We start from the raw sequence: 43,451 nt of genomic DNA, 5'->3' as shown, positions 1-43,451 counted from the left end.
ACTTTGATATGGAATCTCATAAAGTTAGTGCCCTAGAGAATCCATTTGGTCCCAAAGTATTGGGGTGAACGGCAACTGTAAACTATGTGGTCGGTACCGGATGTAAACCATGTGTCCGGTACGGACCATTACGTAAGTGGCTACCTTGTCCAAAAAAAACCGGGATAACTACAATGTCCTTGACACCTTTTAAAACAATTTTTTTGATAGCGTCAGATAAAGAAGGTTGCATAAGCTCCAAGAAAGCAAGCTCAACAGGAGTTTTGGGGTATTGATCACACCATAAGGTAACTAAACGATCAAAAGGTTCACGCCAACGCAAATCACGCGCACCATGCCCGAAAAAAATAATCGCTTTCATATTAAGCCTGAGTATCTTTCTCAAGAGTTGCTAATTTTTCCTTGAGCTTACGCTCCTCTTGGAATCGCTCAGTTTCGTCGCGAATAATAGCGGCAATCGCAATCGGCTGATCCTGGTCATCCAAAATCATGGTGACTGAAAAGGCAATAGATATTGATCTCCCATCTTGATGAAGTGCTGGAACGCGCAGTAAGGTGTTGCCATACTTAGTTTTACCAGTCTCCATCGTATGAAAGTAGCCCTTAGAGTGACGCTCCCTAAAACGCTCAGGTGTAATGATGCTGAGTGTTTTCCCTAAAGCTTCTTCTGGACTATAGCCAAAAATACGTTGCGCAGATGCATTCCAAAACAAGATATGCTCATCTCGATCCGAAATAATCACTGCTTCGCCAATATGGCTTAAGAGCGCTTTAAAGTCGATGGGAATCAGCATTAGTTATTTCCTAGCTAAATGACTTACACCTAAGAATAACGCAAGAAAAACTACCTCAACATAATTACCTTTAAGATGAGACTCAGTCTATACATTTATTGAGAGCTCGATAGCGCCAATAATGCTATGACTAAACTCCTCGTTCTTTAGTTCTTGTAAGAAATAATTTGCAACTAGGCCATTTTCTTATCAGTCAAATTTTTCTATTAAATTATTACGTAATAGGTGTATCTATACCTGGCAATATGATAAGCGGCTTATAACCATCTAATTCACCCTTAGCACCTTTTATCTGTAAATCCTTTGAGCGATTGACTAAAAAATCAACTAGGTGATTTCGCATGGGGTAATACATTGGGTCATGATGTAAATTAGCTCGCTTTCTTCCTTTGGGTAAGGTATTGATTACGATTTCTGCAATACGAGCATTAGGTCCATTGCTCATCAACATTATTTTGTCTGAGAGCAGGATTGCCTCATCTACATCATGCGTAATCATGAACACAGTTTGCTTAGTTTCACTACAAATTTTGAGCAGCTCATCCTGAATTACTCCACGTGTGAGAGCATCTAATGCGCCAAATGGCTCATCTAACAAAAGCATTTTTGGCTCAATTGCAAAGGCCCTTGCAATACCAACTCTTTGCTTCATGCCACCAGATAATTCTGAAGGCTTCTTATTTTCAGCGTTGACCAAACCTACCATCTCTAGATATTTTTTAGAGTGCTCAGTGATTTGTACTTTTGACCAGTCAGGATACTTTGACTTCACAGCAAAAGCTACGTTCTGCAATGCCGTCATCCAAGGCATTAATGCGTGCCCTTGGAAAACAACACCACGCTCTAAACCAGGGCCTTGAATGCGCCTTCCAAGCATGATTGAATCGCCAGTAGTTGCCTCTTCAAGACCTGCCAATACATTCAGGATAGTAGTTTTGCCACATCCAGAGTGGCCAATAATGCAAACAAACTCGCCGCGCTCGATTTCAAAATCGATACCCTCAAATACTGGTGGTGCGTCAGCTTTATATGACTTACCAAGGTTTGAAACTTTGAGAAAAGTATTTTTAGTCATCACACAAAAGATGGCGCAGAGTATGAAATAGGGGGTATGAATTCATTTGTAGCTCCTATCAAACAATTAAGATGCTACTTGCAATAAGTTGAAAGGATTTTGTGACTCAATTAACGGGATGAGTGTCTGAAGTTTTTTTCTATAAACTTCTCCGACCATCACCACAACAGGTTGCTTATCTAAAAAATAATGATGTACATCACCAAAGCGCAATTCATCTAAAGTGCAGCCAAAGCTACGTTGGGTTGGAAGGCTGACTGACTCCATCAAGCAAACAGGGGTATCTACTGAATAGCCTTGAGCAATCAAGCTTGCGGCAACCTCAGATAACTGATCGCGCGCCATATAGTAGATAGCGGTTTTATGATCTTCATGAGCACAACGACCGGGCAGAGTAGTTAAAGTCAGGGTCCGACTTAATTCTCTTGTAGTTGGGGGTTGCTTTAATTCTGCTGAGGCTGCTAAGGCAGTGGTGATTCCTGGAACGATCTCATAGCGCACACTTGCTTTCTCAAGGGCGTCAATTTCCTCCTGTGCGCGACCAAAAATCAGTGGGTCCCCGCCCTTGAGGCGCACCACTACTGAATACTTGCTAGCAGCGTCCACCAATTGCTTGTTAATAAAGTGTTGAGAACTAGAATGGGCACCACATCTTTTCCCAACTTGCACCAATTTAGTGCTAGAACACCACGCTAACATTGAAACATCGATGAGAGCATCGTAAAAAACAATATCTGCATCCGCCAAAATTCTTGCACCACGCACGGTAATGAGATCAGCGGCACCAGGCCCAGCACCAATAAGGTACACACCAGGCTGCGCCCTGTTTAATTTGGGTGGTTTAACTGTTCTTGGTGCAATTTGTTCCATGACTCATTTGTAACAGTCTGCAATGATTCCAAAACTTATAAGTGAGCCAAAAGAGTTCATAGATTTAATTAGTGCACCATTATTGAGCGCTAGCCTAATTTCATTTATTAAAAATTCCTTATCGTTAGTTATCGACCAAAGGAGCCCAGAATGAAAAAAATTACTAAAGTTAATCCAATAGCACCAAAGGCTGTTATTTCAACGACTTCAGATGCTAATTCCACTCGACGCAAACTGATTCAAGGTATTGGCTCGGCCAGCATTTTGTCTCTAATTGACCCAATGATTAAAGCTGGCGCATGGGCTGCAGGCTCTGATGCTCCTGAAAAAACTGATGTAAAGGTGAGTTTTATCGCTCTTACCGACTGCTCATCAGTTGTGATGGCTAATTACCTTGGTTTAGATAAAAAATACGGTGTCAAGATCATCCCAACTAAAGAAGCATCATGGGCAGCCATCCGTGACAAGCTCATCAATGGTGAGAACGATATGTCCCACATTCTTTATGGCCTAGTCTATGGTTTGCAGATGGGTATTGGCGGCCAACAAAAAGATATGTCTATCCTCATGTCCCTCAACAATAATGGTCAGGCAATAACATTGTCTAAGGCGCTCAATAAAAAAGGGGTAACAGATGGCGCCAGTCTGAAGTCACTGATTGATAAAGAAAAGCGTGACTATACTTTTGCGCAAACTTTCCCAACTGGAACGCATGCTATGTGGCTCTATTACTGGCTTGCAAACTACGGTATTAACCCATTCAAAGACGCGAAGATCATCACTGTTCCACCGCCACAAATGGTAGCCAATATGCGAAGCGGCAATATGGACGGCTACTGTGTAGGTGAACCCTGGAATGCCCGTGCAATCTTTGATGATGTTGGCTTTACAGCAATCACTACTCAAGCCATTTGGCAAGATCATCCAGAAAAAGCCTTAGGTACAACTTCTGACTTTGCTAAGAAATATCCAAACACCTGTCGAGCGGTTACAGCAGCTATTCTAGAGGCCGGAAAATATATTGACTCATCCACAAGTAATAAACATAAAACTGCTGAAGTAGTGTCTGCACCATCTTTTGTCAATACTGATATCAACGTTATTCAAGATCGCATGATGGGTCGCTATAACAACGGTATTGGCAAAACTTGGGATGACCCTCATGCTATGAAGTTTTATAACGATGGTTTAGCAACCTTCCCTTATCTCTCCGATGGTATGTGGTTTATGACTCAACATAAGCGCTGGGGCCTTTTGAAAGAGCATCCAGATTATTTAGCGGTCGCCAAAAAAGTAAACAATATCGCCATCTATAAAGATGCTGCTACGGCCTCAAAAACACCATTACCTAAAAGTGATGTGCGTTCGAGCAAACTATTTGATGGGGTCGTATGGAATGGCTCTAACCCAGCGGCTTACGCTGATAGCTTCAAGATTAAAGCATGAAAAAACAAAAACTCGTCATGGTTGGCAATGGGATGGCCGGTGTTCGGACCATCGAAGAACTATTAAAGCTCGATCCAGAGCTTTATGACATCACTGTTTTTGGTGCTGAACCCCACCCTAACTACAACCGTATTCTGCTGTCTCCAGTATTGGCTGGCGAGCAGACGCTTGAGCAAATTGTTTTAAATGACCTAGATTGGTACAAGAGCAATGGTATTCATCTTCATCTCAGTAAAACCATTACAAAGATCGATCGCAAGGAGCGAACGGTTACTGCTGATGATGGCACAGTTGAAAAATATGACCGATTACTTTTAGCTACCGGTTCACTCCCTTTCATTCTTCCAGTACCCGGAAATGATTTGCCTGGTGTTATCGCATACCGCGATATTAAAGACACTAATGAGATGATCGATGTAGCAACACGCTACAAAAATGCCGTTGTGATTGGGGGTGGCTTACTAGGTCTTGAAGCTGCTAACGGCCTAGCCCTAAGAGGCATGAGTGTGACTGTAGTGCATCTTGCCGACTGGTTAATGGAAAGGCAGTTAGATAAAACAGCTGCTGATTTACTACAAAAATCCTTGGAAGAAAAAGGTCTCAAGTTTTTACTGAAAACTTCTACTGAAGCAATTTCTCCCAACGCAGCTGGAGATCGAGTAGGCTCAATTCGCTTTAAAGGCGGCCTAGAAATACCTGCTGATTTAGTTGTTATGGCGGCGGGTATTAAACCTAACACCGCTTTAGCTGAATCTGCAGGACTTCATTGTCAACGCGGTATTGTTGTGAACGATACATTACAAACTTTTGATCCAAGAGTCTATGCTGTTGGAGAATGCGCAAGTCACCGCGGCACAGCCTATGGTTTAGTTGCCCCCTTATTTGAGCAAGCTAAAGTTTGTGCCAATCATCTAGCTGAATACGGTATCGGTCGTTATGAAGGCTCTGTCACCTCAACAAAACTGAAAGTAACTGGTGTCGATCTCTTCTCCGCTGGAAACTTTATGGGGGGCGAAGGCACAGAAGAAATCACGCTTGCTGATCCTATTGGCGGCGTATACAAAAAATTAGTTCTTAAAGATGATCGTTTAATTGGTGCTTGTATGTTTGGAGATACAGCAGATAGCACTTGGTATTTCAAACTCATGCGTGACGCACAAAGCGTTGCAGAAATTCGTGACACGTTGATGTTTGGCGAATCCAATATCGGTGACGTTGGTCACCAAGGTCACAATAAAGCTGCTGGCATGACCGATGCAGATGAAATCTGCGGATGTAATGGTGTGACAAAAGGTACCATTGTTAAAGCTATTCGTGAACAAGGTCTCTTTACATTAGATGAAGTGAAGAAGTGTACTAAGGCTAGTAGTTCCTGTGGCTCATGTACTGGACTTGTTGAACAAGTACTCATGAATGTCTTGGGTACAGATTACTCCGCAACTCCCCGCAAAAAATCAATTTGCGGATGCTCCGATCTTTCTCATGACGAAATCCGTCAAGCCATAAGATCAGGGCACTTAATTTCCCAAGAGCAAGTTCGTACTGAACTAAGCTGGAGAACACCCAACGGGTGTGCGACTTGTCGCCCTGCCCTGAACTACTACCTAATTTCTACATGGCCACATGAGGCAAAAGATGATCCACAGTCTCGCTTCATTAATGAGCGTGCACATGCCAATATTCAGAAAGATGGTACCTACTCAGTAATACCCAGGATGTTTGGTGGACTAACCACTCCTGCTGAGCTACGCAGAATTGCTGACGTTGCTGAGAAATATCAAGTACCAACAGTAAAAGTAACTGGCGGTCAACGCATCGACTTGCTTGGCATCAAAAAGGATGATCTTCCAGCAGTATGGAAGGAATTAGATATGCCATCAGGTCATGCCTACGGTAAGTCTATTCGTACAGTAAAAACATGTGTTGGCGATGAACATTGTCGCTTTGGTACCCAGTCTTCCATGAAAATGGGTGTTGAGCTTGAGCGCATGCTGTTTGGCATGTACGCCCCTCATAAGGTAAAGCTTGCCGTTTCAGGTTGCCCCAGAAACTGTGCAGAAGCCGGCATCAAAGACGTTGGCATTATTGGCGTTGAGTCTGGCTGGGAACTTTATATTGGCGGAAACGGCGGCATTAAAACTGAAGTAGCGGAATTTCTCTGTAAAGTCAAAACAGATGAAGAAGTACGAGAGTATTCAGGCGCTTTCTTGCAGTTATACCGTGAAGAAGCTTGGTATCTTGATCGTACCGTTCACTATTTGGCACGAGTGGGCATGGAATACATAAAGCAAAAGGTAGTCGAAGATTCAGAAAGCCGTAAAGCCCTTTATGAAAGACTCTTATTTGATCTAAAGGATGCTCCAGACCCTTGGAAGGAATTTGAACGTGCCGGTGTAGATATTCGTCAATTTAAAACTATTCCGATTGTTGAGGTTGGCAATGTCTAACACCACCCAACTTGATCAGTGGCAGAAAATCACAACAGTTGATGAGATTCCCATTCTAGGGTCTCGGGTCATTCAAGCACCTGCTGGTCAAATTGCAATTTTCAGAAATTCAGAAGACGAAGTATTTGCCGTATTGGATAAGTGCCCACACAAGGGTGGCCCTCTCTCACAGGGTATTGTTCATGGTAAATCTGTAACCTGTCCACTGCACTCCTGGAATATAGATCTTTCCACTGGCTGCGCCGTTGCTCCGGATGAGGGCTGTGCCAAATCCTTTGCAGTCAAAGTTGAGTCTAGTGTGGTTTGGCTAAGCCGCGAGGAATTACAAACCACACATGGCTGAAGTTAAAAGCACCTGTTGCTATTGTGGTGTTGGCTGTGGTGTCATTATTGAAACTACAGCTGCAAGTAATAGGAAGATCGAAGTCACTGGGGTTCGCGGTGATCCTGATCACCCTGCAAACTTTGGCAGACTCTGCAGCAAGGGTTCTACCCTCCATCTCACTGCAAACCCAAGCCTTCAGCTACAAGCCCGGCTAGGTTCACCAGCAATCCGCAAGGCAAGAGGCGAAGATCCGATAGATATTTCTTGGCCTGAAGCAATTCAAACTGTTGCCCAAAAATTTGCCGACATCATTAAAGAGCATGGCCCAGAGTCCGTTGGTATTTATGTCTCTGGTCAATTACTGACCGAAGACTATTACATCTTCAATAAGTTAATGAAGGGCTTAATTGGCTCCAATAATATTGATACCAATTCACGCCTATGCATGTCTAGCGCAGTAGCTGGCTACAAGCAAACTTTGGGGATGGACGCCCCACCCTGCTGCTATGAAGATATAGATTCGGCATCCACGATCTTTATTACAGGATCTAATACTGCTTTTGCTCACCCAATTCTGTATAGACGTCTTGAGGATGCCCGTAAAAATAATCCAGACCTCAAAGTTATTGTTGTTGATCCCAGAAAAACTGATACCGCTAAAGAAGCTGATCTCTACCTACAGATACAGCCCGGTACTGATGTGGCGCTGTATCACGGCATGCTTTACATAATGCTCTGGGAAAAATGGATTGATGAGTCTTATATCAACTCTTACACAGTAGGTTTTGATGCTCTGCGTGATCTGGTAAGGGACTTCACGCCTAAGGCAGTGAGTCAGATTTGTGGCATTAACGAAAAAGACTTGTTCCAAGCAGCGCAATGGTTTGCTACTTCACCTGCAACCTTATCGATGTATTGCCAAGGATTAAATCAATCAGCATCAGGCACCGCCAAGAATGCGGCTTTAGTTAATCTGCATTTGGCTACTGGTCAAATAGGCAAAGCTGGTGCAGGTCCATTCTCTTTGACAGGGCAACCTAATGCAATGGGCGGCCGAGAAGTTGGAGGCTTGGCCAACCTATTATCTGCACATCGCGATCTTGCCAATCCAGAGCACCGCGCAGAAGTCGCTAACTTGTGGGGCGTCCACTCCGTTCCCGAAAAACCAGGTCTTAGCGCTATTCCTATGTTTGAAGCATTACGCACTGAAAAGCTTAAGGCTATTTGGATCGTCTGTACAAACCCGGCACAATCCATGCCTGATCTCAATGCTATTCATGAGGGATTGAGTAAGGCAGAATTTGTCGTTGTTCAGGAGGCATATGCACATACAGCAACGACTCTGTATGCAGATGTTTTATTGCCCGCTACTACCTGGGCAGAAAAGGTAGGGACCGTTACCAATTCAGAGCGTCGCATCTCCAAAGTCAATCCCGCAATTGATCCCTTTGAATCTGCAAAACATGATTGGCAGATTGCTTTACAGATTGGATGTGCTCTAGAAGCGCTACTTCCAGGAAACAGAAAAGATGGAATTGCTACGCTTTTCCCTTATGCTGGATCAGAAGATATTTGGAATGAACATCGCGAAAGTACAGCTGGTCGTGATCTCGATATCACTGGCTTGAGCTATCAAATTCTTGAGGATCGTGGACCACAACAATGGCCAATGCCAAAAGGGTCTTACTTTGGCAAAAAGCGACTTTATGAAAATGGTATCTTCCCCACTAAAGATCAGAAAGCGCACTTTATCGCTGCGCCTTATAAGGCAACTGCAGAATCCGTTGACGCTCGCTATCCTTTTGCCCTAAATACCGGTCGCCTGCGAGACCAATGGCACGGCATGAGTAGAACCGGAACCATTGGTACGCTTTATGGGCACTCACCCGAGCCTTGTGTAGAGCTATCACCCAAAGATGCCGGCAGGATGAATCTAGAAAATGGTGATTTAGTTCATGTCACTAGTCGCAGAGGCAGCGAAATCTTTCCAATTAAAGTTTCAGATGATATTGCCTCCTCGCAAGCCTTTATTGCGATGCACTGGGGTTCTGAGTTTATTTCAGGCGCTGCTGGTAAAACACCAGGCCGCGGAGTTAATGGACTTACTTGCAATGTGATTGATCCTATATCAGGTCAGCCAGAATTAAAGCATTCAGCCGTCAAAATTTTGCCAGCAAATCTTCCATGGCAACTCGTTGCCTTCGGCCTATTCCCGAAAGAGGAAGTCTTTTCTGTTCAAAACAGTTTGCGCAGTATCTTGCCTCATTTTGACTCGGCCCAATGCGTCTTATTTGGTAGAGAGCAAGATGGCGACCTTATTGGAGTTTCATTCAAAGCTGCCCACCACGATGATCCTCTTGAAGAATCTGAATCTCTTGCCGCACAAGCTTTAAAGCAAGTGATGCAAAAATTTAAATTGGATGAGGGATCTGGTGAGCCGGTAATGCGCTATAGCGATAAGCGCAGAGGCATTGTGCGGCTCGTACGTGCTCACGAGAAAGTTTTATCTGCAATGCTCACTGGTTCCGTAGATAGTCTAGCAAGTACTGCCTGGCTAAGAGAGTACCTAGAAAGCGGCTTGGATGCAAAAACGCTCGGTCGATCTCTATTGATGCCCGTCAGCAAACCTCCTGTGGAAATTAAGTCCAAAGGTAAGGCAATTTGTAACTGTTTTAATGTTTCTGCGGACGCAATGACGCAATGCTTAAGCAAAATGCCAGCAGGAACTTCCTTTGATGATGCAATGAACTCACTTCAATCTGCAACGCAATGTGGAACCAATTGCGGCTCTTGCAAACCCGAAGTCAAGCAAATTATTGCGAACTTTCTCAAGCAAGTAGAAGTAGCTGCATAATCTTGTAATGAGCATCACATCATTCCTAAAGGTCATTGGCCGAGGTAGTAAAGGCGCTGGCGATCTTGATCGTAATCAAGCCAAAGAAGTATTTGCTCAAATTCTAGAGGGCAACGTAAGCGATCTTGAGTTAGGTGCTTTTTGTATTGCTATGCGTATCAAGGGTGAAGCAGTATCTGAGCTAATGGGCTTTATGGATGCTTTAGAACCACATCTAAATTTACTCAACCTAGGCTCTCGTACAACCATAATCTTACCAAGCTATAACGGAGCCAGAAAACAGGCAAACCTCACACCACTTCTTGCCGGAATGCTTTCTACTTATGGTTTTACCGTTCTTGTGCAGGGAGTGGAGAAAGATCCAAGCAGGGTAACGAGCCATGAAATTTTTAAATCGCTTGGGTGGCCAATTCTTCACACTAAGGAGGAATTTGGCACCCTCCTAAATTCCAATCAGCCAATTTTTTGCCCCCTCAATGTTATTTCCCCAGCGCTGCAAAGATTGTTAGACGTCAGAGAAAGAATAGGCCTACGGAATACTGGTCATGTCCTTGCAAAACTCATTAATCCAACTCTTCAGAGCCCTTGGCAAGTATCCAATTACACTCATCCAGAATACCCAGAAAAATTGCGGGAGTTTTTTCAACTTCGTTCAGCAAATGCAATTTTGATGAGAGGAAGCGAGGGTGAACCCACTGCCTCCCTACAACGATTACCTGAAATGCATTTTTTATTTCCAAATGGCAATGAAGTTACTAGTCAAGAAGAGCGATTCGAAGATCCTAGCCCATTTATAGAAATTAATGCCATATCAACAGCATCCATTACCCAGCAAATTCTCTCCGGACAAGTCATATGTCCAAACTCAATCCTAAGACAAGCTACCCAAATATCGACGATGGCTGGATTACACTAAGCCATGCTTAGAATAGTTAAACGTTTGGCATGGGTTTCATTGGGAGCAATCGTTGCGCTTGGCTTGGCCCTGCTTGCTACTAAACCACCGACAACCCCATTACTACTTGCCTCCCTAGGCGGTTCAACAATATTTCTATTTGGCTTAACTGGTGCTCCCGCGGCACAACCACGAGCCTTATTTGGTGGTCACTTAATCAGCGCCCTCATTGGAGTAGTTTGCTATCAACTTTTTGAGGACGCATTATGGGTTTACTTATTGGCAGAGGTAATTACTTTATGCATCCTATTATTAACGCGAACCGTACATCCACCAGCGGGAGCTAATCCACTGATTATGATTCAGGCGCACGCTGGCTTTGGCCATCTCATAGTGGTTGTTTTAGTAAGCGTTACGATTCTTGCAGTAGTAGCAGCCATCTGGAGTCGTTTAACGCCTGGCAAAGCGCTGCATTACCCAGTGAAATGGAACGAGCCCTCCCCGAAATCAAATGACTGGAGCGTTTGGGGGTAGTTGGGATCAAATATTTAAAATTAAACAGAGAGAGCCATGGAACAAAAAGCACCATTACCCCCCTTTAATTATGAAACCGCTATCCAAAAGATTCGAATGGCTGAGGATGCTTGGAATACCAGAGATCCTGAAAAAGTTTCCTTGGTCTACACCGAAGATACCATTTGGCGAAATCGATCTGAATTTCCTAAAGGTCGCGAACAGGTAAAAGAGTTTCTCCATCGAAAATGGGCGAAGGAGCTTGACTACCGATTAATTAAGGAATTATGGGCATTTACAGATAACCGTATCGCTGTTCGTTTTGCTTACGAATGTCATGATGATTCCGGCAACTGGAGTCGTAGCTTTGGAAATGAAAATTGGGAGTTTAATGAAAATGGCTTCATGATGAGACGTTTTGCTAGCATTAATGATTTGCCTATTAAAGAATCAGATCGAAAATTCTTTTGGCCCCTTGGAAGAAGGCCGGATGATCACCCAGGGCTGAGTCATTTTGGCTTCTAGTAATTTAGATTCGCTCGGCAGCTTTGCACATGGACTAATCCATAGTCGCCAGCATGTTTCACCTAAAAGGCTAATTGATCCTGGTCCAAGCCCATTTCAGAAATTGGAAATCCTAAATGCTGCAGGAGCTGCCCCTGATCATGGAAAAATAACGCCCTGGCACTTTTATGAAGTAAGTTCCAAAAGTCGTAATTTGCTAGGCGACTTATTTGCCGATGCTCTCATCGCAAGAGACCCAGGCGCAACTCTAACTCAGGTTGATGAAGCTAGGCAGAAAGCTTTTCGAGGTCCCTTGCTGCTATTGGCAACCGTCAATCTCAATAATGAGCTAGATAATATTCCCGAACAAGAAAAAATCATCTCTGCGGGATGTGCAATTCAGAATGTTTTATTAATGGCCAATGCTTTGGGATTTGGATCTGGACTTTCGAGCGGCAAGGCTCTTTATAGTCAAAAAATGAGAGAGTTATTTTTATTAAAAGAGAAAGAGCAGCCCTTATGTTTCATAACCATCGGAACCATCTCAACCCATAAGCCTAATAAAGATAGGCCAGATGCCAGCTCATATACATCAATATTTTAAACAGAATAGCCCAGTTTCTATATTTGACAACAAAATTTGTTTAATAACTCTCGCACCACCAAAACTAAATTAAATTAAATCGTTTAAATTAGTGGCTATCTACTATTAAATAATTACTCGATAGATTAATGAATAAATTAAAAATCTGGTGCCATAAGCTTTATGAGGTACTCAAGCCACCCCCCTCCGAATTTTCTCTTACGCAGCAATTCATCATTACCATAGGCACGACAACTACTATCTGCATCCTATCATTGGTTAACCATCTCTTAGATAAAGAAAATTTGCTACTGCTTGCGCCATTCATCGCTAGTGCATTAATGATATTTACAATGCCAAGCAAGAAAATGACTTCTGCTAGCGTAATTTTTCAGTCATATCTTCTATGTTCGCTTATTGGTTTTGCATTTGTATATGTATTTGACTATGCCCAATGGGTAATGATTGCTGCCTTTGTAATTAGCTTCTTTCTCATGCTGGCACTTGAATGCTTACACCCTCCAGCAATTATGTTGCCATTTATGATTATTAGCGAGAGATTGAGAGACTACACCTTAGCTTTTGATCCAATTGCAATTGATGTTCTTATATTGCTCGTAGCAGTTTATTTTTTCAATAAAACCTTAGAGAAGTTTCCACTTATTAAAAAATGAATTTATAAGCTTGAATTGATATATCTAGTCTTGCCAATCGGTAAACTGTGTAGTAGTCGCCTACACACTTTCGAGCATACCCAGCGTTACTTAAGGTAACGCCTAAAAAAATACCCGCTGTGTAGGCGGGCATGAATTTGCAGGAGCTTGAGGAGACGTTCTCGCACAACTTACTATAACCTTCCTGAAAAGACAAACCTCACCTTTTATCTCAAAAGCTTTCTTTTTATGAATTTTGGGTCGAGTTTAGGTTCTCTGGTTATGAGAGCAGACACCCAAGGTAGACCCCTATAAACAGGGGGTCTGCGGGTGGTCAGTGTCGGTGTGCAAGCAAATGTGTAAGCAAATTCACGAATCTAAAGGAAGTAATCTATCGGTCTTTGGTTTTCCAAACCAAAGGATTTTTGGAGCAACCGTCTAGCACTTCGTTGCTCCAAAGTACTTTTTGGTGAGTGAGCGTTACTTAAAGTAACGCTTGATTTGGTGATTGCAACTAAGAATCGCATCTAGACTTTAGCGGAGGCCTTCTCAGATAGCAAGATTCGATTGGGCGACCCACATCTTTAAAGAATTCGTTACCACTCGAGAGTCAATATATTTCTTTGACTTGTAGCATAAAAATAGTGCTATGTAATAAACTGTGCAATGACTTTTAAGAATAAATAGTAGCTAGCTTAGGATTCGAACTTTATAGTTACCTTATTTTTAGGGATTTTTCCTACTCTCCAATTTTATAAAGGATAAGGTTAATTTTTTTTAGCAATCATATCAATCTCAATGCGTGCATCTCTTGCTAATCCATTTACCCCAACACAAGTCCTTGCGGGCCTTTTATTTGCAGGAAAGTAACCAGCATAAACTGCATTCATTTTTTCATAATCTTCGCGGAAATGGGTGAGGAAAATTCTGACGGAAACGACATGCGAAAGATTAATTCCTACGCCCTGAAGTACTGTTGTTAAGTTCTTCATTACTTGATGGGTTTGATCCTCAATAGTTTCTGGATAATTAGAAGTATTGGAAATGCCCTCAAAAGGCATTTGACCTGTTACAAAAACAAAGCCATTAGCTTCAACAGCATGACTAAAAGGAGCTACTGGATCAGGAGCACCATTAATCATATGAAAAATAAGTTCGGACATAAGAGCCTTTATTTGATCTAAGTTAATAGCCTAAATTGCGATTTACTATATTTTTAAACGCTTTTTTATGCAAGAGATTCGCAAAATTTTCAAACCATAAATCCAAGACGCGCTGTATGTAATCGGGAGAGTCACAGGAAATATGGGGAGTAATCAATAGATTTGGCACAGCCCAGATATCAGCGTCTTCAGGAATAGGCTCAAGCTCAAAAACATCGAGAATAGCCCCGCTTAAATGCTGATGGATAAGAGACTCTTTAAGTGCTTCATTATCCATGACAGTTGCCCTACCGATATTGATAACACCTGAGCCAGGAGGTAATAGAGTTAATCTACGCTTATCGATTATATTTTTTGTTTGTGCTGTAAGAGGAGTTGCAATAACTAAAAAATCAACTGTCGGTAAAATGCTATCTAAGTCATCGATAGCCACAGTCTTATCTGCAGTCAATTGAGGTTTCCCTGTCCTGGTAATTGCAATAACATTCATATTTAAGCGTTTGGCACCTCTGCCGGCAGCTTGTCCAAGATCACCAAAGCCGAGCACCGCCACAGTTTTATTTTTAATATTGAATTGATAGGGGGCTTTCCATTGCCGCTTTGCTTGATCGGCAATAATCTGTGGAATTCGATTATGTAGCATGAGTAATGCCATGCTAATAAAATCTTCAGTTTTATCAGCATGAATACCACTACTATTAGTTACTAAAATTCTTGTTGGCAGCCAATCGATGGGGAAGAGATGATCTACTCCGGCGCCAGTGGTATGAATCCACTCTAATTTAGGGGCAGTTGCAATTAACTCTTTATTTAGTGGACCAACAATTATTCCTTGAGCATCACACAAAGACTTTTCTAAAATATCTCCATCCCAACCAATACTGACGGCGATCTTTGACGAAAGCTCAGGATGTCGTTTAGAGGCTAAATTCCAAGCATCTTCTGTTAAGTGAAAAAGTGGATTTCTTTTTTTACTACTTTCTAGATGAAGCCTATACATATATTGAGTAAGTAAAAAATTTAAAGGGGTAGTGCAACCATAGTATCGTAACGAACTGAGTCAGTAACTACAGTGCGCGACTGAAATAATGCAGTTCCATTTTCTATTATTATTTCATCGACATAACGTCCAGCAGAAAATGTTGCCATGTCACCGTCATACATTGTGCGAATGACTACATAATTTGTTTGAGCGCTATATTTTTTATCTTTGTACTGAGTCACTTCGGATGTGCCAAGAATATGGCGATATACATGAGGTTCAAATACATTGACTGAACGAATTGAATTTACGCGATCTACTAACATTGCTTTAGAGTCACAAAACCATACCCCTACTTTTCTGCCCAAATCAAAATCTGCCCTGGTAAGTACTTTATAAGTTGCATTGTCCATAAAACACTGGGGCCAATTCTCCAGTAAATTATTATCTATTGAATGTGCTGCACAGACTAACAACCTACTAATTGCATCTTTTGTGTTTTGATCGAGCTGCAGGTCTGCATTGCTAGAGATCACATTAGACATTTAGTAACTCCCGGTAGTATTTCCAAAACCCGCGCACAGAAGTTTCAGTTGCACGTGTTGGCATTCCGCCGACACCCGTACCACCCATTTCTATAACAGCATATTCATCTGTATCACCTTTAATTCCTTTTTCTACGAAGGCCCCAATCGCCCCATCCTCCATAGAGACTAAACCGCCAGGACCAACTAAATTACTTTGCTTCATCCGAGTGTAGTTTTGGTCTTCAGTATCTTCTTCAAATCCCAATAGAGTCCAGATGAGCTCACATTTATTAGGACCAAGTGGGATTACTTGTCTTGTCGCAATAGAGTTGAGAATTTGATGAAGTACAAAACCTGGAAAAATACTTTGAATCGAGTTAGTGATTTGATCGTCGTATTCCATCCATTGATCAATCAATGACGGATCTTCAAGGCCGTAATCAGTTTTCATCGCACGAATCATGCCTGAGTCGTATACAGCATCGCCTACATCCGTATAGCGTTTTGTAAAGGAAATATGGTGGCGTGAGTGTTCATCTTGTAATGTGCCACCCTCTGCTGATAAGCGATTTAGCTTGAAGGTAGAAAAAAATCCATGTAATAGGCTGGGATGATAGTTGTCTCGACTATTTTCAACATATAACTTCCAATTGTTCTGCATCACTTGGCTATAACGACCAAGAATTTTAGGTGTGCCATATAAGGTTCTTTTCATATGGGCGACCATTGTAGGCCCCAAATAATCCTCTAGAGAAAGCGCATCCTCCGAGAAGGATCCAAATACTAATCCGTTTATAGTTGCGACTCGCAGTCGCTTTAATCGATGTTCATTTTTATCGAATTCTTCGGACATCCCACCCTTGCCTTGAATACCCTTTTCAAATGCAACCGCCTTTAATTTGCCATCAAATTCGTACACCCAGTTATGGTAAGGACAAACAATAGTACTATTTTTTCGATTCCCACACGGCTCATAGCAGATGATTGAACCTTTATGAACACATTTATTCACCAAGGCATTGATGCCATCTTCAAAGGTGCGGATTACAATAATCGAGGTCTCGCCAATTTTGGTAGTAATAAAATCACCGGCATTAGCAATTTCGGACTCAAGACACAAAAAACTCCAAGTAGGTCCTCGGAAAATAAGATCTTGTTCCCACTTATAAATATCAGTGTTGCTAAAAATATTTAAAGGAACACGTGTTACGTCTGCTCTCGGCCATTTAAGAATTTCTTTAATCGGCTGCAGATCTTTTGCTTGACTCAAAAAATTCCCCTCTGTCGATGTTGATAAAAATTTAAAGTGGAGATAACTTACCTGTGTCTACTAGAGTTTTCCAGCGTTCAACGTCAGCTTGAAAATACTTACCAAATTCAGCTGACTTAGTAGGAATTGGCTCAGAACCACTGCGTAATAAATGCTCCTTTATATCAGGAGATTCTAACGCTTTAACAGTCGCGTTGTTTAATTTTTCAATAATGTCAGGGGGTGTTCCTGCTGGGGCAAAAAAACCAAACCACGTGCTCATACGATAACCAGGAAAACCGGATTCAGCAATAGTAGGAACATCTGGCAGAGAAGGCGAACGTTTAGCGGATGTGATTGCAAGAGGTCTTACCTTTCCACCATTTACTTGATTCATACCTGATTCTATGGCGTCAAATAGAATGGAGACTCTTCCAGGTATAAGATCGGCATAGACAGCGCCACTGCCTTTATATGGAATATGAGTCAATGGTACGTTATAGCTACTTGTCAGTAGCGCTCCTGAAAGATGACTGCCCGTACCTGGGCCGGAAGATCCGTAGGTAACAGTACCAGGATTTTTATTGGCGAGCACTACTAACTCTTTGAAAGATTGAGGCCCAAATTCAGCGGACGTCACTACTAAATTCGGAATCGTTGTAACTCCTGAAATGGGTGTCAGATCTTTTCTTGGGTCAAAATTTAACTTCATTAAAGATACATTTGAGGCTAGACTGCTAGCGCCGAATAAAAATGTATAGCCATCCGGTTTAGCTTGTTTTGCAACATATTCGGCGCCTATATTGCCGCCAGCACCAGGCCTTAGTTCAATAACAACGTTTTGACCCAACACCTCAGACATTTTGATCCCAAGTAACCTGCCTAACTTATCGCTACTGCCCCCAGCCGCATAGGGCACCACCATCACAATAGGTCTTGTCGGATAAGTTTGCGAATGGGCATCGCATGATAGGAAAAATATTAGGGCCGAGCCTACTAGTGATAATAATTTCATATTGGCGTCCAAAAAGGTTAAAGGATCTAGATGAAAATACATCGTATTCGAAGTTTGTTGATTGGTAAATTAGTTCATGCCCCAAAAGGATGCTGAATAATCTAAAATAGACTCTTATGCACAGAATGATGAATCGTGATGCTTGCTTATTAATGGTAAGTAGCCCCTCAAACCAGAACCTATTGGTATCAACCATAGAAAATGTGCAGTAATCACCTACACACTTTCGAGCACCCCCAGCGTTACTTTAAGTAACGCTCAAATGACCAAACCTCACCTTTAGTCTCAAAAGCTGGCTTTTTGTGATGTTTAGGTCCTGTTTAGGTTCTCTGGTTATGAGAGCAGAAGCCCATGATAGAGCCATATAAACAGGGGGTCTGCGGGTGGTCAGTGTCGGTGTGCAAGCAAATGTGTAAGCAAATTCACGCATGTACTAAAAGAGCTCTCTCACTCTTTGGTTTTCAAAACCAAAGGATTTTAGAGCAGCCATCTAACACTTCGTTGCTCCAAAGTACTTTTGGGTGAGTGAGCGTTACTTTAAGTAAGGGTCTAAGTAAAGCACAGCTAATGCTTTATTGCGAAAAGATAATGTGATGCCCTTTCATCGTGACACTCTTTTAAGAGATCACAATCTCGCCCATCTCCATTCTTTCCCACCATACAAATGGGAGCAGATATAAGGGCTCATTGCTTCCTTGCAAGATTTCTAAAGCACCATCACTAGTTTTATTTGCTTGGTACTTACCTGGAGATAAAGGTACACAACCTTTATCCGTTCCATCATTTCTGCGCAATCTGGCTAAGATTTTTCTAGTTACATAGATATTCATAACTAACTCCTCATTTTTAAATGGGCATATCCATAATCTAGGCTGATTAAAAGCAAGTCCCTCTGGCAACTGCACATTTTCGGTGCAATTCGTCATTTTTTTGCATCCAATTAGTGCGCGGCAGTTATTCCAAGTAATGACTGATAGGCAAACTTGTATACAAGCAAGTACACCAATTGTCGTTTGTTAACCCTAAGGAGCCTTTCACATGAGCAAGAGCACATTTAGCATTGGACGTCGTCAGTTATTACAAGTGGGTGCTATTACAGCAGCCTCAAGCCTTATCCCATCATTTGCCAGAGCAGCTGATGACAAAATTCAGATTGGTTACTGGCCTATCGCTAGCGGACTACCTTTTTATGTAGCCCTAGAAAAAGGCTACTTTAAAGAGGTTGGTCTTAATGTTGAAGGCGTGAAGTTTGCCAGCCCAAACCAAATAGCCGAAGCAATGATTGCTGGTCGCATACAGGGCTCTGCAAACGGTACAGCCTCTGCAGCGTTGGCCCTTGCTGAAATTTCCTCACCAAATCTATTTAAGATCATTTGTTCTAACCCTTCAAATGCCAAATATGTATTAGATGAAGTTTTGGTACCACTAGATAGCAAAGTAAAGGCCATTAAAGATCTTCCAAAAGATGTTAAGTTCGGCTGCGGTCCTGGTATTCAGAACGTAACCCTCACCAAAATCATTCTTGAAAAAAATGGCCTAACAAATGTTCAACCAATTGAGTTACCTGTAGGCCAACATATTCCAGCTCTAGCAGCCGGCCAAATTGATGCGGTTTATACCCTTGAGCCATCTGGCACGATTGGCAAGGTAAAGGGTGTTTCACGGGTATTAGAGGCGGGTGTGATTTCTAAATATATGCTCGGCGATCCAATGGCGCCTTGGTTTGGTGGATCTGCATCTTTAACTACTACCTTAATTAAAGAGCGCCCCACTGATGTGAAGAAATACATTCTTGCCTATGCCAAGGGAGTAGATTTTGTCCGCAAGAATCCAGAGGAATCTAGAAAATCACTTGATGGCTTTACTGCGATTGAAGAGGCGGTTGTTAAAGAAGTGCCTTTAGCAAATTTTGTGATGTTTAACGAATTTAAACCTAGTGATATTGCCTACTTCCAGAAATACTTCGACGTCTTTACGGATCGTAAGATTTTCTCCAAGGTTGTGGATGTTAAACCCCTCATCTACGGCGGCTAATATTTCATGATCAATAAAGAGCACCTTCAGAAACTTCTTCCATTGATTGGGCCCATTGCACTTTTGCTGCTGTGGAGCCTGATCTTGGAGGCAAAGTGGGCAAAGCCAATCTTGCTGCCACCACCTGGGGCAACCTTGGCTTATATGGCAGATTCTTTTATGAGTGGCGCTATCTTTGGTGATTTATTCGCCACGATTAAGCGCACCTTTTATGCTTTTGCAATTGCCACTGCGATTGGGGTTCCTTTAGGCATTATCTTGGGTAGCAATGAAAAGATTTATCGTAGCGTCGAATTCTTGATTGACTTCTTTAGGTCCACGCCTTCATCTGCCTTGATTCCTCTCTTTATGCTGATTTTTGGCATTACTGATATTAATAAGATTGCGATTGCAGCTTTTGCTGCTGTATTAGTCATTCTGTTTAATAGCGCCTATGGCGTGATGAATGCGAAAAAGACTCGTGTAAACGCCGCCAAAACAATGGGGATTCCCACTCGCTTTATCTTCAAAGATGTACTGCTCATGGAGAGCCTGCCCCAGACGTTTGTAGGTTTGCGAATGGGGGTGTCGATGGCATTAGTGATTGTGATCGTGGCGGAGATGTTTATTGGCTCTGAAAATGGCCTAGGTCATCGCATCATCGATGCGCAGCAAGTTTTCAATGTCAAAGAGATGTATAGCTCGATTCTCATTACTGGCGCTCTTGGCTATGGTCTTAATCTTTTATTTCTGATTTCAGAAAAGCGTATTGTTCATTGGGGTGGAAAAGCATGAGTACCGTTCTTGAATTTCCTGCAGAGATAGGAACCCACGTTACTATCCGCGGTCTAGATAAGTCTTTTAATGGTGCCGTCCTGTACGACAACTTTAATTTAGATATTCCTAAAGGAAAGATTGTCTCGATCTTTGGCCCTAATGGGTGCGGAAAATCAACTTTAATCAATATGGTTTCTGGTTTGATGCCAATTGATTCAGGGGAAGTTCTGTTTGACGGCAAAACCTTAGATAAGACAACTATTGGCTACGTGTTTCAAAATTATCGCGACGCCCTCTTTCCTTGGATGAGTTCATGGGACAACATTGCCTACCCGCTTAAACGCAGTGGTATGTCTAAAGAAAAAGTTAAAGCCCGAGTTGATGAACTAGTCGCTTTATTTGAGATTAAATTTAATCTCAATCTCTATCCCTATGAGCTGTCTGGCGGTCAGATGCAAACTGTCTCCATCATGAGAGCCTTAGCTCCAAATCCAGAGATTCTATTTTTGGACGAGCCCTTCTCCGCTTTAGATTTTGAAATGACTCTATTCATCAGAGCTAAGTTACAAGAGGCCAATTTAAGTACTGGTGTGACGATGATGATCGTCTCTCATGATCTGGAAGATGCAGTCTTTTTAGCAGACAAGATTTTATTGTTAACTCGCAGGCCTACTCGCATTGCTGAATACCTCACGTTTGACATGGCGAAACCTAGATCACCTGAGAGTGTCAGTGAGGCAGAATTTATTAAAACAAAAGCATTGGCATTGGAAATATTCCAACGGGAGATGAGAGCGTGATTACCATTAAAGAGTTACTTCACCGCTATCAAGCTGGAGAGATTTCTCCACAAAAGCATATTCCTGCCTTACTAGATGTTATTCGCAGTCACTTTCATGAAACTAAAGACCCAGCCTGGATTTGCGTAGCCACTGATAGCAATATTAGTAAACAGCTAAACAATCTGGAGTTGCTGGCGAAAGAAAAAACGATCGCTAACTTGCCGCTATACGGTATTCCATTTGCCATTAAAGACAATATTGATGCGCTGGGCTGGGAAACAACTGCAGCTTGTCCTGACTTTGCCTTTGATCCTAAAAAGAATGCGACAGTAGTACAAAAGTTAATTGATGCTGGTGCCATCTTGATTGGTAAAACAAATTTAGATCAATTTGCTACTGGCTTAGTTGGAACTCGCTCACCTTATGGCGCTGTGCCTAATACGTTTGATCCCACTTATGTCAGTGGTGGCTCTAGCTCAGGCTCCGCTTCAGTAGTTGCAAGAGGCTTAGTTTGCTTTAGCCTAGGCACTGATACTGCTGGATCTGGCCGAATTCCTGCGGCATTTAACAATATCGTTGGCACTAAACCCACCCCTGGATTGGTAAGCACTGAGGGTGTATTTCCAGCATGCAAGTCAATTGACTGCGTATCCATCATGACGCTCACTGCTGCTGATGCCGATATTGTTCTTGATGTTATGAAATCTACTGAACTTGATAGGGTCAATGAGGCGCAGTTCCATCCAATCCCAAAACTAGTCTCCAACTTTAGAAGACCCACTCGTATAGGCATTCCTATCAGCTGTCAATTTTTAGATGATGGCCAGTATCAAAAAGCTTTTGCTAAAGCCATTGAGAACGCAAAGGGCCTGGACGTTGAGCTTGTTCAAGTAGATATTGATCCTTTTGTTAAAGCTGGAAAGCTTTTATATGATGGTCCCTGGGTATCTGAGCGTTTTGCAGTTACAGAAGATTTTCTAAATACTAATCCAGATTCTTTCGATCCCAGTGTGAAGCAGATTATTCAAAGTGGTGCAGCATACACAGCAGCACAAGGCTTTAGGGCAATTTATCAATTAAAAGAGTTAGAAATTGAAGCTAAAAAGTCTTGGGCAAAATGTGATGTTATTTTGGTGCCAAGCGCCCCTAATCATCCTACCTTAGAGGATTTAAAAAACCATCCTATTTTGAAAAACAGTGAACTGGGAATGTATACCAATTACGTCAATCTCATGCGTCTATGTGCCGTTGCAGTACCTGCTGGATTTACAGATAAAGGCATGCCCTTTGGGATCACTCTGATAGCACAAGAAGGCTCAGATACTGCCCTGCTCAAACTGGCAGCACAATGGCAGATCTTATTTGGTCTGTCTCTGGGCAAATCTGATGTCAAGGCAACCCATACTGAACTCACCATTAGCGGCCACAATAAAGACAGTATAGAAATTGCTGTGGTTGGAGCGCACCTTCAAGGGATGCCTTTGCATTCTCAGTTAACTGAGAGGCATGCCCATTTAATCAAATCCTGTAAATCAGCCAAGTCCTATCGGCTCTTTGCGCTCCCCAATACCACTCCACCAAAACCTGGGCTAGTAAAAGCCAAGACCAATGGAGCCGCAATTGATCTAGAGGTCTATGCAATGCCAGCATCTGAAGTGGGATCATTCCTAGGACTCATCCCAGCACCACTAGGTCTTGGTAATATTGAATTGGATGATGGCTCATGGGTAAAGGGTTTTATTTGCGAACCCTATGCAATCGAAGGAGCAAAAGATATTAGTGATCTGGGTGGCTGGAAAGCGTATATGCATCAATTAGGAGGGCAGCAATAAATGCCATTTGTTATACCAATGAATAGTGAGTTCTCTAGTCTGGCAGAGCATGCTTACGCTGAAATTAAGCAAAAAATCTTTAATTTTGAAATGATGCCTGGCGATCTAATCTCCGAAGGTAATCTTGCCAAACTTGTAGATGTCAGTAGAACCCCCTTACGTCAAGCGCTTCAACAATTACAACATGGCGGTTTTATTAAAGCCATTCCTAAGATCGGCTGGCAAGTTGCCCCTTTAGATTTTGACAAGCTTGATGAGCTATATGACTTTCGAATTTTAATTGAATCAAATGCTGTTAAAGCATTGTGTAACTCAAATAGAGATAGTCAAATTTTTAAGGAGCTGCAAAAAATCTGGCTAGCCCCTAAATCAAAGCGAAACTTTAATACTTTAGAAGTCGGAATACTCGATGAGCAATTCCATACTTTATTAGTTAAGGCATCTGGAAATGAAGAGATGCTTAAAACACATTCAGAGATAACTGAACGCATCAAGATTGTTAGAAGGCTAGACTTCACAAAAAATGATCGTATCAACAATACCTATGATGAGCATGGTCAAATTATTAAGGCGATCTTGGCGGGTAGAGCTGCTGAGGCTCAAAGATTGCTAAAGGCACATATCGAACAAAGCAAGATTGAGGTAAGAAAAATTACCTTAGGAATGTTACAAGATGCCAGGAAACAAGCGGTCGGCTAAAAAAATTGCTTTCCATAATCAACATGCATCCTATTTCTTAAATTGCATAACTATATGTTTGCGGAGGATGCACTAGAAAGTGTGTAGTAAGCGTCTACACACTTTCGAGCATGTCCAGCGTTACTTAAAGTAACGCTTAAATGACCAAATCTCACTTTTAATCTCAAAAACTAGCTTTTGATTACTTTTTGGTCCTGTTTAGGCTCTCTGGTTATGAGAGCAGACATCCAAAGAAAACCATTAGGATTTCAAGAGGTTATGTCACCTAAATATCGGTGTGTGAGTATTTGTGTGACTAGATTAACAAGATCACGAGATGTATTGCCTCGCTCTTTGGTTTTCATAACCACATGATTTTTGGAGCAACCGTCTAACACCTCGTTACTCCAAATAGCTTTTGCCGAGTGAGTGTTACTTTAAGTAATGCTTAAGGAACTCGAATCTTGCTCAACTTAATAGCAATAAAAAAGTTATCTTATATTTAGTATCATAACTAAAACATCGGGTAGCTTGATACTCTTTAATACCAATGGAGAATAAGAATATGAGCAATCAATTAGATACCATCGCACCCTTAAGAGAATTCGTCGTTAGCATGACGAATTTGGTTTCTCATGAGCATGAGGAGCAAAAGCTGATTAACCAGGGTTCTGAATTACTCAAAACCTTGATTCAAACTGATGCTTGGCTTCCAGAATTTTGTACTGTTCCCCACCCTGATTTTTATCAGCAGTATTTACTACACGCGGACCCATTGGGAAGATTTTCTGTAGTGAGCTTTGTATGGGGTCCGGGTCAAAAGACACCAATACATGATCACTGCATCTGGGGTCTGATTGGCATGCTTAGAGGAATGGAAAAAGGTCAGCGCTACAAGCAATTACCATCAGGTGTATTAGTGATTGATGGCGCTGAAACTCTTTTGCACCAAGGCGATATTGAGGCGGTTAGCCCTGCTATTGGCGATATTCATGTAGTGAGCAATGCTGTTGCTGATAAAACATCGATCAGCATTCATGTATATGGCGCTAATATTGGTGCAGTCAAACGTCACACCTATGATCCTGCCACCGGCAGTCCTAAGAATTTCGTTTCTGGCTATTCCTCAAAACAAGTTCCCAATCTATGGGATCGCTCTGCTGAAATTCGAGCAAGCCTTTAATCTAATAAGATCACTGAGCGGATTTCTTTGCCTTGCTTTAGACGAGCGAGCCCCTCATTCACATCTGCCAAACCAATTCTGCTGGTAATGTACTGATCGAGCAGTAATTTTCCTGAGAAATAGGCTTCCGCCAAAAAAGGGAAATCAATTTCTGGTCTAGTACCGCCATAACTAGAGCGATGAATGCGCTTTTCACCCATGAGGGAGCCCCAACGAAATGAGACTTTTTGATTGACCGGTACTTTGCCCAACCAAACTGTTTTCCCACCAGGCCTGACGATCTCTACACTTAACTGAAAAGCTGCTTCATTACCTGCAGATTCGACAACACAGTCAAATCCAATTTGATGGGTCATCTGCATACAAGCTTGAATTACGTTTTCATCGGCAAGTAAGATATCAGTAGCGCCAAACTGTTTGGCTATTTGTAGCTTTACCGGATCCCGATCAATCGCCAAGATCTTTCCGGCATTTGCCAGCTTAGCCCCTTGAATTGCAGATAGTCCAACTGCTCCACATCCAATGACTGCCACGGTTCCACCTTGCTCTAGCTCGGCAATGTTAAGAACAGCTCCAACCCCAGTCATGACCCCGCAGCCAATCAAGCAAGCAACCTCAAAAGGTAATTCTTTGGGCACTTTCACTGCACACTCTTCGGTCACTACAACAACCTCAGAAAAACTCCCTGCATACATCAACTGATGAACGGGCTTATCCTTTGCGTAAATTCTAGGTGCGCCATCAAAATGAAATGACTTAGTAGCATTGGCGCGATACTGACTACAAATGATTCTTTGTTTACGTTGGCAAAAGTAACAAGTGCCACAATAAGGGTTCCAAGAGATAACAACATGATCCCCTGGTTTGAGATGCGCAACGTCTTTACCTATGGATTCAACAATACCAGCAGCTTCATGACCAGGAATAAATGGAACTGGCGTTCCCAGGGCGCCCTCTACCGCTTCAAGATCCGTGTGACACAGGCTAGTGGCCTTAATTCTGATAACCACATCTTTAGCCAATAGACCCTTTAGAGACAAAGTCTCAATTTGCAAGGGGCGACCAAGCTCTCTGAGTACCGCTCCGGAAAAATTCATGCAGAGCGCACCCTTGGATCAGCTAATGAGGCGTCGTAACTCTCAACCTTAGTACCCTTATAAAGAATCTTTGCACTTTTCTCTGTGATCTCTTGATGCAGCTTCACAAAATCAGGCTCCATCTCTTGACTAGGTCTGGGTTCATGAGCAAAGGTTTTAAATGTATCCTCACCTCTTACTAGCGTTGCGGAATCATCGCCCTCAATTTGTTTTACATGGGTTGGGATGTAACGAATTGCAAAACCAATCCGTCTTGAATTTGAATTGTTAGGAGGTGATCCATGAATAATTCGTACATGATGTAAAGACATCTCGCCAGGCTCTAGCTCTAAAGTTACACCCTTACTCTCATCAACCTCAACAGCAACTTCTTGCCCGCGGGTGAGTAGATTATTTTTAGAGTAAGTATCTCGATGTGGGATTTGCTCCATCGCATGGGTACCCGGAATTACCGCCATAGCCCCATTACTTGTATTACTAGAAGATAAGGCAATCCATGCAGTCACAACATCAGGGGATGACAAACCCCAGTATGTAGAATCCTGATGCCACGATACAAATCCAGGATCATGCGCTTCTTTAATAAAGAAATTACTTGTCCAGCACAAAATATTGTTACCGTATAAATCTTCGATCGCATCCACAATTTTGGTATCTCGTACTAAATCATTTAACCAAGGAAATAATAAGTGCGTTTTATGTCTTTGAGAACCATGCAAAGGAGACCCTTGGCGCCGTTCAAAATCTTCTAATAGATCTCGAATACCCTGCGTCTGCTGAGCATTCATTACCCTAAGATTGGAAACGTAGCCCAAATCCTTAAATTGCTGCACCTGAGCTTCCGTTAAAAACTTAGGCATTTTTATCTCGCTTTCATTCAATTGATCAACTAATATATAAGCTGTACATTACAGAAAACTTTATTGAAGGATGCCTGCCGTGTCAATAGATACAAGCTATCTAAATAACCATCCAGCATTACAAAGCGATTGGATTGATGCGCCGCATCATTTATCGAGCATCGGGGACCTTTCTCTCGAATTGGGTGGGCAAATCAAAAATTGCTCAGTCAGCTATGTAGTTCATGGTGAACTTGGAGATCATTCAAAGCCACTAGTCATTTTCTTATGCGCCATTGGCAGCATTCATCATCGTCTTGATTTTTTAATCAATCAATCTCACACACTGGATATCAAAAATACTCGCATTATTGCGATTGATGCACTTGGGAATGGTTTCAGCAGCTCTCCATCTAATTCAAAAGAACAGCCTTACTTTCAGTTTCCTAAATTTACAATTCGAGATATGGTTGAGAGCCAGAAGAAGTTGCTTGATCAACTGGGTATTACTCATGTCAATGCGATCATTGGGGCCTCTATGGGTGGCATGCAAGCTCTGCAATGGGCTGTCTCCCACCCAGACTTCATGGACTACATCATTGCACTGACACCCATGTCTAAAACGACTGCATGGGCATCAACAATGACCAGGGCAGCTCGCGAGTGTCTAGCCCCTCATATCGAGATGAATGGCTCATATGACCCTGATACAGCTTGGTTAGCATGGTTGCCAACAATGCAAATGCTGGCAATGCGTACACCCAAGCAGTGCGATGAACAATTTACAGATATTGCCCAAATACAAAACTGGTATGAACAAAGGCTGCAATGGTGGAAGGGGATGAATTTCCACCCCCTGGACTGGATTTACCAATCAATCGCATACGATGCACATGATGTGAGTCAGACAGCTTCGTTTAATGGTGACTTAGCAAAAGCTCTTAGATCCATTAGAGCTAAATGCCTCATTAGCGTTCCCAGTCTTGACCTATTTAATCCAATTGAACAAGCTATTCATTCAGCAAGTTTGATTCCCAATTGTTTATTGGTGAAACTAGATACAAACTGGGGGCATATGGCTGCTAGCGCTCTTGATGCCCCATCTACTGAAGCCATTTCAAAGGCTATTGATAGTTTGACTGGACTCTAAATCTTAGCGGCGATAGATAGTTGGGATTGAGCAACCCGCTTAGCTTCTTCAACTGAGCCAGAAAAAATAATCTCTCCACGCTCAATGATGTAAACCCGATCTGCATAGTCTGGAATATGGAAGGCATTTGATTCTGCCATCAAAATAGCTCTACCGAGACCTCGTATCGAAGATAAGCCATCACTAATCACGGGAATAATAGCTGGAGAAAGTCCTTCAAATGGTTCGTCTAAGATCAGCATCTCAGGATCCAAGGCAAGTGCCCTAGCAATCGAGAGCATTTTGCGCTCACCACCAGATAAATGGTGACCACCCCTATCTCGATAGCGCTCTAACTTAGGAAAGATTTTGTAAGCTAACGCAATGCGCTCTTCATTGGACAGTTTGGTTTGAATAGTCCAAGTCGGCATCTCAATATTTTCAGCTACAGTTAGATCACCAAACACTTCACTCTCTTCTGGGGAGAAACCAATCCCTGCTCTAGCAATATCAAAAGTCTTCATACCAACTAAAGACTTGCCTTTCCACAGAATATCGCCACTCTTGGGTTTCAAATACCCCATGAGACTTTTTAAAGTCGTTGTTTTGCCGGCACCATTTCTACCAACAAGGCATACCAACTCACCAGGATTCACATCAATATTAATGTTACGCAATATCGGGCTATTTTGAATATCAACTGCCAAAGATTTGATCTCAAGCATGAGAAACCCGCTTTCCAATAATCTGCGCTTCTAGTTCAGCATTGGCAAAGAACTCTTTTGGCGGTAAATCAGCCAATAACTGCCCTTCAGCCAACGCAACAATGCGTGTTGAATACTCAGCCACTAATTCCATATCGTGCTCAACTAGCAAGATAGTCTTGATGCCTGAGATCTTTGCAGCCTCCATCAAGGTATCCATAATGCCGCGCTTATCTGCGGTAGAGATGCCGCTAGTAGGCTCATCGAGCAAGATTACCTTAGGATCTAGTGCAAATGCACTAGCAATATCGAGAAGCTTCTTTTCACCTTGAGAGAGATATGAGGCTTGCCAGGACATTTTTTTATCGAGATTAAATATTTTGGCAACCTCATAAGCCTTATCTACTAAAGGTTTTTGTGCAGCCGCACTAGACCAGAAATTATATTGAGAGCCAGTTTGCGAAATAACTGCAGAAATAATCGTTTCTTGCACTGTCATTAGCGGAAAAATTTGTACCAGCTGAAAAGCTCTGGCCATTCCATACTGAGAAAGCTTAACGGGACCCACTCCTGCAATGGACTTACCATAAAAATCGACATCACCTTCAGTAGGCTTTAACAAACCAGTAAGCACATTAACAAAAGTAGTCTTACCAGCACCATTTGGTCCAACGATAGAGATCGTCTCTCCCTCGAAGAATTTCAAGCTCACATTTTTTAAAGCTTGATAGACACCATAGTTTTTAGAAACATTTTTGGCCTCAAGTATTGGGGTCATTGTGCTTTCTCCTGAGAAACCATTCTTTTTCTAGCTTGTAATAAGCCCATAATTCCATTAGGTAATAACAAGACCAGTAAGACCAAGACTACGCCCAAGGCAAAGCGCCAATATTGCGTTAAGCCAACGAGCTGATCTTTGAGACCAATAAAAGCAAAGGCACCTACGATTGGGCCAAAGAAATTATTAAAGCCACCCAAGATCGTCATGAATACAATATTTCCTGAATGCGTCCAGTAGGCAAGCTCTGGATCAGCAAGACCCACAGGCACAACTAATAGAGCTCCACCAATGGCGCCATAGACTGCAGAAATAACAAATGCTATCAAACGAAAGCGATGCACCTGGATACCGAGATACTCAGCTTTTCTAGGATTGTCACGAATGGCACGAAAGTGCATGCCCATAGGAGAATGCACAATTCGCCACATCAGCGCTCCCAATAGAATCAAAATAATGATGGAGTAATAGAAAAATGGTCCAACTAAAAAGCTCGTCTTATCCATGCTACTCAAGTCTTGACCAAATAAGAATGGTCTTACTACCTGAATACCAGAATCTCCACCCGATAAATCATAAAACTTAAACAAGATGGAATGAAACAGCATTCCAAATGCAAGGGTTAACATACCAAAGAAGATGCGTACATATCGAACGCAGATCAGGCCGACCGGTACAGCAACCACAACACTTGCAGCAATAGCACATAAAAATATGATTTCCATATTTTTAATACCTAATCTACTTGTCAGAATAGCGACTGTATAGGCTCCAACCGCCACAAACAATGCATGGCCAAATGAAAGGAGTCCTATATAGCCAAATAGAAGATTGAACCCGAGCAAAATAATGCTATAGGCAATTGCTGGTAGCAATAAAGTCGTGTGATAAGGACTCAGGAAGAATGGAGCAACACATAAGATGGCCAAGCAAACCAGTAGGGTCAGTTTGGTACGGAGGTTCATGACTCCACCGCCTTACCAAATAATCCAGCCGGCTTGAAGATTAAGATTGCAATCACAATCAAATAAATTAAGAGAAGATCTATCTCTGCGTAGATTGAAACAGCAAAGGCTCGCATAATACCAACAATCAGCGCTCCAACTAATGCGCCACGCATACTACCAAGACCACCAATCACCACTACCGCAAAAGCCTCAACAACCACCTCGGAAATCATTTCCAAAGATGCCGCAGCAGTTGGAACAACTAAGGCTCCGCCAATTGTTCCCAAAATGGTTCCCATAGTAAAAATTGCCACATTGATCCACACCACATTGACACCCATCGCCTCACTCATGCGACGGTTTTCTGCAGTAGCTCTAACAATCCGTCCAAAGTCTGTCTTTTGCAGCATCCAACCCAAACCAAGCGCCAAGATAATGCTCGCACCAATCACTAAAATCTTATAAGTTGGGATCGAAGTAGATGCGAAATTGAGTTGACCATAGGTCATCGATAAATTACCTAGAGTCATTGGGGTTGCACCCCAGATCATTCTGATCAGATCCTCCAAGAGCAACATAATGGCAAAGGTAAGCAAAAGCTGAAAGCCCTCCTCGCGGTCATACACCAGGCGTAATAAGCGCTCAATGATTGGGCCGACCAGGCCCATCAGTAGTCCTGCAACAATGAGCACCAAAATCAAGCTATAGGCAGGTATGCCAAATTTAATAGCTAATGAAACGAGAGTGATTCCGAAATAAGCGCCTAGGGCATAGAAAGCACCGCAAGCTAAATTCACAATTTTTTGAACGCCAAAGACAAGCTGCAAACCGCCAGCTAGTAAAAATAAAACTGCGGCATGAAAAAGCCCGCTAAGAATAATGTCAATAAATGCTGTCATTTTTCACATTCAAAAAAGCTGAGCAGCCCAAAAGCTGCTCAGCGGCACTAACTATTAAAGAGTGATATTGGCTGTGTCAATCCACTGCCAGAAATCCATTCCTGGAGGTTTCTGGAGTTGATCACTAAACTTTTTATCTACTGGATTAATTGTGACGAAGTCATACTTGTTCTTATGCGTTGTCAAACCCTGATAGAAAGTTTGCTCAGCAATATGATCTTTACGCATCATGCCTGGACCGCCCAATGATTGAACTTGAACGCCTTCCATGGCGGAAGCAATTTGATCTTTATCTGGCCACTTACCACCATTGGCTTTAAGTGCCTTCTCAACGCCAGCCTTATAGACCTGCATTGCAAAGTATGCTCTGTCAGCTTCCCAGTTTGGATAGTCTTTGTATTTATCGTAGTAGAGCGCTACGAATTCTTTTTGCAGAGGAGTAGCATTTGGTAAATCAAAGTACATCGTGTTGTGCCCAAATACCATACCCTCTGGTGTGAACTCTTTCTTCATTAGTGTGTGCTGAAAGCCGGCAGCTGGCAGAACAAATTTCACATCGCCATTACCTAATCCAGCTGCACTAGCGTTCTGCATAAACACTGGTAAATCAGCAAACAAGAGCGAAGAGAAGATGAGATCAGGTTTGGCGGCTTTTAAAGCAGCAATTTGTCCTGATAGCTCCATAGTGCCAACTTTAGGCCACTGCTCTGCAACAACCTTATGCTCAATATTGAAACGTTTTAAGAGCGCCTGGAATGCTGCCCAGTTATTTCTGCCATAGGAATAGTCTGGATTGATTCCGGCAATGGTTGCAAACTTACCTTTGTATTGCTTAATTGCAATCAGTGAGGCCATCACTGCTTCACACTCGTTATCTGTTGAGCGGAAAAGATATTTCGGCTTTGGAATTGTTTCTTTCACGCCATCTTGCGTAGTACCGTCCCAATAAATGGTGACTGTTTGCATCTCCTCAACTGTAGGTCCAAGAGCCAATGAAACGCCAGAGGATACTAAGCCCTGAACACAATCTACCTTGTCCTGGAGAACTAGCTTGCGATAACGCTCAGTTGTATCTTTGGCATTAGTCTCTTCTTCAATGACTAGTTCAACTTTGCGACCACCGATACCACCCGTCTTATTTATTTTATCAGCTGCAAACATTGCGCCACGCAGACCGCATTCACCGATCGTGCCCGCAATACCAGCTCGAGGCGCCAAGATGCCGATCTTAATTGGGGTATTTTGTGCAATCGCTGGGAATCCCCATCCACTAGCCGCTAGCGCTGAAAGGGCCCCTATCCCCTTAATCACCTCACGACGACCATGATTATTTATTTTCTGCTTTTTCATTTCAGTCTCCTATAAAACTCAATTTAACAAGACATCAACTACAACTAACGCCATTACTCATGTGACATTACTGTCTTACGGGTAAATTCTTCTATGTAATCAAGCAACTTATCTACTGCTAAACCAGCTTCTTTTTCATTACCTTCGCAAATAGCATCCGCTATATCAGCATGCAGCATTGCTGCAACTGTAATATCGCCGATCTGATGAAAATTACCAAACCAAAATCTTCTGGACATACCATGCAGCATTGACAACGCCTTTGATGCATATTCATTTTTAGATGCAACGATCGTTAAATCATTCAACTCCTTATCAACCTTCAGAAAAAGCTTTTCATTTTTCTCTTTTGCAGCCTTTTTAAAGTCTTTAGCTACTCTTTCAAATTGTTTGCGCTCTTCTAGATTGCATCTCTTTGCTGACTTTTTGCAAATCAATCTCTCTAACTCACGACGAGTCTCCAATACTCTTAGTTGTTTTTGTGGATTTAGGTCGGAGATAAAAATACCCCGTTTAGGCATGATAGATACAAGATGTTCATGACTCAAACGCTGAATAGCTTCTCTAATAGGAGTTCTACCGATGCCGAGCATAGTGGAAAGTTGACTTTCTGAGACTGGGGTGCCAGGAGCCAGCTTCATCGTGACGATAAGCTCTTCCAATTGCTCATAAGCTTGATCTGATAAGGACACCAATTCAACAGGAACTACGATAGAAGCTTTAGTATTTTTTTTAGTAGCCATGTTCTTTAAGCAAAAGCAGTGGGAGCTTGCGCTCGATCAAACATTCCATAATCTCGCTGAACTTCATAGAAGCCAAAATCAAACAATTTCTGATTGGCTAAAGAAGCCTTTGCTTTCAAGGCACTATCAAAATCACAATCGAATAAAGCAATACCTCGCGCTGGATTGATCACACCCTTAAATAATCTTGCAGCATTCACAAAGGATTTTGTGGCACTCTCAGTAGCTGTCTGCACAGCAGAAAAATCACCGACTAAAGCTAGAATGCAAGATTTATCTGAGCCACTACTTTGCTCACTACCTACCCTCAATCGATAATCTTCCAAGACTAAATTTCTGCCACAAACTTGGGCGCCATGATGATCATGTTGACAGCGCCATGAGCCTAGCGCATTCTCATCGACCCACTGTGAATAGGATAGATACCAGCCAGCTTGGCCTAAATTTTCAAAGCGCTCCACTGAAATAAATCCTGGATTCTTTTCTACAATAGGCTTTAAGCCAGCCGCCATTCCAAAATAGGCGCCTGTAAAACCTTTTTTTGGCAGAACATCAAAGAAAACGGCGTAGGTCATGAGATAAGTAGTATTGTCAATTATTTCTCTAAGGCTTTTGCTTCTTCAGAAGTCAAAATTGGACCTTCGAGCGTAACTTTTTCTTCTTGTATCTTACCGTTTTTAAACTTCTCAATAATAGGCTTTAGATCAGGGTCTATATGAGCCTGATTAAATCCATTCAATAAGGTTCCTAATAAGCCTCGTTTTAAATCAGATGTGCCCATAACCCAATCAGCTAGCGGAAAGCTCAGATTCATATTCTTATGCATCATGATGCCAAGATTGTGATGTGCTGCATGGTGGCGACGTATCGTATTGATGAAAGGCATATTACGTACGAACCAGTTCTCTTTAATATGGCAACAGTAGTGAAAGGTTTCATAAATCAAGTAGTGACCAACCATAGTCATGAATACGAAATACCCAACATTAGGATTAAAGATTTGGCTTGCCACATAACCCAAGAACGTTCCAAAGACGCCTAGTACTGTTAGTACGCGCCATGGAAAGAAAACAATCCTAAACTCTTTTACTGTGTCGATTGTGTAGTCAGTGTCTGTAAAGTATTGATGGTGTTGACGAGTATGTCGGTCATAGATTGCGCGCAGCGCAAAGACATCAATTAAGCGATGCATTACATACTTATGCATCGCCCACTCAACAAAATTTCCAGCAATAGCCACTGGAAGGATGACCATCCACTCCCAAGTAACATCATGTAGATTTGAAACGCAGTAATAAATGAGACTGATTCCAACCGTATACATCACTCCAATATGTACAAGGCCATTATAAAAAGGACTTATTTCATTGAAATATTTTTCACGAAACTTCTTTTGCCGTTCTGTCATCACCATTTCTTGGAATGCAATACTCATAACCATCTCCCGCTTAGATTAAGCTTTTGTGGAACATATATGTCACTAATATACTAGGGAAATGTCAGATTTGATCCACTTCAAATGATGGGGGTTTCCCTTATACCACCCCCCATCTATTGAGGTTGCATTGAAAGTGTGCAGTAATTGCCTACACACTTTTTGGCACCCCCAGCGTTACTTAAAGTAACGAGTAAGAACCTCATCGGAATATTCACTATGCAATGATGAATATATTGCTTCAGTTATCAGCTCAGGTCATCAATAGAAAATTGTATTTTTCCTAACTCTATAGCCATCTGCTTACGCTGTTCTGTTGTTAATGAAACCAATGGGGGCCGAACCCTAGCCCACTCTGGATCATTAGAAAATTGGGCGATCACGGCTTTCATGGTTGGTACAGTTGGAAATGGTACTAAGCAAGCTCTTAGCGTATCAATGTCAGCCTGCAGTTGCTGAGCATTACTATCTTCCCAATGTGCTGCCAAGTAAGCAATTCTGCGTGGGTCAATATTTGCCATGGAAGAGATGCAGCCATAACCACCAGCGCGCATCGTTCGCAGTAAGAACAATTCATTGCCTACGAACATCCTAAATCCTCGTGCTGCAAATTGTTTTAATACGGCTTCGGTATATGACCAATCGCCAGACGTATCTTTCATACCCGCTATCGTATTTGGATAAGCAGTAATCAATCTTTCTAGCAGCCCCAAACTCATAGAAATCTTAGTCATAGGGGGAATGTTGTATAGGTAGATCTGAAGCGCGCTATCCCCAACCTTTTCTATTACCTCAGAAAAATAGGCAAAAAGTCCATCATCAGAGACATCCTTATAGTAAAAAGGGGGCAACATTAATACTCCGGCACATCCTGCCTTCACTGCAGCTGAAGTCATCAAAGCTGTCTCATCAACTGAACATGCGCCTGTCCCAGGCATCATAGTCTTGGGGTCTACTTCGCCAATAATGAGCTTCTCCAATACTTCCAACTTCTCAGCTACAGAAATAGAGTTTGATTCTGAATTCGTACCAAAAATTGCTATGCCTACATCATTTGCCTTAAGCCATTGACATTGCTTTAATAGCTTAGCGACATCAATTCGACCATTACTATTAAAAGGACTAATGACAGGAGCTAGAACTGCGGGTAATGTAGTTGATTGCACAATGGCCTCTTTTAATATTCAATTAATCTACTTGCACATTTCCATCTTTAATGACCTTTGCATACCTTTGTCGGTCACTTTCAATTCTTGCTTTAAACACAGTTGGTGTCAGCGGCATAGGTGTAGCGCCCTGCTGAATGAGTGTTTGCTTTGTATCTTGTTCTAAGATCACTGCTTTAATATCGGCAGCAATCTTATCCACGAGTACTGGAGGGGTTCCTGCTGGTGCAGCGATTCCAATCCATGAAGCAGCATCAAAGCCAGGAACACCAGACTCAGCTATAGTTGGTAACTCAGGCATTGCTGGTGAGCGGACTAATGAGCTTGCACCTAATGCTTTAAGCTTGCCAGACTTTACAGAACCAATTGATTCCAGCACGGTTGAGAAATACATATTGACGTGCCCTGCCATGACATCAGCAGCTGCTGGACCACCGCCCTTATATGGTACGTGCATCATGTCTAAGCCGGTTGCTTTTTCAAACATCTCACCCGCGAGATGTGGACCGCTCCCACTACCTGAGCTTGCATAGGTAACCGCTCCAGGATTGGCTTTTGCAAAAGCAATGAATTCTTTTACATTATTAGCTTTCACACTTGGGGTAACCAAAAGAAAGTATGGCAATTCTGCAATCATGCTCACCGGCACAAATGCCTTGTCTGGGTCGTAAGGCATTTTTTTGTAGAGCGATGGATTGATTGAGAAGGTGCCGATATTGCCGATGAGCAAGGTATAGCCATCTGGCTTTGCACGAGATACATATTCAGATCCGACCATGCCAGACGCGCCAGCCTTGTTATCAATAATGACGGACTGACCCCAGCGGGTAGATAACTTTTGTGCAATCAATCGAGCACCAGCGTCTGTTCCACCGCCTGGCGGAAATGGAACCACGATCGTCACAGATCGATCAGGAAAGCTTCCAGTTTGAGCATTCCCTAAAGAAGCTACCAATAAAAGAAATAAAGCTGCAATTACATTACTAGCCCTCATACTTTTAAACACTGGAGTCTCCAATTTATGATGATTTGCTATTAATTAAGATAAATTACTCTTCTTTTTACTCAGGCTGTATGCCGGCATCTTTAATAATTTGACCCCAGCGTTTTAACTCTGCGTTTTGAAAAACTGATAATCCATCAGGTGTACTTGTTGAAACCTCCATACCATTTTCTTCTACAAACTTTTTGACAGCAGGTTTTTTCATCGCTGATATAAACAGCTCATTTATACGCTTAATCGTAGCCGCATCCATTCCCGAAGGTCCATACAAAGCATTCCAGTGAGAGAACTCATAACCCGGGATACCAGCAGAAGCGATGGTTGGCAAAGTCGGCACCAGCGGAGATTTAGTCAAGCTACTAACCCCTAAGGCTTTTAACTTATCATTTTTTACTTGCGGTAGGCTCGTTGTTAAATCCACAATCATTAAATCTACCTGCCCACCAACTAAATCAATTACCGCTAAAGGATTAGACTTGTATGGTACATAAACCATCTCGGTGCCAGACATCTTTTCAAACAACTCGACCGCAACGCGCGCTGAAGAGCTACCGGCACCAAAAGTTAACTTTCCAGGTTCTTTTTTTGCGAGCACGATTAGCTCACTCACCGAGTTCGCTTTTAACGCAGGATTAGTAACCAACAACATATAGCCTTGCACAAGCTTAGTAATTGGACTGAAATCCTTGATTGGGTCGTATGGAAGCTTTTTAATCAAATGTGGATTAGCTGCTTGAGTGGTATTGGTCGTAACAAACAGGGTGTAACCATCAGGTTTAGCATTTGCCACATACTGAGCTGCAATTCCACCAAAGGCACCCGCTTTACTCTCGACAATAACTGCCTGCCCAGTTTCCTTGGTAATTTCTACACCAATAGCTCGGGCTAACCCATCGCTAGTACTGCCAGGAGTCGAGCCAATGATGATAGTGATCGGTTTATTGGGGTATGACTGCGCTTGAGCTAACCCACAGATAAAAAGAAATGCAATTAAAAATTGAGCTTTCATTTAAGTGGACTCCCTTTATGTAGTAAGACTCATTTCAGGCCTCTCACCTGCTATACCTTGAGCGAGACTATCTAAAACCATATTACCCATAGCAGTACGAGTTTCCCAAGTAGCGCTTGCACGGTGAGCCTGCATTACGATTGAATCATTCTTCAGAAGAACCTCTGGCACATTTGGCTCATCAACAAAAACATCTAAGCCAGCTCCTGCAATTTTTCCGTTCTTAATCGCATCTACTAAATCTGGCTCATTTACCAATTTGCCGCGTGCGATATTAATTAAGAATCCATCCTTGCCTAAAGCATTCAGTACTTTTGCATTCACAATGCCCTCAGCCTTATCTGCAGCAGCGCAAAGGATCAAAGCATCACTTTGATGCGCTAACTCAACCAAGTCAGGAACAAAGCCGTATGGTAAGTCATCCATTTTCTGTAGATCGGTATATCGAATAGGGCACCCAAAGGCCGCAGCACGAATTGCTACTGCCCGCCCTACGCGACCCATACCAACAATACCCACACGCATGCCACTAAAACGACGTGACAATGGAATTGCAGTTGGGGATGGAAACTTAACCCAATTACCCTCGCGTACAAATCGATCGCCCGAACAAATACCACGACAAGTTGCAAGCAAAAGACCAATAGCTAAATCGGCAACATCTTCAGTCAATGCACCAAAGGTTGCTGTGACATGAATACCGCGACTCTTGGCATACGCCATATCAACAGCATCTGTCCCTACTCCATTGACTGCAACCACCTTCAAGTTTGGTAGCTGCTCCATTAAAGCTTTACTGATTCCTGTGTGACCACCGCTCACCACACCGCTAATAGAAGAACCATGCTTGGCAATAAAAATTTCTTTATCTTCAATCTCAAAGTACTTATGAACGTCATATAGCTCATTGAGTTTTTGACTGACTGATGGAATCAAAATTGGGCTAAGTTGCAAGACTGTAGGTTTCATTTTTTCTTATCCTCGACCAACAAATGGCATTGCACTTGCCATTACCGTCATATTGAGTACATTTGCCGAGAGTGGCAATGCAGCGATGTAACGAACCGCATCAGCAACATGCTTCACATCCATCATGGGTTCTGGTGCAAGAGCGCCATTAGCCTGAAGAACGCCTTTAGTCATACGCACGGACAATTCTGTAAGGGCATTACCAATATCAATTTGGCTGGCAACAATATTGAACTTTCTTCCATCCAATGCAATGCCTTTTGTAATCCCTGTCACGGCATGTTTGCTTGCTGTATATGGCGTTGTGTAAAGACGTGGAGTATGTGCTGAAATTGAGCCATTATTGATAATTCGGCCGCCTTGAGGACTTTGTTTTTTCATCAAACCAAATTCAGCGCGGGCACATAAAAATACACCGGTGACATTAGTATCAATAGCGTTTTGCCATTTCTCTAAAGGTAGTTCATCAATAGTGACAGCTGGGGCATTAACACCAGCGTTATTAAAAGCCACGTCTAGACGGCCATACTTTTTTTCTATCTCTGCAAATAAATGATCAACACTCGTAGGGTCTCTAACATCTACTGATACAGGAAAAGCTTCTTGCCCTTTTTCTTTGGCTAATTGCACAACTTCCTCCAGCAGCTCTAATCTTCTTCCCGCCAGAACAACCTTAAACCCATCTTCAAGCAATGCCAAAGCAACGGCTTTGCCGATTCCACTTCCAGCACCAGTTACTAAAGCAATTCTTTCATTCGACATATTGTTTGCCTCGATTTATTGAGAAGCCATTATTTAATAAATGGTAGCGCTACCAAATAAGGTGAAATATAAGCGATACCAATCGAACTTGTCAAACTATTCACTCTAGGGTTTTTACGGTGTTTTAGGCTGTATCTCGCTCAATTATCGAAAAGCCAACATTGACGAGTGGATTTAAGACTTCTCTACCTTCTGCTCTATCCATGAGGTATTGTGCAGCTAATTGGCCAATTCTTCCACCGTTAATCCGAACTGTAGTTAAGGCGGGAAGCATGTCGGCTACAAATGGGATATCGCCAAATCCTACAATAGCGATCTGCTTTGGCACTTCAATTTTTTGCGCCCTAGCCTCAGTTAGTGCCCCTAAAGCAAGTAGGTCTGAGCTACAAAAAATAGCGTCAGTCTGTGGGGCATTTTTAAGAACCTTAAACATGGCATCACGTCCACTTCGAATGGAGCGCTGATCACCTACGTTAACAACGTAAGGTTTAGGCAACCCTACTTCTGCAATGGCAGCATCAAATGCCATCGTTCTACGATCTGCACGCTCATCTTCAGCACGAATAATGGCAAACTGTTTTCGACCCTTTACCAATAGGTACTTGGCGACTGCTAAGCCAATATCCGTATGAGAGAAACCAATTAGCATATCAATTGGGGTCGGTGTTAAATCCCAGGTTTCTACCACTGGAATTCCAGAAGCCATGAGACGTGTACGACCTTTACCCGGCTGCATCACCCCTGTTAAAAAAATGCCGTCAGGACGACGACCAATCACAGAATCTAAGAGCAGCTCTTCTCTAGTTGATGAATACACTGATTGGCCAAGCATCAACTGATAGCCAGCATCAAATAACGTGTTATTAAGCGCTTCAATAGTTTCATTAAATACAGAAATAACAGTACTAGGTACAACTGCGGCAATCAGCTTACTTCTAGAGGATGCCAAACCCCCAGCTATTCTGTTGGGGACATAACCTGTCCGAGAAACGGCTTCCTCAACCTTTTTTAATAGTTCTGGCGAAACCTGTTCTGGCTTATTAATGGCCCTAGAAGCGGTAATTGGGGAAACACCAGCTAAACGAGCAACATCATGAAGCGTAATTGCTCCACTACTACGGCGACTACGTTTAACCTCATTTTCACTCATAGAGGCACTTGCATAGGTAAATTGATAGCGCTATCATTTCTGTCATAATCTCACACAATATATTCCATGCCAACTAATAGGACTAAGTGATGATACCGCTGACTATCAGCATGAATGATCGCGATAACGTAGCGATTGTTGCCAACGACGGTGGTTTACCCGCCGGAGCCAAGCTTTCGTCTGGACTCACTTTGCTAGAACATGTGCCACAAGGGCACAAAGTTGCTTTAGTGGACTTGCCTTTGAACTCTCCCGTAATTCGATATGGAATACCGATTGGGTATGCAGCTCAGGATATCGTCGCTGGAAGCTGGGTGAGTGAACAAATTATGAGAATGCCTGATGTACGAGGACTAGACAATCTTCCAATCGCCACAGTCAAGCCAGCACCAATGCCGCCACTAGAAGGGTACACATTTGAAGGCTACAGAAATGCTGATGGCTCAGTTGGAACAAGAAATATATTAGCCATTACCACAACTGTTCAATGTGTATCGGGTGTGGTTGACTATGCCGTACAAAGAATTAAAAGCGAGCTACTGCCAAAGTATCCCAACGTCGATGATGTGATCGGGATTGAGCATACATATGGCTGTGGAGTAGCAATTGAAGCTGATGGAGCTGATATCCCAATTCGCACCTTAAGGAATATCAGCCTAAATCCAAACTTTGGCGGCGAAGTCATGGTTGTTAGCCTTGGATGTGAAAAGCTTCAACCTCAAAGATTGCTTCCACCCGGTAGCATACCCATCAATGCTGGTAATACGTCTGAAGAGCTAGATGTAGTTTGCCTACAGGATGAAGTCCATGTTGGTTTTATGTCCATGATTGATTCCATTATGAAGACTGCAGAATCCCATCTTGAAAGACTTAATGCTCGCAAACGCGAGACTGTACCTGCCAGTGAACTTATTGTTGGCGTTCAGTGTGGTGGTAGTGATGCCTTCTCTGGGGTAACAGCCAATCCTGCAGTAGGGTTTTGCACAGATCTTTTAGTTCGAGCCGGCGCATCAGTGATGTTCTCGGAAGTAACTGAAGTACGAGATGGTATTGACCAACTCACCTCTCGCGCAATGACTCCAGAGGTTGCCAAAGCCATGATTGATGAGATGGCTTGGTATGACGCATACTTAAAAAGAGGCAAAGTGGACAGAAGTGCCAATACAACGCCGGGCAATAAAAAAGGGGGGCTATCAAACATTGTCGAAAAAGCAATGGGTTCAATTGTTAAATCTGGTACCTCACCAATCTCTGGCGTTTTAGCTCCAGGCAATAAGCTTAAGCAAAAAGGATTAATTTTTGCCGCTACACCAGCGAGCGACTTTATTTGCGGGACCTTGCAGTTAGCAGCAGGCATGAATTTACACGTCTTTACCACTGGTCGCGGAACGCCTTATGGACTAGCGGCTGTTCCCGTGATTAAGGTAGCTACAAGAACTGACTTGGCTAAACGTTGGAACGATTTGATGGACATCAACGCAGGCAAGATTGCAGATGGCACTGCATCCATAGAAGACATTGGCTGGGAGATGTTTCATATGATGTTAGAGGTTGCTAGTGGTCGCAAGAAAACTTTTGCAGAGCAATGGAAATTACACAATGCGATTTCATTATTTAATCCAGCACCCGTGACCTAAATTCATCATGATGCCCACTAAGCCCTATCTAACTCAGGCAAATGTTCAAAAGATTTTGGATGCAGCTAATCAATACGCTATTGAAAAAGGTCATATCGTTGCTATAGCAGTTTGTGATGATGGAGGCCATCTTCTTGGACTTATTCGACGGGATGGCTGCCAACCAGTGTCTACATATTTTGCTCAAGAAAAAGCACGTACTGCTGCTATGGGCAAAAGGGAGACCCAAGCCTACGAGGAAATGATTAATAAGGGACGACATGCTTTTTTATCTGCCCCTCATATCTCTATGATGCTAGAAGGCGGAGTCAATATCGTAGTGGATGGTCATACGATTGGCGCTGTTGGCGTATCTGGCGTAAAGAATGGAGAAGACGGTAATACTGCAAGAGCAGGAATTGCCGCAATCTTAAATTAATAAGCAGTTCATTGCTCCAACTACAGATCCATAAGTTTATTGGAGCTCCTCTGGAAGATGCGTGGATATTGCTTACGCACCGACTGCACAGAAAGAAAAACGACTTAGGAATTTCTCCCTAAGTCGTTGTGTACGACTCGACACATAGTTAACACTTTATACCGGACACATACTTTACAGTTTTTGGCATAGGAGGGACCACTCTATGCCGTGGAATGAAAGTACGAAGATGGATGAAAAGCTCAAATTTGTGTCG

At 42.5% G+C, this 43,451-nt stretch carries 44 protein-coding genes; 18 read left to right on the top strand and 26 right to left on the bottom strand.

Annotated features, from left to right (window positions below; all coding sequences use genetic code 11):
• Window positions 1-82: 82 nt before the first annotated feature.
• The 4 genes from VC178_RS11385 to cobA form a co-directional block, all read right to left on the bottom strand.
• On the bottom strand, window positions 83-361 hold the full coding sequence (locus tag VC178_RS11385; protein WP_323482620.1) for a CbiX/SirB N-terminal domain-containing protein: 279 nt from the start codon (window positions 359-361) through the stop codon (window positions 83-85).
• A 1-nt stretch (window position 362) separates the two neighbouring features.
• The gene (locus VC178_RS11380; RefSeq protein ID WP_323482619.1) at window positions 363-794 is read right to left on the bottom strand and encodes a PAS domain S-box protein; all 432 of its coding nucleotides are present in this window, start codon (window positions 792-794) and stop codon (window positions 363-365) included.
• Between the two features lie 214 nt (window positions 795-1,008).
• Window positions 1,009-1,869, bottom strand: a complete 861-nt coding sequence (locus tag VC178_RS11375; protein WP_323482618.1) for an ABC transporter ATP-binding protein — start codon at window positions 1,867-1,869, stop codon at window positions 1,009-1,011.
• A 66-nt stretch (window positions 1,870-1,935) separates the two neighbouring features.
• The gene (gene cobA, locus VC178_RS11370; RefSeq protein ID WP_323482617.1) at window positions 1,936-2,739 is read right to left on the bottom strand and encodes a uroporphyrinogen-III C-methyltransferase; all 804 of its coding nucleotides are present in this window, start codon (window positions 2,737-2,739) and stop codon (window positions 1,936-1,938) included.
• A gap of 150 nt (window positions 2,740-2,889) precedes the next feature.
• On the opposite strand from cobA, the gene VC178_RS11365 reads away from it, so the two are divergent.
• The 9 genes from VC178_RS11365 to VC178_RS11325 all read left to right on the top strand — a co-directional run bounded on the left by VC178_RS11365 (window position 2,890) and on the right by VC178_RS11325 (window position 12,980).
• Complete coding sequence (locus VC178_RS11365; protein WP_323482616.1) at window positions 2,890-4,185, top strand: CmpA/NrtA family ABC transporter substrate-binding protein; 1,296 nt, start codon at window positions 2,890-2,892, stop codon at window positions 4,183-4,185.
• Window positions 4,182-6,632 carry a nitrite reductase large subunit NirB gene (gene nirB / locus VC178_RS11360; RefSeq protein WP_323482615.1) on the top strand — a complete coding sequence of 817 codons (2,451 nt, stop codon included), beginning with the start codon at window positions 4,182-4,184 and terminating at the stop codon, window positions 6,630-6,632. The genes VC178_RS11365 and nirB overlap by 4 nt, the downstream gene beginning before the upstream one ends.
• A complete protein-coding gene (gene nirD / locus VC178_RS11355) occupies window positions 6,625-6,975 on the top strand; it encodes a nitrite reductase small subunit NirD (protein WP_323482614.1) in 351 nt (116 codons plus the stop codon). The genes nirB and nirD overlap by 8 nt, the downstream gene beginning before the upstream one ends.
• A complete protein-coding gene (locus VC178_RS11350; RefSeq protein WP_323482613.1) occupies window positions 6,968-9,811 on the top strand; it encodes a molybdopterin-dependent oxidoreductase in 2,844 nt (947 codons plus the stop codon). Before nirD ends, VC178_RS11350 begins: the two co-directional genes overlap by 8 nt.
• 7 nt (window positions 9,812-9,818) lie before the next feature.
• Entirely contained in the window at window positions 9,819-10,727 is a 909-nt protein-coding gene (ybiB, locus tag VC178_RS11345; RefSeq protein WP_323482612.1) for a DNA-binding protein YbiB, read from the top strand.
• A 3-nt stretch (window positions 10,728-10,730) separates the two neighbouring features.
• Window positions 10,731-11,240 (top strand): HPP family protein, encoded by a 510-nt coding sequence (locus VC178_RS11340; protein WP_216200843.1) that lies wholly within the window; start codon window positions 10,731-10,733, stop codon window positions 11,238-11,240.
• A gap of 36 nt (window positions 11,241-11,276) precedes the next feature.
• On the top strand, window positions 11,277-11,744 hold the full coding sequence (locus tag VC178_RS11335; RefSeq protein WP_323482611.1) for a nuclear transport factor 2 family protein: 468 nt from the start codon (window positions 11,277-11,279) through the stop codon (window positions 11,742-11,744).
• On the top strand, window positions 11,734-12,327 hold the full coding sequence (locus VC178_RS11330) for a nitroreductase (protein ID WP_323482610.1): 594 nt from the start codon (window positions 11,734-11,736) through the stop codon (window positions 12,325-12,327). Before VC178_RS11335 ends, VC178_RS11330 begins: the two co-directional genes overlap by 11 nt.
• A gap of 128 nt (window positions 12,328-12,455) precedes the next feature.
• Window positions 12,456-12,980 carry an HPP family protein gene (locus VC178_RS11325; protein ID WP_323482609.1) on the top strand — a complete coding sequence of 175 codons (525 nt, stop codon included), beginning with the start codon at window positions 12,456-12,458 and terminating at the stop codon, window positions 12,978-12,980.
• Between the two features lie 746 nt (window positions 12,981-13,726).
• Here the strand turns inward: VC178_RS11325 and VC178_RS11320 are convergent.
• From VC178_RS11320 to VC178_RS11295, 6 genes are all read right to left on the bottom strand, one after another.
• On the bottom strand, window positions 13,727-14,122 hold the full coding sequence (locus VC178_RS11320; protein WP_323482608.1) for a RidA family protein: 396 nt from the start codon (window positions 14,120-14,122) through the stop codon (window positions 13,727-13,729).
• 22 nt (window positions 14,123-14,144) lie between these two features.
• Window positions 14,145-15,122 carry a D-2-hydroxyacid dehydrogenase gene (locus tag VC178_RS11315; protein WP_323482607.1) on the bottom strand — a complete coding sequence of 326 codons (978 nt, stop codon included), beginning with the start codon at window positions 15,120-15,122 and terminating at the stop codon, window positions 14,145-14,147.
• A gap of 20 nt (window positions 15,123-15,142) precedes the next feature.
• Window positions 15,143-15,649: an aromatic-ring-hydroxylating dioxygenase subunit beta gene (locus VC178_RS11310; protein WP_323482606.1), complete on the bottom strand. Its 507-nt coding sequence runs from the start codon at window positions 15,647-15,649 to the stop codon at window positions 15,143-15,145.
• The gene (locus VC178_RS11305; protein ID WP_323482605.1) at window positions 15,642-16,901 is read right to left on the bottom strand and encodes an aromatic ring-hydroxylating dioxygenase subunit alpha; all 1,260 of its coding nucleotides are present in this window, start codon (window positions 16,899-16,901) and stop codon (window positions 15,642-15,644) included. The genes VC178_RS11310 and VC178_RS11305 overlap by 8 nt, the downstream gene beginning before the upstream one ends.
• A 31-nt stretch (window positions 16,902-16,932) precedes the next feature.
• Window positions 16,933-17,895 (bottom strand): tripartite tricarboxylate transporter substrate binding protein, encoded by a 963-nt coding sequence (locus tag VC178_RS11300; RefSeq protein WP_323482604.1) that lies wholly within the window; start codon window positions 17,893-17,895, stop codon window positions 16,933-16,935.
• Between the two features lie 617 nt (window positions 17,896-18,512).
• The gene (locus tag VC178_RS11295) at window positions 18,513-18,725 is read right to left on the bottom strand and encodes a hypothetical protein (protein ID WP_323482603.1); all 213 of its coding nucleotides are present in this window, start codon (window positions 18,723-18,725) and stop codon (window positions 18,513-18,515) included.
• A gap of 208 nt (window positions 18,726-18,933) precedes the next feature.
• Between VC178_RS11295 and VC178_RS11290 the strand changes: the two genes are divergently transcribed.
• The 6 genes from VC178_RS11290 to VC178_RS11265 all read left to right on the top strand — a co-directional run bounded on the left by VC178_RS11290 (window position 18,934) and on the right by VC178_RS11265 (window position 25,160).
• Complete coding sequence (locus VC178_RS11290; protein ID WP_323482602.1) at window positions 18,934-19,929, top strand: ABC transporter substrate-binding protein; 996 nt, start codon at window positions 18,934-18,936, stop codon at window positions 19,927-19,929.
• 6 nt (window positions 19,930-19,935) lie between these two features.
• Window positions 19,936-20,703 (top strand): ABC transporter permease, encoded by a 768-nt coding sequence (locus VC178_RS11285; RefSeq protein ID WP_323482601.1) that lies wholly within the window; start codon window positions 19,936-19,938, stop codon window positions 20,701-20,703.
• Window positions 20,700-21,485 (top strand): ABC transporter ATP-binding protein, encoded by a 786-nt coding sequence (locus tag VC178_RS11280; protein WP_323482600.1) that lies wholly within the window; start codon window positions 20,700-20,702, stop codon window positions 21,483-21,485. The genes VC178_RS11285 and VC178_RS11280 overlap by 4 nt, the downstream gene beginning before the upstream one ends.
• Complete coding sequence (atzF, locus tag VC178_RS11275; RefSeq protein WP_323482599.1) at window positions 21,482-23,299, top strand: allophanate hydrolase; 1,818 nt, start codon at window positions 21,482-21,484, stop codon at window positions 23,297-23,299. The genes VC178_RS11280 and atzF overlap by 4 nt, the downstream gene beginning before the upstream one ends.
• Window positions 23,300-23,998, top strand: a complete 699-nt coding sequence (locus tag VC178_RS11270; protein WP_323482598.1) for a GntR family transcriptional regulator — start codon at window positions 23,300-23,302, stop codon at window positions 23,996-23,998.
• Between the two features lie 544 nt (window positions 23,999-24,542).
• Entirely contained in the window at window positions 24,543-25,160 is a 618-nt protein-coding gene (locus VC178_RS11265) for a cysteine dioxygenase (protein ID WP_323482597.1), read from the top strand.
• Here the strand turns inward: VC178_RS11265 and VC178_RS11260 are convergent.
• Window positions 25,157-26,257 carry a Zn-dependent alcohol dehydrogenase gene (locus tag VC178_RS11260; RefSeq protein WP_323482596.1) on the bottom strand — a complete coding sequence of 367 codons (1,101 nt, stop codon included), beginning with the start codon at window positions 26,255-26,257 and terminating at the stop codon, window positions 25,157-25,159. The two genes, VC178_RS11265 and VC178_RS11260, sit on opposite strands and share 4 nt — an antisense overlap.
• On the bottom strand, window positions 26,254-27,117 hold the full coding sequence (locus VC178_RS11255) for a phytanoyl-CoA dioxygenase family protein (protein WP_323482595.1): 864 nt from the start codon (window positions 27,115-27,117) through the stop codon (window positions 26,254-26,256). Before VC178_RS11255 ends, VC178_RS11260 begins: the two co-directional genes overlap by 4 nt.
• A 79-nt stretch (window positions 27,118-27,196) precedes the next feature.
• Here VC178_RS11255 and VC178_RS11250 point away from each other — a divergent pair, with 79 nt between their 5' ends.
• Window positions 27,197-28,246, top strand: coding sequence for an alpha/beta fold hydrolase (locus VC178_RS11250; protein WP_323482594.1), 1,050 nt, complete (start codon window positions 27,197-27,199; stop codon window positions 28,244-28,246).
• Here the strand turns inward: VC178_RS11250 and VC178_RS11245 are convergent.
• From VC178_RS11245 to VC178_RS11180, 14 genes are all read right to left on the bottom strand, one after another.
• Window positions 28,243-28,950, bottom strand: a complete 708-nt coding sequence (locus VC178_RS11245; RefSeq protein WP_323482593.1) for an ABC transporter ATP-binding protein — start codon at window positions 28,948-28,950, stop codon at window positions 28,243-28,245. The two genes, VC178_RS11250 and VC178_RS11245, sit on opposite strands and share 4 nt — an antisense overlap.
• A complete protein-coding gene (locus VC178_RS11240; protein ID WP_323482592.1) occupies window positions 28,943-29,707 on the bottom strand; it encodes an ABC transporter ATP-binding protein in 765 nt (254 codons plus the stop codon). The genes VC178_RS11245 and VC178_RS11240 overlap by 8 nt, the downstream gene beginning before the upstream one ends.
• Entirely contained in the window at window positions 29,704-30,672 is a 969-nt protein-coding gene (locus VC178_RS11235; RefSeq protein WP_323482591.1) for a branched-chain amino acid ABC transporter permease, read from the bottom strand. Before VC178_RS11235 ends, VC178_RS11240 begins: the two co-directional genes overlap by 4 nt.
• Complete coding sequence (locus tag VC178_RS11230) at window positions 30,669-31,553, bottom strand: branched-chain amino acid ABC transporter permease (protein ID WP_215296567.1); 885 nt, start codon at window positions 31,551-31,553, stop codon at window positions 30,669-30,671. The genes VC178_RS11235 and VC178_RS11230 overlap by 4 nt, the downstream gene beginning before the upstream one ends.
• 54 nt (window positions 31,554-31,607) lie before the next feature.
• Window positions 31,608-32,903 (bottom strand): ABC transporter substrate-binding protein, encoded by a 1,296-nt coding sequence (locus VC178_RS11225; protein ID WP_323482590.1) that lies wholly within the window; start codon window positions 32,901-32,903, stop codon window positions 31,608-31,610.
• A 53-nt stretch (window positions 32,904-32,956) separates the two neighbouring features.
• Window positions 32,957-33,646, bottom strand: coding sequence for a GntR family transcriptional regulator (locus VC178_RS11220; RefSeq protein ID WP_323482589.1), 690 nt, complete (start codon window positions 33,644-33,646; stop codon window positions 32,957-32,959).
• A gap of 5 nt (window positions 33,647-33,651) precedes the next feature.
• Entirely contained in the window at window positions 33,652-34,221 is a 570-nt protein-coding gene (locus VC178_RS11215) for an antibiotic biosynthesis monooxygenase family protein (protein ID WP_323482588.1), read from the bottom strand.
• Between the two features lie 20 nt (window positions 34,222-34,241).
• Window positions 34,242-35,057 (bottom strand): fatty acid hydroxylase family protein, encoded by an 816-nt coding sequence (locus VC178_RS11210; protein ID WP_323482622.1) that lies wholly within the window; start codon window positions 35,055-35,057, stop codon window positions 34,242-34,244.
• 272 nt (window positions 35,058-35,329) lie between these two features.
• The gene (locus VC178_RS11205; RefSeq protein ID WP_323482587.1) at window positions 35,330-36,247 is read right to left on the bottom strand and encodes a dihydrodipicolinate synthase family protein; all 918 of its coding nucleotides are present in this window, start codon (window positions 36,245-36,247) and stop codon (window positions 35,330-35,332) included.
• A gap of 22 nt (window positions 36,248-36,269) precedes the next feature.
• Window positions 36,270-37,253, bottom strand: a complete 984-nt coding sequence (locus tag VC178_RS11200) for a Bug family tripartite tricarboxylate transporter substrate binding protein (protein ID WP_323482586.1) — start codon at window positions 37,251-37,253, stop codon at window positions 36,270-36,272.
• Between the two features lie 55 nt (window positions 37,254-37,308).
• Window positions 37,309-38,259 (bottom strand): tripartite tricarboxylate transporter substrate binding protein, encoded by a 951-nt coding sequence (locus VC178_RS11195; protein WP_323482585.1) that lies wholly within the window; start codon window positions 38,257-38,259, stop codon window positions 37,309-37,311.
• A 15-nt stretch (window positions 38,260-38,274) separates the two neighbouring features.
• Window positions 38,275-39,228, bottom strand: coding sequence for a 2-hydroxyacid dehydrogenase (locus VC178_RS11190; RefSeq protein ID WP_323482584.1), 954 nt, complete (start codon window positions 39,226-39,228; stop codon window positions 38,275-38,277).
• A gap of 6 nt (window positions 39,229-39,234) precedes the next feature.
• The gene (locus VC178_RS11185; protein WP_323482583.1) at window positions 39,235-39,990 is read right to left on the bottom strand and encodes an SDR family oxidoreductase; all 756 of its coding nucleotides are present in this window, start codon (window positions 39,988-39,990) and stop codon (window positions 39,235-39,237) included.
• 124 nt (window positions 39,991-40,114) lie between these two features.
• Complete coding sequence (locus tag VC178_RS11180) at window positions 40,115-41,140, bottom strand: LacI family DNA-binding transcriptional regulator (protein WP_323482582.1); 1,026 nt, start codon at window positions 41,138-41,140, stop codon at window positions 40,115-40,117.
• Between the two features lie 89 nt (window positions 41,141-41,229).
• On the opposite strand from VC178_RS11180, the gene garD reads away from it, so the two are divergent.
• A complete protein-coding gene (garD, locus tag VC178_RS11175) occupies window positions 41,230-42,777 on the top strand; it encodes a galactarate dehydratase (protein WP_323482581.1) in 1,548 nt (515 codons plus the stop codon).
• A 10-nt stretch (window positions 42,778-42,787) separates the two neighbouring features.
• The gene (locus tag VC178_RS11170) at window positions 42,788-43,195 is read left to right on the top strand and encodes a heme-binding protein (protein ID WP_323482621.1); all 408 of its coding nucleotides are present in this window, start codon (window positions 42,788-42,790) and stop codon (window positions 43,193-43,195) included.
• Window positions 43,196-43,451 lie beyond the last annotated feature (256 nt).

Origin of the sequence: Polynucleobacter sp. AP-Sanab-80-C2, assembly GCF_035012965.1 — a bacterium.
In the GTDB taxonomy this organism is placed as follows: Bacteria; Pseudomonadota; Gammaproteobacteria; order Burkholderiales; family Burkholderiaceae; genus Polynucleobacter.
The sequence above is the reverse complement of the archived record's forward strand: the minus strand, read 5'-3'. Positions and strand labels throughout refer to the sequence as shown.

Coding starts and splice junctions, on each gene's coding strand:
- VC178_RS11310 (WP_323482606.1), bottom strand. CDS start 15,649: ATGTCTAATGTGATCTCTAGCAATGCAGACCTGCAGCTCGATCAAAAC.
- VC178_RS11255 (WP_323482595.1), bottom strand. CDS start 27,117: ATGCCTAAGTTTTTAACGGAAGCTCAGGTGCAGCAATTTAAGGATTTG.
- VC178_RS11195 (WP_323482585.1), bottom strand. CDS start 38,259: ATGAAAGCTCAATTTTTAATTGCATTTCTTTTTATCTGTGGGTTAGCT.
- VC178_RS11285 (WP_323482601.1), top strand. CDS start 19,936: ATGATCAATAAAGAGCACCTTCAGAAACTTCTTCCATTGATTGGGCCC.
- nirD (WP_323482614.1), top strand. CDS start 6,625: ATGTCTAACACCACCCAACTTGATCAGTGGCAGAAAATCACAACAGTT.
- VC178_RS11280 (WP_323482600.1), top strand. CDS start 20,700: ATGAGTACCGTTCTTGAATTTCCTGCAGAGATAGGAACCCACGTTACT.
- VC178_RS11300 (WP_323482604.1), bottom strand. CDS start 17,895: ATGAAATTATTATCACTAGTAGGCTCGGCCCTAATATTTTTCCTATCA.
- cobA (WP_323482617.1), bottom strand. CDS start 2,739: ATGGAACAAATTGCACCAAGAACAGTTAAACCACCCAAATTAAACAGG.
- VC178_RS11335 (WP_323482611.1), top strand. CDS start 11,277: ATGGAACAAAAAGCACCATTACCCCCCTTTAATTATGAAACCGCTATC.
- VC178_RS11220 (WP_323482589.1), bottom strand. CDS start 33,646: ATGGCTACTAAAAAAAATACTAAAGCTTCTATCGTAGTTCCTGTTGAA.
- VC178_RS11350 (WP_323482613.1), top strand. CDS start 6,968: ATGGCTGAAGTTAAAAGCACCTGTTGCTATTGTGGTGTTGGCTGTGGT.
- nirB (WP_323482615.1), top strand. CDS start 4,182: ATGAAAAAACAAAAACTCGTCATGGTTGGCAATGGGATGGCCGGTGTT.
- VC178_RS11365 (WP_323482616.1), top strand. CDS start 2,890: ATGAAAAAAATTACTAAAGTTAATCCAATAGCACCAAAGGCTGTTATT.
- VC178_RS11230 (WP_215296567.1), bottom strand. CDS start 31,553: ATGACAGCATTTATTGACATTATTCTTAGCGGGCTTTTTCATGCCGCA.
- VC178_RS11385 (WP_323482620.1), bottom strand. CDS start 361: ATGAAAGCGATTATTTTTTTCGGGCATGGTGCGCGTGATTTGCGTTGG.
- VC178_RS11380 (WP_323482619.1), bottom strand. CDS start 794: ATGCTGATTCCCATCGACTTTAAAGCGCTCTTAAGCCATATTGGCGAA.
- VC178_RS11215 (WP_323482588.1), bottom strand. CDS start 34,221: ATGACCTACGCCGTTTTCTTTGATGTTCTGCCAAAAAAAGGTTTTACA.
- VC178_RS11295 (WP_323482603.1), bottom strand. CDS start 18,725: ATGAATATCTATGTAACTAGAAAAATCTTAGCCAGATTGCGCAGAAAT.
- VC178_RS11260 (WP_323482596.1), bottom strand. CDS start 26,257: ATGAATTTTTCCGGAGCGGTACTCAGAGAGCTTGGTCGCCCCTTGCAA.
- VC178_RS11225 (WP_323482590.1), bottom strand. CDS start 32,903: ATGAAAAAGCAGAAAATAAATAATCATGGTCGTCGTGAGGTGATTAAG.
- VC178_RS11245 (WP_323482593.1), bottom strand. CDS start 28,950: ATGCTTGAGATCAAATCTTTGGCAGTTGATATTCAAAATAGCCCGATA.
- VC178_RS11170 (WP_323482621.1), top strand. CDS start 42,788: ATGCCCACTAAGCCCTATCTAACTCAGGCAAATGTTCAAAAGATTTTG.
- garD (WP_323482581.1), top strand. CDS start 41,230: ATGATACCGCTGACTATCAGCATGAATGATCGCGATAACGTAGCGATT.
- VC178_RS11185 (WP_323482583.1), bottom strand. CDS start 39,990: ATGTCGAATGAAAGAATTGCTTTAGTAACTGGTGCTGGAAGTGGAATC.
- VC178_RS11265 (WP_323482597.1), top strand. CDS start 24,543: ATGAGCAATCAATTAGATACCATCGCACCCTTAAGAGAATTCGTCGTT.
- VC178_RS11190 (WP_323482584.1), bottom strand. CDS start 39,228: ATGAAACCTACAGTCTTGCAACTTAGCCCAATTTTGATTCCATCAGTC.
- VC178_RS11320 (WP_323482608.1), bottom strand. CDS start 14,122: ATGTCCGAACTTATTTTTCATATGATTAATGGTGCTCCTGATCCAGTA.
- VC178_RS11325 (WP_323482609.1), top strand. CDS start 12,456: ATGAATAAATTAAAAATCTGGTGCCATAAGCTTTATGAGGTACTCAAG.
- VC178_RS11235 (WP_323482591.1), bottom strand. CDS start 30,672: ATGAACCTCCGTACCAAACTGACCCTACTGGTTTGCTTGGCCATCTTA.
- VC178_RS11270 (WP_323482598.1), top strand. CDS start 23,300: ATGCCATTTGTTATACCAATGAATAGTGAGTTCTCTAGTCTGGCAGAG.
- VC178_RS11315 (WP_323482607.1), bottom strand. CDS start 15,122: ATGTATAGGCTTCATCTAGAAAGTAGTAAAAAAAGAAATCCACTTTTT.
- VC178_RS11240 (WP_323482592.1), bottom strand. CDS start 29,707: ATGACCCCAATACTTGAGGCCAAAAATGTTTCTAAAAACTATGGTGTC.
- VC178_RS11375 (WP_323482618.1), bottom strand. CDS start 1,869: ATGACTAAAAATACTTTTCTCAAAGTTTCAAACCTTGGTAAGTCATAT.
- ybiB (WP_323482612.1), top strand. CDS start 9,819: ATGAGCATCACATCATTCCTAAAGGTCATTGGCCGAGGTAGTAAAGGC.
- VC178_RS11290 (WP_323482602.1), top strand. CDS start 18,934: ATGAGCAAGAGCACATTTAGCATTGGACGTCGTCAGTTATTACAAGTG.
- VC178_RS11180 (WP_323482582.1), bottom strand. CDS start 41,140: ATGAGTGAAAATGAGGTTAAACGTAGTCGCCGTAGTAGTGGAGCAATT.
- VC178_RS11340 (WP_216200843.1), top strand. CDS start 10,731: ATGCTTAGAATAGTTAAACGTTTGGCATGGGTTTCATTGGGAGCAATC.